Genomic DNA, 49,466 nt, shown 5'->3' with positions numbered 1-49,466 from the left:
TCATATTCCATCGCGGCCGCCTCCTGTCTTTGTCTCGCCTGTGAGCACCACTGTGCCCGGCCCGTCCATCAACACCTGTGTGGGATCTACCCCCAGTTCTCGCGCCAGGATGGCCTGAACTCGGGGGCCACAGAAACCTCCTTGGCAACGGCCCATGCCTGCATTGCACCGACGCTTTACCCCATTCACCGTAGTGGCGGGAATCACGCCGTGTATGGCGGCGACAATCTCTCCTTCTGTGACGGGCTCACAACGACAGATCACCCTGCCATAACGCGGATCTTTCTGAATCCACCGATTTTTCTCCTCGGGGTCGAGTTCACGGAACACCACATGTTCCCGGCTGTCGTCAAAAAAGTCTTTTTCCTTGATTGCCAGCCCCTTTTCCTGTACCAGTCGAACCGCTTCCAATCCAATGGCCGGAGCAGCCGTCAGTCCGGGAGATTTTATGCCGGCCAAATGGAAAAAGCCAGGCGCTTGCGGGTTTTCGCCAATGAGAAAGTCATCCGAATCCGAATTTGCCCGCACACCCGCAAAGTTGCGGATGTTTTCACCAAAGCGAACGTTCGGCACGCTCAGGCGCGCTTTGTCCCGCACAAAAGAAAGGCCCTGTGTTGAACAGCTCACATCGTCCCGATTTTCCACAGACTCTGCATTGGGGCCCACAATCAAATTGCCATGTACGGTAGGAGCTACCAGCACACCTTTTCCCTTCTCGTTGGGGCACTGAAAGATCACATGACGGACGCGGTCGCCCTCGCTTTTATCCAGCAGCCAATACTCACCGCGCACTGCATGGATGGTATATCCCGGTTGTGCAATCAACTGCTCAAGCTGATCCGCATGGACACCGGCTGCATTGATGACTGTTTTTGTTTCAAACTCGCCTTGGGGAGTTGTCAACGAATATCCTCCATCGATTTTTCGGATGGACGTGACCGGATGTTCTAAATACAACTCCACACCGTTTTTCACGGCCACCTCCGCCATGGCAAGAGCATATTCCCAGGGATTGACCACTGCCGCGGTGGGTGCATACAGCGCCCCCTGCACTTGATCGGAGAGCTCCGGTTCCAGCGCCCGTGCGCCTTCTCCCGACAAAAGCGCCAAATCGGGAACACCATTTGCAACGCCCCGGCGATACAACTCGTCCAGCGTGCGGCACTCCTTGTCAGAAAAAGCCAACACCAAACTGCCGGTGCGCCGATAAGGTACGTTCAATTTTTGGCAGATTTCAGCGGCCAGCTTACTGCCCTCCACATTGAGCCGTGCCATCTTGGTACCGGGTTCAGGATCGTACCCGGCGTGCAAAATAGCACTGTTTGCCTTGGTAGTTCCATTGGCCACATCGTTGCTCTGTTCCAGTACTGCAAACCGCCCTTCGTACCGGGCCAAACAGTAGGCGGCCGCCGCGCCTGTCACACCACAGCCAATGATGATGCAGTCGTACATTCCGTTCCCTCCGTTTCTTTCTTGATTCAAAACTGGTCCAACAGCGCAATCACCTGTTCCAGCGAAGAGACAACCGCGGCACACTGCGCACGTAATTCCTCATCCGGTTGGCTCAAATCCGGCACCATGACCGGAATACATCCCGCCGCACACGCCGCAGCAATCCCATGGGGGCTGTCCTCCAAAACCATACACTCTGAGGGCTCCAATCCCAAAAGGCTGGCTGCCTTTTGGAACACATCCGGCGCCGGTTTGGTCCGTTCTACTTCTCTTCCACAGACCGATGCTGCAAAATCGTCCTTGACGCCAGCCTTTTCCAAATATCCCATGGCCGTTGAACGGCTGGTAGATGTAGCCAACGCAGCCGGAATCCCTCGTTTTTTCAGCTCTTTCAGCAAAACATACAATCCCGGTTTGACCGGCATTCCGTGCGCTTGTATCCAAGCATTGGAATAGGCAAGCCGTGCCTGACGGCTGCGAACGGGGTCAAACTTCGGACCGAACGCTTCGCGCAGATAATTCGCTAAATCTGCATCCGCCATTCCGCGCACAAACAACAGCGTCTGTCTGTCCGTTGGAAAACCCAGCTCTCTGCCCGCATGTTCCCACGCTTCCAGGTCCAGACGTTCGGTGTCGAACATCAAACCGTCCATATCAAACAAAACTCCACGAACCATTCTTTTCCTCCATTTAGGTACTTTGTCCCAGCGCCAGCTCCGGTTGGACCACCACACTAGCGGGGTCTGCCCGGCCACCGATCAAACTCTCCAAAAGCTGTACACTCATAAGACCAACCATTTCCGGCTTGTTGTCGACCGTAGTCAATTCCGGTTCGCAGATATGGGCATATTCCGAATTGTTGTAACCGGTAACGGCTACATCCTGCGGAACCCGAACACCCGCCCGCAACAATCCTTTCAGCACACCCGCGGCCGTCAGATCTTCTCCGCACACCAAGGCCGTGACCTTTTTCATCTTTAAAAACGCTTGGGCTGCTGCCATGCCGCCTGCCAACGTCGGTTCTGTCTCCAACGTGCGTGGTGCAAGGCCGCGTCTTCCCATGGCATCCAAATATCCCTCGTATTTGCGGTGCGCACTTTCTGTATCCATATCCCGCACGTACACAATGCCCTCGTGTCCTTTTTCCGCCAGATGGTCTACGGCCATCCCCACGCCCAAATGGTCATCCACCAATACCGAATAAGAATTGGGTAATTTCAAACGGCCATTGGCCACTACGGTAGGTGTGCGCGCCAATAACTTTTTCAACCGACTTTCGGTATTAAGAGCACTGTGCGCCGAACCTACCAGAATCACTCCATCGACCTGCTTTTCTGTAACGATGTCCAGATAGTGCATTCCCGCCTCTTTGGCTGCGCCGGTGTTGCACATGAGCACATTGTAGCCTCTGCGGGTGCATTCATGTTCAATGGCATAAGCAGTACGCGCATAATGCGGAACCCGCACATCCACCGTAAGCACCGCTACTGTCTTCATACTTTTTGCTACCAATCCACGGGCAATCGCACTGGGAACATAACTGTGCCGCGCCAGTACCTCCTCCACCTTCTGACGGGTAGCTTTGCTGACGTTCTGCTTTCCGTTGAGCACACGAGACACAGTGGTAATGGAGACGCCCGCCTCTCGGGCAATGTCATAAATGTTCATGGTGGACCCCCGCATAAGAATATAAAATGTGCAGAAAGCACATTGAAAGAACTTTCAAGACCAATATAACCAAAAGCCTTTTTCCTGTCAACGCCGGCGCAAACGTTCTCCTATTTTTAACAAAAAAAACAATGTGTACCTGTCTTTTTTACCATTGGGCGCGTACAATAAAAACAGATACAACCCAGAAAGAAGGAGTTCTTATGGCAATGGATCACGACGGGATGCGCTCTTACGCCATGACACTGGCACACCGAGCTGTAAAAGATATCCGTCGAGACGGATTCCGACAGCTTCGCGGATACGTGGATATGGGATTGATTTTAGCGCGCGGACCCGGACAGAAATTATTCTTTTCAACGGCACAGCGTCTGCTGGCAAAGGCCGACAGTGCCTATTACCCTCTTGTGCAGCGCATGTTGGATGAGGTGGCAGAAAATCAATTGTGCACACTTGCAGTGAACTTGGGGGTTGAGGCGCTGGCCACTGGCGTGGTGGAACTGCGCCGCCAGGCCGCACAGGGAGCCCATCCTGTTTGGATGGTATGGGAAAAGCTTGAAAATGCCGAAGAGGTAAATGCTTTTCATCAGGCGGTTTCGAAAGCACAAATGCAGGGGACCCGATTGTTCTGTGCAGACTGCGAGGATTCCACACTGGCGCAGGCCCTTTTACACCGCACGTCCTTCGACTGTCGTGAAAGTTTATTTTTCCTGCGCATCAAGCCCGCGTCGGTCACTCCGGATCTGATCCGCGCTTTGCGCGCCGCGGAAAACGCTGTCCCGCTTTTGATGGTTCCCGGCGAGGAGGAATTAAAGGGCTGTTTCGACGCCGCGGAACATCTGCGCAGAGAAAAATTATTTTTCGGACTGTTTTACAAACTCCCAAACGGGGCAAAACTGGAGGCAGAACAAGTACATCGGCTGGCCGAGCTGAGCTGCCTTTGCGTACTGGAGACACAAGAGGAAAAAAGTGCGCAAAAAGCACTGCAAAAAGCAGTGAGCGCCCAGCGCAAAGCGCCGGACGCCCCGATTTTTTTGGTGGATTGGCGGACAGACAGCCGGTCGCTTGAAAAATACATTTCGGCCGGTGCATCCATTCATTTATCGACGCCGGACTCCCGGCTGTGAAGATAGGCATTGAGCATCTCGCCGGATAAAATCCGTGCCAGACAGTCCTCATAGCGGGAGGCATCCTCTTTCATTCCCCGGGAACACCAGCGCTCCAGCAGACCTACTACGGTGGCCGCAAAAAACTCTCCGGCAAAAACCGCGTCCTGCGGGTCCATGAAAGCACCTTCCTGATCTTTCACATCCAGCAGATGCTGCTGTACCACGCCACTGAAAGTGTCGAACAAATATTCGCGCAGCGAGTTCTGCCCGGTATAAGACAATGCGTTGCAGTAAAAGGCACGATTTTCTCTGAAATATTCGCACAAGGCCCGCAGAATTCCCTGCCAATTTTCCCGGTCCGGCGCCTGTGCCAAAAAACCGGCGCTTTCAGTGCGAAAGATCCAGTTGACCAAATCGTACTTGTCTTGAAAGTGATAATAAAAGGCGTTTCGGCTCATGCCGCTTTGAGCTGCAATGTCTCCCACGGAGATTGCCTCCAGGGATTTTTTCGTCATGAGAATCTTCATGCTTTTTGCAAAGCATTGCTTTGTCTGCTGGGACGATGGCACCGAACCACCTCGTTTCCAAAGATTTTATTCAAAGTATAGCGGTTTTTTCACTTCTTTGCAACGACGGGAGAATGTATGAAAACTTTGATTCTGGCCTGCGACACAGACAGCCTTGGCGCCGCACATGCACTTTGCGCACGAATGAGAGTGGAACAGAGCACCGGACACGTGGTCTCTCTTTCCCGCCTTTGGTCTTTAAGGGACCTTGAAAAAGAAATCGTGTCTGGCTGTTTTGAAAGCGTGGCCGCCATGCACCCGCAAGCAGCGCTTGCCCTTTCCCGTCTGCGCCGAAGCGGACGGTTGGTCGTACCGGTCCTGGGGATATGGTCCGATTATACCTGTGCCTGTGCGTGGAGCAAAACCCTTTGCGAAGGATACGCTTTGTCCCACCCTGCTTTGCTGCAAACATGTGCACAGATGGGATTGCCGGCAAAAAAGCTGCGCGTCACGGGAATTCCGGTTTATGGTGGGGCCGGCCTGAGCCGAAGCGAAGCCAGAGAAAAACTTCATCTTCCGCGCGGCGGGCATCTGGTTCTCATCCCCAGGGCGCATCGGGAAGAAATTGATGCCTTTTTGTCTATGTCTGATTTTCATCCCCAAGTGGTCGCTTTGTGTGCAGACAGAGAAGTTCGAATCCGCCTGACTCGCCATTACACAGCACAGCCTCGTGTCTTGATTCGAGAGATGGACGCTCCCATTGAACTTTGGCTGGACGCCTGCAACGCATTGTTCACTGAACCCAAGGCGGGAATTTTGGCACGGGCAGCCGCGCGCAGAGTTCCCATGGTTTTATTGGGAGACTCGGACGGAACCGCCGGCCTGTTTGGACGAAGCGGAATGGCTCTTTGCGTTCAGGACCCTCGCGCCGGCGCACGCGCTGTCCGCCTTCTGTGTCAGAGCACTGACCGGGCCTGCGCCATGACCCGGGCTCAAAGTCTTTTTGCAAACTCAAATGCGTCGAAAAATGTGTGCGATTGGCTTACCGCTCTGACGCGTGGATAAAACCCTTTGCTTTGCAAAAAAAGTCTGCTATACTGAGAACGGACGCGGTGCGTCTGCACCCTGAACAAGGGTGGATGCCCGTTTTCCAATTCGCTGCGCAAGGCGGTTACCGTTCTGGCTGAGCTGCGTGACGGCTTAGGGAAACGCGGACAAAAGCAAAACGATTCCGCTTTGGCCGGACGCTATTCCGGTCAAAGCGTTTTTTGTCTATGGGAAGGTGGTGTGGATATGGACTGGCCTCAGGAAGTACGGACGCTTTTAAAAAGCCTGGAGGACCATGGATATGAAGCCTGGGCCGTGGGCGGATGTGTGCGAGACAGTCTGCTGGGGCGCACGCCTGCGGACTGGGACCTATGCACCTGTGCCCATCCGGACCAGATTCGTCAGATTTTTTCCGGTCATCGGTTGGTTTTGAAAGGTGCCGTTCATGGTACCGTGGGAGTGATCCTTCCAAAGGGCATCTATGAGATTACCACTTACCGTACCGACGGAATTTACTGCGACAGCCGCCATCCTGAAACGGTCCGTTTTGTCACACATCTGGACGAGGATTTGGCGCGCCGGGACTTTACTGTAAATGCCATGGCCTGCCACCCTGAGCGGGGGCTGGCGGACCCCTTTGGTGGAAGGGCCGATTTAAACGCCAAACAAATCCGCTGTGTGGGAGATGCCTCCGCTCGTCTGTGCGAAGATTCTCTGCGCATTTTGCGGGGACTTCGCTTTGCTTCTCAGTTGGATTTTTCCATCGAAGCCAAAACGCTTTGCGCCATGACCGAATGTCGGGACCAAATGAAACAGGTCTCGGCTGAACGGCTTTTCAGCGAACTGACACGTCTTTTGTGCGGATGTGCGGCCGGCCGAGTTCTGTCCCAGTACGGAGAAATCCTCCTTCCGATTCTTCCGGAACTGGGTCCCTGCATGGGACTGGATCAGCACAGTGTGCACCATAACCGGGACGTGTACGGCCATATGGCGGCGGCAGTGGACGCTGCGCCAATGGATCCGGATGTACGCTGGGCGGCTTTTCTTCACGACGTTGGCAAGCCGGACTGTTTTTCTCTGGATGAGGACGGTGCAGGCCATTTTTACGGCCACAATGAGCGAGGCTCTCAACTGGTCTGCAACATTTTGACCCGGCTTCGTGCGCCCAAAAACAGAGTGGCCCGTGTGACGCAACTGGTGCGTATGCACGACGCGCCTTTGCCCGATACGGTACCGGGGGTAAGGCGCTGGCTGCGCCGTATGGGTGAGGGCGGCTTGGCACAGCTTGTGGCACTGCGGCGAGCGGATTTGGCTGCTCATGCCCGCACCGCTTGGGTAGAGGAACGCATGGCACAACTGGACCGATTTGCACGAACGGCCCTGGAACAACAACGGACATGTGCGTGCTATCAACTGGATAAATTGGCCGTTAACGGCAGAGACATTCTCGCTGCCGGTGTTCGTCCTGGTCCGGACGTGGGCCGAATTTTGAACGCCCTTTTGGACGGCGTCATGGACGACGAACTTCCCAATGAACGGGAAGCCCTGCTGAAACATGCTGTTTATTTAGCACATCTATTATAGGCAATTGACTTTGCGCGCCGCTGTGTTATACTGAGTGGCGCATCCCCTTCGTTCTCTTTTATCAAAGGAGGCGTTTTTATGGTCGTTGCTACTGAAAATCGCATTATAAGCGGAGTGATCTGGAAGCAGATCTTGATTTTCTTTTTCCCCATTCTCTTGGGGACGTTTTTTCAACAGCTCTACAACACCTTTGATGCCGTGATCGTAGGGCAATTTGTGGGAACGGCCGCGTTGGCTGCGGTGGGCGGCGCAACGGGCAACCTGGTGAACATCGTTGTAAACCTGTTTGTGGGAATTGCTTCTGGTGCCACCGTGATCATTGCGCAGAGCGTGGGCGCTTCAGAAGTGGACAAGGTTCGCAAAACCGTTCACACCGCTGTGGCTCTGTCGTTATGCGGCGGTCTGGCGTTCACCGTTTTTGGAGCACTGATCGCACGCCCGGCACTGGCCGCTATGGGTACACCGGACGACGTAATAGACTTTGCGGTGACCTATCTAACGGTGTATTTCTTCGGCGCCATCCCCTCTTTTTTCTATAATGTTGGTGCGGGAATTCTCCGGGCCGTTGGCGACACAAAACGTCCGTTATACTTTTTGATGGTTGCCTGCGTGACCAACATTGTACTGGACGTCGTTCTGGTGGCGTTTCTAAAAATGGGCGTATTCGGAGCCGCTTTGGCAACAGTGGTCAGCCAATGGGTGAGTGCTGTGCTGATTTTTATCGTTCTGACACACACTACGCGCATTTATCACATGGAACCATCCATGATTCGTTTTTCTTCCGATGCACTAAAGGCCGTGCTGAAAATCGGCATTCCCGTAGCACTGCAATCCAACATGTTCGCAATGTCCAACGTAATCGTTCAGAGCTGCATCAACTCCTTTGGCACAGACACCATGGCTGCATGGACGTCTTTTGCGAAGGTGGACGGCTTTTTCTGGATGATCAGCAGCGCGTATGGTATTTCCATCACTACTTTTGCAGGACAAAATTTCGGTGCGGGCCGATACGACCGCATCCGCAAAAGTGTACGAGTGTGTCTTGGCATGTTTTCGGTAACTGCGATATGCATGAGTGTGCTGATGGTTTCCTGTGCAGGTGTTTTCCTGCGTATGTTTACCCAGGACGCAGATGTACTGGCCATCGGCACGCAACTCATTTACCATATGATGCCATTTTATATAACGTATGTGTGTATTGAAATTTTGTCCGGTGCCATTTGCGGTTGTGGTCAGTCGCTGATTCCCATGATCATGACCGGCTGCGGCATATGTCTGATGCGCATTATTTGGATTTTTGCCGTTGTCCCGCTGCATCGGGACATTCTCACTGTAGCGGCCAGTTATCCCATCAGTTGGACTCTCACCAGCCTGTGTTTTGTGGTCTACTACATGCGCGGGAAATTCCTTCCAAAAGAGTCCAAAACATCGTGTCCAAACAATTCTTGAAAAAGTTTCTCTTTTCATCCCGGCCGATGTGTTGCCATTCCTTTCCAGTGAGCGCAACGTTTCTGTTCTGTTTTTTATAAAATGTTTTGCAAAAAAAGCCGACCTGTTACGGTCGGCTTTTTTCAGTTTTCACAATCGAACAACCCTGTGGACAAATACCGCTCGCCGGTATCCGGCAAAAGCGCCACGATCAGCTTTCCCGCATTCTCGGGCCGGCGGGCCAGTTCCATGGCCGCCCACATGGCCGCTCCGGAAGAAATTCCCACCAGGATTCCCTCGGTTTTGCCGATCAGGCGGCTGGTTGAAAAAGCATCGGCACTTTTTACGGCGATGACCTCATCGTAGACTTTTGTATCCAACACTCCGGGCACGAACCCTGCCCCGATGCCCTGAATCCGATGCGGGCCGGGTGCTTTTCCGCTGAGCACCGGCGATTCGGCGGGTTCTACCGCCACCACTTGCACAGCGGGGTTTTGCTGTTTCAGATAACCGCCCGCGCCGGTGATGGTACCACCTGTGCCAACGCCTGCCACGAAAATGTCCACTTGACCGTCGGTATCCTGCCAGATCTCCGGACCGGTGGTACTCCAATGAATCTGCGGATTTGCACTGTTTTCAAACTGCCCAGGCAGAAAACTTCCCGGAATCTGCCGCGCCAGCTCTTTGGCACGGGCGATCGCGCCTTTCATGCCTTTTGCACCCTCTGTCAGTTCCAATTCCGCTCCGTAAGCCTGCATCAAACGGCGTCGCTCCAAAGACATGGTTTCCGGCATGACCAGAATCACCCGCAACCCCCGCGCCGCGCCTGCGGCGGCAAGTCCAATGCCTGTATTGCCTGAAGTTGGCTCGATAATGACGGAATCGCGATGCAGAAGGCCTCTTTTCTCGGCGTCGTCCAACATGGCCTGAGCGATTCGATCCTTTACAGAGCCGCCTGGATTGAACATTTCCAGTTTTCCCGCGATGCGGGCGTTCAGATTTTGATGGTTTGCAAGACGCTGCATCTCCAGAATGGGAGTGCCGCCCACCAACTGGGCTCTGCTTGTATAAAGACGGGACATTTTTTCATCCTCCCTTTTGCAGAAATTAATTATACTAAATTAGTATTATTTATAGAGATTATAAAAAATCTGCTCTGGTTTGTCAACTGGAAAAGCTTTTGGGCTTTTTCACTTTTTGTTTATGGGAACCTTGCGCGGACCGACAGAACCTGTTATAGTATTGAACGGGAAAAGTAAGATCAATTTAGGAGGATCGAAACATGAAACATGTGATCAGCCCGTTGGATTTGACCGTGGAGGAAATCGACCGTCTGCTGGCATTGGCAGATGACATCATCGAACATCCCGAGAGCTACGCCCACAAATGCGCGGGAAAGAAATTGGCCACTTTATTTTTTGAGCCCAGTACACGCACCCGATTGAGTTTTGAAGCTGCCATGCTGGAACTTGGTGGGAGCGTACTGGGCTTTTCTTCCGCCAGTTCCTCCTCTGCCACCAAAGGAGAGTCTGTGGCGGACACTGTGCGCATCGTTGGCAACTATGCCGACGTGATTGCCATGCGCCATCCCAAAGAAGGGGCTGCAGGCGTGGCGGCTATGTTTGCCAAATGCCCCATCATCAATGCGGGAGACGGCGGACATCAGCATCCCACTCAGACGCTGACGGATCTTTTGACCATTCACCGGCACAAAGGCCGGCTGAACGGTTTGACCTTGTGTTTATGCGGCGACTTGAAATTTGGACGCACAGTACACAGTCTTGTGCGCGCCATGATGCGCTACAAAGACGTGCGGTTCATTCTGGTAAGTCCAGAGGAACTGCGTATGCCTACTTACATTCTGGACGAGCTGGATGCGGGCGGTTTTGCATATGAGGAGACCGACAGCCTGGAAAAAGGATTGGCACAGGCAGACGTTTTATACATGACAAGAGTGCAGCAGGAGCGTTTTGCCAACCGGGAGGATTACCTGCGGCTGCGGGACAGCTACATTCTGGATGCCGAAAAGATGAAGCTGGCTCCTTCGGAGATGATTGTGCTGCATCCCTTGCCCCGTGTGAATGAGATTGCTCCGGAAGTGGACGACGACCCCAGAGCACTGTATTTTGAACAGGCTCTGTGCGGCAAATACATTCGCATGGCATTGATTTTGACGCTTTTGGAACAGGCTACCGGCTTTGAAAAACCCTGTGCGGCACAAATTTGTACTCGGGAAAAAACAGGCGTTCCGGCACGCGTTTTGGAAGTTTTGAAAGGCGCGGCTCCGGCTGGCCAAGAACTGCCAAACCGCATTGTGAACGATGTTTGCTGCCAGAACCCCCACTGCATCACCACCACAGAACAGGGTCTGGCACAAGTGTTCACCCTGGCCGACCCGGAAAAAGGTACTTATCGCTGTCTGTACTGCGAGCACACTTACCAGGGCTGAGTAAAAATGCAAAACAGGCCCAAAAACGGGCCTGTTTTTTTGATAAAAGGAGGTTTTTGGATGAAACGAGCATTGTTTTTAGGCGGTACCGGCACCATCAGCGAAGCCGTGTGTGCACTGGCTGCCCAGAGAGGATGGGAACTGACACTGGTAAATCGGGGACGCAGTGCGGACCGGGCACCTCAAGGAGCTGAACTTTTGTGCGCGGATGTACGGGACAAAGATGCTCTGGCAAAAGTTTTGGCAAAACGCAGTTTTGATGTGGTAGCGGATTTCATTGCTTTCACACCAGCCGACGTGCAGCGGGACATCGAGCTGTTTGAGGGACGCACCGGACAGTATCTGTTCATCAGCAGTGCTTCGGCTTATCAAAAACCTATCACCGCACTTCCCATCACAGAATCCACGCCTCTTTACAATCCCTATTGGAAATATTCGCAGGACAAAATCGCCTGTGAAGACGTGCTGAACGCCCAGATGCGTAAAAGCGGATTTCCTGTGACCATTGTGCGGCCCAGCCACACCTACTGCGAGCGCAAGGTTCCGCTTGCACTCCACGGAGACAATGGAAACTGGCAAATTCTTTCCCGGATGAAGGCGGGTAAACCCACCATCATTCCTGGAGATGGAACAGCACTGTGGACGGTCACGCATTCCACAGACTTTGCCAAAGGGTTTGTGGGGCTGATGGGAAATCCCCGGGCACTGGGCCATGCGGTTCACATCACCAGCGACGAGACACTGACCTGGAATCAAATCTATGGTCTGATTGCCCGGGCGCTGGGTGTAGAGCTGAATGGCATGCACATCGCTACGGACTTTCTGGTGGCCTGTCAGGAACATTACGATTTGGAAGGGCAGCTTCACGGTGACAAATGTGCCAATGTTTTGTTCGACAACACAAAGATCAAACGTTTGGTTCCGGATTTTGTGTGTACCGTATCCATGGAGGAAGGGATCCGGAACGCTGTGGAATACATGTGCTCTCACCCCGAATGCCAGACGCCGGACCCTGCGTTTGACGACTGGTGCGACCGGGTCTGTGCTGCTTATCTGGCGGGACAGAACACTTTTTCTCCTCGTTGAATCAAAAAAGAGGCAGGTTTTGAACCTGCCTCTTTTTATTTACCACTGCTCTTTGTGCCAAAGGGAAAAATCCACCCGCTCCGCGGGCTGCTGTGGCGCACAAGCCGGATGGCCCACCGCCACCATGCCTACCACACGGATGTGATCTGGCAGATGGAAAATTTGCCGAACCGGCGGTTCCATGTCGCTGCCTTCGCACACACCCAGCCAAACCGCGCCCAGCCCCATGTCATGGGCGGCCAGCAAAATATTCTGGATAGCCGCATTGCAGCCGCTGAGATGCATTTCATCCTTTACTTTCTCGCCTTTTGTCATATCGGCACACACCAAAATTGCAGTCCCTGCCTGTGGCAACATTTTCCACCAGCGTGCCTGTGCGGCAAGCTGTTCCAGCACCTCGGCACGGGTGGACGTGACAAAGACCCAAGGCCGTCTGTCATGGGCGCTGGGTGCATACATACCTGCCTGCAAAAGAGTTTCCATCTGCTGCTCGGAGAGAGGTTCTCCGGTGAACTGACGCACACTGCGGCGCGTGCGGATCGCTTCCAAAGTTTCCACTCAATCGACCTCCTGCCATCGTTTTTCTTCTTTATGATAGTCCGTTTCATATTCGGTCGTCAACTGCGCAAAAAAACTTTTCGCAAGACTTGTTCCGAACGTTCTATGGTTTATAATAAGGGAGAAATGATTTTCAATCCAATGCAAAGAGGGGTTTGTATGGACGGCATGATTCAGGTGGAACATCTCACCAAAGACTACGGCCGCGGCCGTGGCGTGTTCGATGTGAACTTTCAAGTTGCACCCGGCGAAGTTTTTGGTTTTTTGGGGCCCAACGGTGCAGGCAAAACCACCACCATACGTCACCTGATGGGTTTTGTGCGTCCGGACAAAGGCTCTGTTCGCATTGCAGGGCTGGATTGCTTTGACAAGGCCCAACTTGTGCAAAAGAAAGTGGGTTATCTGCCGGGAGAGTTATCTCTGGCTGAAAATATGACCGGCGAGGGTTTTCTGCGCTTTGTGGCCAATATGAAACACGTGCGGGACGGCAGGAAAAAGGAACTGTGCGACCGGTTTGAAGTGGACGGCAAAAACCGCATTCGAAAAATGAGCAAAGGGCAAAAGCAAAAGATTGGGCTTGTGTGCGCTTTTCTGGCAGACCCGGATGTCTATTTGCTGGACGAACCCACCAGCGGATTGGACCCTCTGATGCAAAGTCGGTTTTTGGAGCTTCTGGAAGAGGAAAAAAAGCGGGGCAAGACCATTCTTTTATCCAGCCATTTGTTTGAAGAAATCGAGCGGGTATGTGACCGAACGGCTGTGCTGCGGGCCGGACGCATTGCGGCCATTGAGCCGCTGCAAGCATTGCGAAGCACTCAAAGCAGATTGTTCACCCTGCGCTTTGAAACAGAAAAGGCCGCACTTCTGTTCTCAGATGGTCTTTCGGGAGCTTCACGCGAAGGTTGTGTGGTGACCGCCTGTGTACAAGGCAGTGTAGATTCCTTCCTAAAGCGTGCTGCTTGCTATCCTGTGGCGGATCTGCAAGCTCGCAGCCAGACATTGGAAGAACGGTTTCTGCATTATTACGGAGGTGACGGACAATGAGTTTGACACTGTTTCGGCAGGAATTACGTGCCCACGGTCTGCTCTGGCTGATCTTCGCCGGAGTGATGGCCCTGTACGGCGGTATGATTGTGAGCATGTTTGACCCTAAGCTGGGCGAGAGCTTGGCTGCCATGGCCGAGAGCATGCCGCAGATCTTTGCCGCCTTTAATATGACCGATCCCGGCACCAACCTTGTGGAGTTTCTTTCCAACTACCTGTACGGTTTTCTGTTTGTGGTGCTGCCCATGGTGGCCCTTTTGATTTTGGCAGTCGGATTGGTGGCCGGTCGGGTGGACAAAGGGTCCATGGCGTATTTGCTGGCTTCGCCGCACACCCGGATCGGCATTGCTTACACCCAGGCTTGCGTTCTGCTGGTTTTTACGTTGGCGTTTTGCATCTGGGCTTTTGGTCTGTGCACCGTTGTCAGCGAAGGATTGTTTCCAGGACAACTGGATCTCGAACGTTTTGCACTGTTGAACACAGGACTTTTGGGGCTGCATGTTTTTTTCGGCGGCCTGGCATTTCTGTGCTCCTGTGTGTTCAATGAAACAAGAATCGCCGCAGGGGTCTCGGCGGGACTATGCGTTTTGTTTGTGCTGATCCAGATGCTCAGTCAGGTGGGCGACACTTTGGATTGGCTTCGCTTTGTGACACCTTTGACTCTGTTTGATACCGATGGACTTCTGGCCGGAGATGCAGGGGCCATCGGGCGGTTCTGCGTACTGTATGGATGGGGTGCGTCCATGTACTTTTTGGGCGCTTTTGCTTTCTCCAAGCGAGATCTTCCTCTTTAAGACGCATACCATCATTTTCCGCTCTTTTTTTCCTTACCTCCTTGCAACAAAAGCCCATCTATGGTTTAATAAAATTAATCATAAAAACGAGAAGAGCCGCCCGCGGGAAAACCGTGCGGGCGGCTCGCTGTAATCGATCAATCAAACGAAGAAGGAGCGTTTCTTTGTATGGAATTTGAACTGAAATGGCTGGCAGATCCTGCCGTGTTCCAGGTGAACCGTCTTGCGGCTCACTCGTCCCATCCTTTTGTGGACGTGCAGGGCCAGCCCTTTGAGGTCAGTCTGGACGGATCATGGAAATTTGTCTGGTCGCCCAGACCTGAGGACGCACCCCGAGGTTTTTCCGCTTTGAATTACAATGTGGAAAAATGGGACGATATTGAAGTTCCAGGAGCCATCCCCCTGCAGGGTGGAGGCCGCTGGGGCACCCCGCAATATACCAACATCATGTATCCCTGGGACGGCACAGAAAAAATCGTGCCCGGCCAGATTCCCACGCTCTCCAATCCCACGGGAACCTACGTACGGGAGTTTACCATTCCGGATACCTGGACCAACTCCGTGCGGGTGCGTTTCGATGGAGCGGACAGCGCATTGGCCGTGTGGTGCAACGGAAAATTTGTGGGCTACAGCGAGGACAGCTTTACGCCCGCGTGCTTTGATTTGACCAATTTTGTAGATCCGGATGGAACCAACCGTCTGGGCGTACAGGTATTCCGGTATTGTTCCGGCTCCTGGCTGGAGGATCAGGATTTCTGGCGGATGCCGGGCCTGTTCCGCAGCGTAACTTTGTATTCCGTGCCCCATGTGCACGTGGACGACGTGTTCGCCACGCCCTATGTGAGCGATGATTTCTCCGTGGGTACGCTGCGCGTGGCCATGAAACTGGAGGGAAATCTGGGCGGACGCATTGAGCTGGATTTCTGCGGTCTTGTGGAAGAAGCTCCCATCGAGAATCACGAGGTGGAAATCAACGTCTCCATTGCCGAGCCACATCTGTGGAGCGCTGAGGACCCCTATCTGTACCCGTACACTCTGCGCGTATACGATGCAGCCGGCCGGCTTGTAGAACAGATTCCCATGAACGCCGGATTCCGCCGGTTCGAATTGCGGGACGGCATTATGCTCCTCAACGGAAAGCGCATTGTGTTCAAAGGCGTAAACCGCCATGAATGGGACTGCGGCGCCGGGCGTACGCTGACGCTGGAAGAGATGGAAGCTGACATCATCATGATGAAGCAGAACAACATCAATGCCGTGCGCACCAGCCACTATCCCAATCGTACAGAATGGTACGATTTGTGCGATTTGTACGGCTTGTACGTGATTGACGAAATGAATCTTGAGACGCATGGCACTTGGAACAAACCTGACGGCATTCACTTTGATGAAAACACACTGCCTGGCGAGCGGCAGGAGTGGAAACCTGCCGTTATGGACCGTGCACAGTCCATGCTGGAACGGGATAAAAACCATCCTTCCATTTTGCTTTGGAGCTGTGGAAACGAGTCCGGCGGTGGATCCATCTTATACGATGTGAGCAATTATTTCCGGGAAAAAGATCCATCCCGTCTTGTGCATTACGAAGGCGTGTTCAACAACCGCCGCTACAATTCCACCAGCGACATCGAAAGTCAGATGTACACCACGGTGGAAGAGCTGAAAGATTTCCTGGCAGGCAATCCCGGTCATCCCCTGATCAGTTGCGAATACTCCCACGCTATGGGAAACTCCTGTGGAGGACTGCGCGATTACACCGAACTTGCCCGCCATGAGCGCAATTACCAAGGCGGCTTTATCTGGGATTTTATTGACCAAGGCCTGTTGGCACTGGCACCTGACGGCACATCTTACATGGCCTACGGCGGAGATTTTAGTGACCGCCCCTCGGACTATGCTTTCTGCTGCGACGGTCTTTTGTTTGCCGACCGCACCCCTTCCCCCAAACTGCAGGAAGTCAAGGCCTGCTACGCAGATTTTGAAGTACTGGTTTCCAAGTACGATGTGACAATTCGAAACTATTCTCTGTTTACAGACCTGTCAAATTACAACGTGCGCATCGACCTTTGCGCGGACGGTGTACTCAAAGAAAGCCGGGAACTGCATGCTGAGGCGCAGCCTGGCGGTTTTGCCGCTATGCCTTTGCCTTTTGTGGTTCCCTCTGATCCGGGCGAGTACACAGTGACTGCCAGTGTCATCCTTGCACAGGATACCCCTTGGGCGCAGGCCGATCACGTAGTGGCTCAGGGTCAATTTGTGACCCGCAACGAGGCACCTGTGTCCAGTTGCCTGTTGCCTGTGCGTGCCGTAGACAGCGACTACAATATGGGCGTGTTTGGCGAGCATTTTGATCTTCTGTTCAATCGCAAACCCGGTGGACTTGTATCCTACCGCCGTTGCGGAGCGGAACTTTTCTTGACACAGCCAAAACTCAGCTTTTGGCGTGCGCCCACAGCCAATGATTTGGGCTGCAACATGCCCGCGGATTATGCCAAGTGGAAAATGGCAGGCGCTTATGCCCGCATGGCCCAGTGTGGCATGTACTCCGATGCATTGACTGCACGCATCGCGGCCATCTATACTCTTGCCACCCAGGAGCGGACAGCCGTATCGGTTCTTTACAACATCACTGGCGACGGACGCGTGGAAGTGACCATGACCTGGAATGGCAAAGAAGAAGTGTGCGTTCCCGAATTCGGCATGGAGTTCATTCTGCCCGCCCGATTCTCTGCCGTACGTTTTTATGGTATGGGTCCTGCGGAGAATTACTGCGATCGCAACAGCGGTGCTCTGCTGGGAATCTACCAGACCACTGCGCAGGAGAATATGACGCCTTACGCTGTGCCGCAGGAATGCGGCAACCGCACCGGTGTGCGCTGGGCAGAGGTGACGGACGAGACCGGTTTGGGCATGCGTTTCTCCAGTGAGGAAGGCATGGATGTGAGTGTTCTTCCCTACACACCGGACGAAGTGGAAAATGCTCAACATGCTTATGAGCTTCCTCCGGTGACCAAAACGGTGGTTCGGTGCTCTCTTGGTCAGATGGGCGTGGGCGGAGACAATAGCTGGGGTGCCAAACCTCATCCTGAACATTTATGCCGTCTGACGCCGGGACAGACCTTCCGCTTTGTGTTTGAAGGCATCGGCGAATAAGAAAGGAGCCGTGCGATGAATCTGGAAGCATTTTTCATCGTATTTGTAGCCGGCTTTGTAGGTTCGCTGATTTTGGGACAAGCGCTGAATTGGCCGGATGCGGGTACCGTCACCGCCATTGCGGCATTGGGCGGTCTTTTGCTGAAAGACAAACAGCGCAATACGGATGACGAATCTTGTTAAAACAAAAAAGGCGCGGGACCTGCGGGTCCCGCGCCTTTTTCTTTTCAGTAGGCAGATTCCACGGTATGCTGCTCGCCCCAAGCGTCAGTATATTCCAGTTTATACACTGCCTCAGGCCACAAATCGGAGGAACTGGGAGAAATTCCAAATTCTTTTTCCAAATCCACCGAATAGTTCTTTTCCTCAAGATCAATTGAAAAACTGTATTCCGGCCCATAAAACTCAGTATCCGGGCCATTTTTTCCACACAAAGTCACGTCCTGTCGGTCCAGTTCCAACTGCTGCCCATCCTCGGCCACAAGCACTATGTGCAAAACTCCCTCTACCGGCCAGTTCAGCGGTTTTCCGTCCTGCATAGGAAGCATTGCCCACACTTCCATGGTATCCTTCTGCTGCCGGTAAGTGACGGTTTTCTGGCCGGTGGTCCAAGACGCCCCCATTCCCGTGGTATACAACTCCATCTGCAACGTAAAGTTTTCCCGCAAGGGGGAAGATTCCAAAAGCTGCTGGGTCTGAGTCACCTCATCCGAGGAAAAACGCACGCTCATGCTGACCACATCGGCCATGGGCAGTACCGTCTTTGCGAAAAACATTCCGTCTTTCCATTCACCATCCACCATCAGAGGCTGGTCATCCAACAAAAACAAAAATTGGGCCGTCTGTCCTTCCGTCCAGGTCTTGGGTGTGGCGCAAACGGTTACTTCCACTGTTTTGGTGGCGGGATCGTACGCTCCATAGGAAAAATCCCAGTTGGCCACAAGACTGGTCTGCTGTTCCAGACTTTCCTGAATTTCATTGCGGATGTTCCCGATGGAAGCGTTCATATCTCCTTGAATCTGAGCAATTTGATTGGACAATCCATTCACCTGGCTGCGGAGATCCGAGATGCGGCCGGCTCCGTACGCCACCACGCACACAAGACACACTGCCAGCATACAAGTTGTGGCGATTCGCCAAAATCCACGCCGTCTATCCCGGCGCTGTTTTTCCGCCAGAAGCTCCTGTACGGCGGCCAGACCGTCGGGCTGGGAGGGCTGCGGACTTTGACCGGTAATCAATTCATCGCAACTGACGTTCAACGCCTTTGCCAGCTCCTGCAAATTTTCCACACCCGGTAAACTGGTACCGGACTCCCATTTTCCAATGGCCTGTCGGCTGACGCCTACTTTCTCGGCCAGGGCCTCTTGCGAGAGTCCCGCCTGTCGGCGCAGCGCGGCGATCCTCGGTCCAAAATCCATCTCACCGCCCCCTTTCGTGCTTTCATTGTACCAAAAAGTGCTTTTTTCTGCTACCAAACCTTCTTTTCTTTTGTGCAACCAGAGGTAGCAAAGGGCATTTTTCCACAGAGAATGTGTTTTTTGTCATCTTGTTCTCACCGCATTTTCAGAATATAATAAATGCAATATTAACAGGCAGTGTTGCTTTCAAACCTTTTTAACAAAGGGGGTCGTCTCTACGAAAAGAAATCGGATGATGGTATGGATCGTGATTGTTGTGATCGCAGGAATCTTCGCTGCATGGCGCATTGGCTATTCCGTGAGAAAAAGCAACGATAACCTTCCGGCTTTAACAGCGATCGCTGAGATGAGCGAAGCAGAAGTCAACAATATTCTGCCCGGATATCAAATCAATCAGTTGAGAGAAGTCTGGGGCGAACCGGATGAAAGCAAAGAGGGTGAGGACCGTTGGAAAACAGGCGATGTCACTCTTGTGGTAAATTACAAGAACAATGGTGTGGTTGCAATCTGCGGTCTGAAAGATGAAAACGGTCTGTCCATAGAAGAGTAACAAACCCAATCGTTCGCTTTTTCGGAAAACAAAAGGGCGGCATCAAAAGATGCCGCCCTTTTTGTATTCGATTTCAATCAGCGCTCTTCGATGGTGTAAGTGAACTCGTAATTCTCCTGCAGCGCCTTCACTTTGTCCTCATTGTCCTCAATGAAGCTGGGAGTATAAACGCTTTTTCCCTCTTTTTTATAAGCATCCATAATTTCCTGCAACTTGGCCCAGCACTCGTCGGCCTTATCGTAATTTTCTTCAAAACGGATGATAAATTCGCGGTGTTTGGGAATGCGTGCTTTCATAACTTCTTCTCCTTTGTGTTTATCTCAAAGGAAATTGTACAAGCAAACCTCATCTGCGTCAAGTATCTTTTGCCCCTGCACACAACACCACCAGACTGAATCCATTTAAAAAAGCCGTCACACCCACGAGAATTCCCGCCACAAACACCAGCGGCTCAGAAGTATCCAAAACAGCGCTGATGTCCTCAATTTCAACCAGATGATTTTGATAACAAATTTGCAAATACAAAGAAAGGGCGCAGCACAGAGCACTGACGGTTGTGAGCACCGAACTCAAACGGCCCCGCGCCTTTTTGAAAAGTGCTACGGCCACCAGCGGAAGCAGCCAGGCTGCAAGGCCCAGGCCAAGACTTGCCAAATTCATCCACGCTTTTCCCATTATTTGTCCATCCTTCCCTCGTTTTCCACCAAAGACCAAAGCCATTCAAAATCTTCTTGTGCCAGAGGATAAATTCCGTTGTAGGGCTGCTCCAGCCAGCAAGCTCCCTGCCTGCGGTAAGCGTACACCCGGAAGGTGTCTTGCCCGCACTGCACATCCACCCAAAGCACATCCTCGGCTCCCGAGGGCTGGTCACCGATGCTTTCCGCCACGGCACCGTATCCATTTTGCCGCAAAAGGTCCAGCACGGCGCTGATGTCCTGCTCATCGCCCATGGCAACGGCCTGTGCAGTGCTGCAAACGGTCAGTTCATTTACCTCCCAGTTTTCTGGCAATTCCAAAAGCGTCTGCTCCTGCTGCGTATACATCGGAAGCGTTCCCGCTTCCACCCGTGCCTGATTGTAAGCATCGATGCCTTTGTCCACCGGAAACACGCACAGCGCACAGAACAGCACTGCTCCCGTATACACCATCCAGGGAACCAGACGGAACGGCCGAAACTGACGCACAACAATCAACACAAAAGAAATGGCCATCCAAAGCAAAAACACACTGACCAGCACCCGCTTGGCCGTCAACCCGTAGACCCGGATGTAAAGGCCCATTTTGCTGGCTGCCGTCGCAATCAAAAACAGCGTCAGAACCGACAGAGCTCCATTGCAGATCCGCAGCATTCGATTCTGTTCCATAGGTATCCGGCTGGTCAAATTGGCTGCCAATAGAATCCCGATGTTGATGGCGGCTACCTGACAAAGTTCAAAAAAGCCGCGGCGGGCATATTCCGCATAGGAAAAGCCCTCGGCCAGACGACCGAAAAAGGCGCCGAACAAATAGTTTGTCTGCAGCGCGATAAACAGCACATACACCAGTCCCAAAATGCCCAGCGCCGTACCCAAGGTGGCACGGGGCAACAAACGGACACTCTGCTGTGTCTCGCACACGACCCGCTTGTCATGCACACAGTTTCGGCGGCCTCGTACGCTGCCGTACACAAGGCCGTACAAATAAAATGCCACCGGCACCGACAACACCACATGGACAAAACCAATTCCGCTAAAAAGCCAGTCAGATAAACGCCTGCTCCAGGATGTCATCCATTCGCCCAAATTGCCTGCCAGTGCCGCGAAGCCCGCATCCGCCTGTATCAAAAGGGGCAGCACAAAACACAGACAAACAAGTGCCAGAAGCACCCCACCCATCACCGACAGGATCCGGAGCCGTTGAGCGGTGGAAATGCGCTGCATCTTCCGGCGGGATATTGCCTGCCGCACGCCCCACCAAAGGGCGGCCGGAAGGCGAAGAAAGTTGCCCCATGGCAGCACAAAGGCAGCGTTCAGTGCATCAAACATCAGCCAGTTGGAAGTACGCTTGTCTTTCAAGAGCCGGCCGCAGGCGCTCAGTGCCCAATAGGAAGCAGTAAAATGCAGCATGAACCACTGGGCAAGGCCCATGAGAAACCGGACTTCGCCCGAATAATAAGGACCGCCGGTGATAAGTGCCAGACACTGAACCGCCAACAGCGCCAGCCAGAACCAACTCTCCCGGGGCGGCCGGATTCCTGCAACATACACGTATCCCAGCACCACTGCTGCGTACAGTGTTCCAAACACCAAATAAGTGGAGTTTGTTGGCAGCCAGGCGGTCACCTCCCGGAACAAAGTAAGTTCCAGATACATCCACCCCAATAAAAGAAATCCCAAGGCAAACCAAACATCTTTTTTCTGAAAAATGGGCGCACGGGAATAAGGCGGGCTGCCCGCGCCCACCGGCAAGGTTTTCTCTTCCATTGTCTTACTCCTCTTCTACGTAATCCAAAATGTCTGCGGGTTTGCAATCCAGCGCTTTGCACAGCGCTTCCAGTGTGGAAAAGCGAATGGCCTTCGCTTTGTTGTTTTTCAAAATAGACAGATTTGCCGGCGTGATGCCCACTTTTTCGGCCAGCTCTCCGGCACTGATTTTCCGGCGCGCCATCATCACGTCGATGTTTACAATAATCGGCATTGCGCGCACCTCCTAAATGGTAAAGTCGTTCTCATTTTTCAGTTCTACCGCCTGGGCAAACACATTTTTCACCACACGCAGGATCAAACCCACAAAGGCGGCCGCCACAGCAAACACAATCAGGTACCAGTCAAAAGCACTGCCCACTAGATACACCAATGCCGCCGCAATCAAACACCAGGACATAATGCGCAGGCTGCGCACATTTTCCTGGATGAATACTTCTTCCTCGCTGATGTTGCGCAGCAACTGGTGCAGGCACCACAACACCACCGCAGCAGGAATGCCGGAGGCATAAGTGACCGCGATGTACACGATTCGAACATTTGCCCGCCAAAGCACCCAATTCCAAAACCAGGGCGCAGTTAAAAACAGTGCCGCAAGCGCCACGGTAAACCCCCATACGCACACACGGCTGAGCAAAAGACTTCGGTCATTATTCCACTTCATACCGGATTCCCCCTTTGTTGGCCCCATCATAGCACACATTTTTTCGTTTTTCAAGTATTTTTTATCGAAAAACAATAAAAATATTTTGAAGCACAATAAAAAAAGCGGAGGCTAACGCCTCCGCTTTGCATTTTTTATCAAACGTTCAGCATGGCTTTTACCGCGCCGGGGGTCTGCATTCCTACGCTGCGGCTGACAACCTGCCCGTTTTTGAACACCATCACTGTGGGGATGCTCATGACACCATACTGAGATGCCAGTTCCGGCTCCTCATCGATGTTGATTTTTACCACACTGGCCGTGTCCTGCGTATCCTTGGCAACTTTATCCAGCACCGGACCGAACATACGGCAGGGCATGCACCAGGGTGCCCAAAAATCCACTAGGACCGGCTGTGTCTGCCGCAGGACCTTCTCCTCAAAATTTTGTTTTCCAACATGCTCCACTGCCATTTTAAACGCTCCTCTCAAGGTATATCTTTTGTTTGTGAGTTAAGAATACACCGAAAAAGGGCGTTTGTATGTGACCAAATCACCGAAGGCTGTCACCGGCCAGATTTGCAAGACCGGGCCGGTCCACAAGGCGCACGCTGCCCCGGCTGACGGCCACCAATCCCTCACTTTGCAGATATTTCATCATGCGGGAAATCACTTCCCGGGCGCTGCCCAATTCACCGGCGATGGTTTCGTGGGTCAATGTCAGAGTATCACTGTTTTCACGATCGGCTGCCTCCAACAAAAACGCGGCAAGACGAGCGTCCAATTTTTTATTGAGCACCTGATCCAGCAGCCACATCACATCGGAAAAGTGACCGGCCATCAACTCGTTTGTAAAGTTTGAGGCCGGCGCGCTCTGCTCCATCAAACGGCGATACACATCAGGCGGAATCACCAAAAGTTGAGATTCCTGATCCGCCTCAATGATGATATCAAAATCCACCGCACGCATAGCGCAGGACGCGCTGAACAGGCACACATCCCGCTCGTAAAGGCGGTAAAGCGTGATCTCTCTGCCCTCACCGGACAACGTATATGCCCGCAAAACGCCGCTGCACACGCAGACAAGGCCCAGACAATCTGCCTGTCCCCGATGCAGCACTTCGCCTTTTTTCGCGGTATAAGGACGGGCCGACTCGGTCAGGCGAGCTTGTTGATCTGCGGTTAAAGTCTTCCAAAAGGGAAAAAACTCTTTTATCTCCAAAGAAAACACCTCGCTTGGTTCTCTTTCTCATCATAGCGGTAAACCGACAAAAATTCAATCTAAAATTACAGCGTCTGCGTATATGCAAACAAATTGTTTATAAGAGTTTGTACAAACTCCGGCAAACAAATGGAAGGCAGTGCGGACATTTGATTTTCTTCAACAGCCGAATAAGTGATAAAAAAATTCCCATAGGTACACAATGTGAACCCTATAGGAATTAACGCCGTGTATGGAAGGAATTGGGGCTTGTAGAGCGCCACAGGCCCTAATTTTTTGTTGAGCAGGGAAGCTCTTTACTCTCGCAAAATGGTAAGTTTTCTGCCTAGGGACTGCGGTTTACGGTTTGATAAAAATGATGAACGAAGGGCTATAAAAAACATCGCCTCTAGTATCCCAATAAGAAGCTGATTGGCAGTGTTAAGGTGGGCTGCCCGCAGTCAAAGAAACAGTTCGCAATCTTTCCTCTCAGAGCATACTTTCTTCAGCATCAGACTGGCAGCAGCGAGCATGACGGGATTGACTTTCCGGGCAGAGTGGGGGCAGACCGAGATACAGCGCATACAGGAGATGCACGTCTCCTCATCCACTTTTTTCGGGTATTCCTTGTCAATGGCCTGCACTGGACATTTCGCCGCGCATAGGCCGCAGTTGGTACATTCCTTCGTGGGCTTTGGAACCATACTGGTGCCTGTGACCTTTTTATAAGGACGGTTGCCGGGAATGGAAGGCTCCGTGGAGTCTCCGGCAGAGAGCTTTGCTTGAATCTGCCGGGCAAAAGCAGAAAGTTGCTTCTCATCCTGTGCATCGGGTCTGCCGGCGGCAAACTGCCGGGCAATCGAGTGTTCCGCTATGGCAGCCACGGCAGCGATGACTCGGAAACCAGCCTGTTTTGCAGCATCCTCCAGCTCCACCAGTGTATCTTCGTAGTCCCGGTTCCCGTAGACACAGACCAAGACAGCACGAGCACCTTGGCCGCTCAACATAGTCAGCCGTTCCACAGCCACAGCGGGAACACGGCCGCCGTAGGACGGAACAGAAATGACCGCTACATCCTCCTGTGTCAGTTGTACTGCGCGAAAATTCTGTTTGCTGTCGGTAAGATCTACTTTGATTGCTTCACCTTCCAGCGTGTCTGTTAAAGATGTGGCTACCTTTTGAGTGCCGCCAGTAGGACTGAACACAATGGTATAGAGTTTCATAAAAAATCCTCCTTCATTCGTTTGTTTCATCTGCATATAGGAAATGATGTACGGAGTTTTTGGAACCTGATAACTTATTTGTTTGATTTTCCCTCATAGTTGAATGATCACTTTCCCATTGATCGGCCCTTTGGACACAAGCTGGAGTGCCTGGTTGGCCTCTGAGAGCGAAAAAATACGGGAATCAATGGCTGGCCTTATCTGTTGCTGCTCCACGATCTCTGTAATCTTTTGCAACTGCGCCCCATTGGAGCGGACAAACAGAAACCGGTATTCTTTTCCCTGTTTTCCGGCGGCCTTGTCATATTTGCTACCGGCCAGAGTAAACAACAGCTTTTTCAGACCGGAAACATGATGTTTCATAGCAAAAGCTTTGTTGGGTCCGGTTCGTAGACTCACCAGCCGCCCGCCCTGTTTCAGAACCGCCAATTCATGTTCAAATTCGGAAGCTCCCAAGGTGTCAATGACATGGTCAATGTCAGATAACTGCTCCCAATAATTTTCCTGTTTATAATCCATGTACCGATCCACTCCCATGGAAAGGAACTGTTCCTTTGCCCGTGCGTTACCTGTCACGATCACCCGCAGGCCCAGCGTCTTTGCGATGGGGACTGCCATCTGGCCAAAGCTGCCCGAGCCACCGGGAATCAGCAGCGTTTCTCCCGGCTTTGCCTCCAATTCCTCTACGATGGCCTGATAGGCCGTCAGGCCGGTCAGTGGAATTGCAGCGGCAGTATTGAAATCATAACCCTCCGGCATTTTGGCAATCGCATTCTGATCCACCGCCACACATTCCGCGAAGGCGCCGATTTTATTCAAAGGAAGCCGAGTATAAACTCTATCCCCTTTCTGAAAGTCTGTGACTTTGCTGCCTACCTCTTCTACAATGCCGGAACACTCATTTCCCAATGTCAGGGGCATGGGGTAATCCTGAATCAATTTTACGCTTCCTGTCAGAATCAGCATCTCCAGAGGATTGACCGCTGCTGCTTTTACCCGAATCAGCACCTCGGAATCGGAAATTTTGGGTAATGGAATATCACGCAGAACTGTATTGATTTGTTTCGAATATTCGTTGATTTGAATTGCTTTCATATAAGACCTCTCTCTGGTGGATTTGTATTAGGGAATCTCTCTTGCTTTTTACCGAAAGAACCGCTAATATAAGAAATGTAACAAATGATGTTACATCCATGACAGTGTACCACTCGCATGATGTAAAGTCAATAGTTACAACAATGCAAATCAATATCAATCCGGTTTGAAAGGATGCAAAAGAGTAGTATGCAAATCAGTATGAAATGCTCCATTGCGGTTCATTGTCTGATATTTATTCACGAAGCCAAGGGGATTGTCAAGGTGACCAGCAATCTTCTGGCGGAAAGTACTGGGAGCAACCCTGTTGTGATTCGCAACATTCTCAGTGCGTTGAAAAAAGCGGGCATCATTACGGTTCCCAGAGGGACCGGCGGCGCGGAGTTGCGCATCGATCCATCCCAAATCACGCTGTATCAGATATATACTGCACTGGAGCCCCAAGGAGTTACATCCCTGATTGGGATTCATCCCTGCGAGGGTCGTTCCTGCCCGGTGGCACAGAATATCCGCAAAGTGCTGGAAACCCCATACCACAAGATTGAGGATGCCGCCAAGGAAGCGATGGAACAGACAACGCTGGAGTCCATGATTGAGGAATTCCGCGGACTGTTGAGTGATGAAAATGGAAGTACGCCTGTATCTTTGGAGAAATAAACAGCGCCTCCAGATGGCACATCATAAGATGTTGCCTCTGGAGGCGCTGCTGTTGAACTTCACTTTTGTTATCTTTATATTGGCCGGAACCTGTCCGTCACTTCTATATTCGTGAAAAACACGTGGGAGGACGAGTCCTCCGGACTGCAAACGCAGATGCCAAAGGATATTTTCCCGCTGCCTCGTTCAGGTGACAGATACGCATCTGATAAAACACTTTGCCAGAATGAAGGAACGGCAGTTCGGGGCATATATCAATACCAAAAATAGCGCGGAGTTGAAGCAGGAGATCAAAGTTTTGCAACAAAGCGGGCGCCATGCAGCACAGAAGCGATGAGCTTTCTTCTTGTTCAAGCGTCTTTATGAGGACAATGTTCTGAGCCGAATCACCAATGAACGGTTCCGCAGGTTGTCCGCAGACTTCAACGCTAAGCGAAAAGGCAACGGTACACCACCATTGATGAACTTCTCCGCCTGTTTATTCAACGCATTGCAATCGGCGAGAGAGCGCAAAAGTGTTTCCACTCCGCTGTTCAGGACATCCACATCGTCTGCCGTTATACCGGTATGGTGGACAGTCTGATGGAAAAAGGAGAGCGGCCCGTGCATCTGACCACTCTCCCCAAAGCACAGATAGAATGGATGGTCTAAGAGCCAAAAAGCAGAGGGGCGGGCGGCTTTCGCCGTCCACCCCTCTGCTTTGATAATAGATAGGCCACAAAATGCACCTATAAACACTATCAGAATCCATTTGGAATTTTTGATTTACAGCTCGATTTTTCCGAACAAGGGCAAATCTGCGCCATCGTTGATGGTCTCGGTGCGGGTGGGAACCACCGGCGCTGCCGAGGGATCACGGGGACGATCCGCAAACTCACGGCTCGGCGTAGAAGAACGAGCGTCACGAGAACCTTTTCCGCCACGGCCACGGCCGCCGCGACCGCCTCTTCCACCGCGTTTTTCCCGGCGGTCTCTGCCGTCCTTACGGGCAGCGGGATCTGCACACATGATGACCACACGCCGGTTTGCACCCTCTCCTGTGGACTCGCTCTTAGCTCCCTCCACCTGGCTGACCGCCGAGTGAATGATGCGGCGCTCATAAGGATTCATGGGCTCCAGTGTATGACTGCGGCCTGTGCGCACCACTTTTCCGGCAATGCGCTTTGCCAAAGCTTCCAGATTGGCTTCTCTCTTGGCACGATAATGATTTACATCCAGTCCGATCTTGGTATAATCTCCATCCAAACGATTTGCGGCCAAGCTGCACAGATAGCTCAGTGCTTCCATGACCTCGCCCCGGTGACCAATCAAAATGCCACTGTCTTCGCCTTCCACTTTCAGAATGATGGCCTCACCGCGGCGAACCGGCTCGATGGTGATTTTTTCAGCGCCCATTGCCACGCTGATCTCTTTCAAATACTCTACCGCCGTTCGAACCTTGGGGAACTCTTCGGGGTCCACAGGTTGTTCAGAGACTGTTTCCTCTTTTGGCTGCTCCTCAGGTTTCTTTTCGGGTTCAACAGCTTTTGGTTCCTGTTTTTTCTCAGGTTTCGGCTGCGGTTGAGGGGTTTCCTTCTTGTGTACAGGCTCCTGTACTTTTTCCACAGGTTTTTCAAATTCGATTTTTTTCTCCTCAGGCTCGTCCACACTCACACGAACCTTTGCGGGAATGTTTTTGAAAAAACGGCGATGAGGCAGTTCCAGCACTTCTACGCTGGCGTCCTCAGCGGACACACCCAATTCGCTCAAAGCCAGTTCAGTGGCTTCTTCCACGGTTTTTCCGGTCATGATTACTTCACGCATCTCTGATCCCTCCCAGTGCGCTTATTCATCTTTGTAACGTTCGTCTTCCATCTGTCGGGCACGCTCCAAACGGATTCGGTCCAGTTCCGCCTGCGACACATCCTTGACCACTTCCGCACCGTCTGCAGCTACAACTTTTACCTGTTTTTTCTTTTTACGTTCCGCACGTTTTGCCTCGATCTCTTCCTGAATCTGCTTTTTGATCTCTTCAGGGTTGTACATTTTCTTTAAAATGATGGACTGCACCAGCGCAAACAGGTTGGACGCAGTATAGTACAGAGAGAAACCAACGGGAACGGTAAAGGTAATGAAACCGAACATAATGCTCATGGCCCAGGGCAAGATTTTCATTGTTCCGTTCATCTGCTGGCCACTCATGCTCATGGTGATCACATTGACCAGAATCATGGACAAAACAGAGAGAACCGGAATGATGATGGCCATGCTGAAAAAGCCCACTTCGCTGGGAACCTGAGACAAATCAATGCCGAAGAACGTAAAGTTGAAGTTGACAACAGATTCCAGCTTATCACCCAGCAAATCGCTGAATGTATCGGGATTCTGTTTGACCAGGTTGATCAGCGTATTCTGCACAGTGTAATGCGCCGCATCCAGAGAAGTTCCCAGCGTCTCATTGGCCAGTGTAACCATCTCGTTGATTACATCCTTAGAGACCAAAAGTACATACTGAAGCGGACGATACACTACTTCAATAACACCGAAGATGACGAACATGTTCAGCGCCATGGGCAAGCATCCGGCAGTCATGGAAAAGCCTGCATCCTGCTGCAGCTTCATCATCTCTTCGTTCTGACGCTGCTTGTCATTGGCGTATTTTTTCTGAATCTCCTGCATCATGGGCTGGAACGCAGACATGCGCGCCGTGCTCTTTTGCTGCTTCACGCTCAACGGGAACATCAAAAGACGTGTCAGCAATGTGAAGAGAATCATGGTCCAGCCGTAGTTGGGAATGAACCGATAGATCCACTCCATGACCCAACCTAAAATGGGTGCGAGAAAACCGAAAATATTCATTTACATTTTCCTGTCTGCCTGCGCGGGGCGTTTTTTATTAGAGGGACGCGCGTGCGCGGCGCGCGTATTTAGGAGACTGATTCTGATTACCCGTTTTTCCATTTTCCCTTTGGAGGCACCGGGTCGATTCCTCCTTTGCAAAACGGGTTACAGCGCAATATGCGCCAAGCGCCCAAAAGAATGCCTTTTACAACGCCGTGTATCTCAATAGCCTGCATCGTATATTCTGAACAGGTGGGATAAAACCGACAATTGTTTCCAAGCAAGGGCGAGATGAACTTTTTATATCCTTTGATAGGCAGAATAAACAACTTTCGGATCCAATATCTCATTCCAAAATTCCCGCGCTCTGAAGCAATTTTTGCAATGTGATCGCCAGTTTTGTACTTTTCAGGCGCGGCGTGATCCCACGCGCCACAAGCACAATATCCACGGGCCCCACATCCTGACTGAGTACGCTGTACAGCGCCGCCCGCATCACTCGGCGAGCACGGTTGCGCTGCACCGCATTGCCGATCTTTTTAGTAGCAGTTAAGCCTACGCGTGTGTGACCTACGCGGTTTTTGCGCACATACAGCACAATGTGCGAATGCACGTATGATTTGCCGCGAGTATACGCACGTACAAAATCATTGTTTCTTGTGATCGGCTCATAGCGCATGTGCCAGAGACATCCTTTCCATTTGCGGATATAAGCAAAAAGGCCACATTTTGAGTGGCCTTTCTCTCAGCGGCCAAACACCGCCCGTTTCTGCTTTTTTATGCCCGGATCAAAATCCGAAAATTTCGCCTCAATTAGGCGGCCAATTTCGCGCGGCCTTTGCGGCGGCGTGCAGCCAGTACTTTACGTCCGTCGCTGCTCTTGGAACGAGCCAGGAAACCATGCTTTTTCGCGCGATGAATTTTCTTGGGCTGGAAAGTACGTTTCATCTTTCTTCCTCCTCTATGACCACAAGATATTGTGGATTTCTTTTTGTTTTTGTCAAGTGTGGCTGCTGATCAATAGAGACAGCCCTGCAAAATAGAACTATACCAGAAAAATACAGGGTTTGTCAACTGTTTTTTCCGGTTTTTTCTCCCTTTTCTTTTCGCGCATTTGAAAAGGCAGGTGTTGATTTCTCTTTACTTATATAATATAAGCATTGCGAAAAAGGCCCATTTGTGGTATACTTTATCTATCTATCGTATTGTATCATTAGGAGTTGTTTTGGAAAGTATGAATTCGTTCAACGAAGTATTCAGCGCGGTGAAGGAGTACTGCAACAAAAACGTGGCGAACGCCACCTACGAACTTTTTTTCAAAGACGTGGAAGCAGGAGATTTCGATGGAAATACCGCCACTTTGCAGGTACCTTCTGACTTTATGAAAAGTACCCTTGAAAAACGTTACATGGATCTTCTTTTGGAAGGCTTCCGCGCGATTTTAGGTTTTGAACCGAATATTCAGATCGTGCTGTCTGCCGCGCCGGCGCCCTCCACTGCTGCGCCTGTGCAGCAACCCGACGGAAACTATTCCTATACCTTTGAGACTTTTATCGTGGGTTCTACCAATAAATTTGCCCATGCAGCGGCTCAGGCCGTAGCAGCCAATCCTTCGGGGTCTTATAACCCGCTGTTCATTTGGGGAGATTCCGGACTCGGAAAAACCCATCTTTTGAATGCTATCAAAGCCGAAATTCAAAAGAACCATCCCGATTACAACATTGTTTACGTAGACGGTGAAAAATTTACCAACGAAATCATCACTGCCATTCACGACAACACCACTGCTCAATTTCACAACAAATACCGGGCAGCGGACGTTCTCTTAGTGGACGATATTCAGTTTATTGGCGGCAAAGAATCTACGCAAGAGGAATTTTTCCATACGTTTAATACACTTTACAACGCGGGAAAACAAATCGTCCTTGCTTCTGACCGGGCTCCAAGAGAAATTAAGAGCTTAGAAGATCGGTTACGCACCCGTTTTGAAATGGGATTGATTGCAGATATTCAGCCGCCCGATTTTGAAACGCGCGTGGCCATTATCCGCCGCAAAGCAGATTTGCTGGGTCTAAATATGCCCAACGATGTGGCCGAATACATTGCAAATCGTCTCAAAAACAACATTCGTCAATTAGAGGGCGCTGTGAAAAAGCTGGACGCCTATCGGAAGTTGGAAGGCATTCAGCCGGTAATTGGCGCAGCGCAAAATGCCATTAAAGATATTCTCAATGAGATTCAACCTGTGCCCGTGACCGTAGAAAAAATTCTTTGTGAGGCTGCGCGAACTTACAACACTACGCCTGAAGCGCTGCGGGGACCTACCCGGCGCTCCAACGTATCCAATGCCCGCAAGGTCAGCATGTATCTAGTACGTGAAATTACTGGCATGAGCATGGAGGACATTGGCCGTGAATTTGGCGGCCGTGACCATTCTACGGTGGTTTACTCGATCAGCGACATCCAAAAGAAAATGGACACGGACCCGCGCACCAGAGAAACCATTGAAGATATTATGAAGAATGTGCGGTCTTAAAACTGCCTTTGAAAGTTGTTCCACTTTTCAACACTTTTTTCAACATTCAACATGAGTTTTCAACATATCTTTCTTTTCAAAAATTTCCTATGTTGAAATTCACAACTTTTCCACACTTCTTACACGAAAAGTGAAAAACCGAAAAGCGCTTTTAAAAAGCCCGTTTACAAACATCCTTCAACAATTCAACCGACCCTACTACTACGATTACTTTTTATTTTCTATTTTACTCAAAATTTTGAAAAACACCTTCTTTCTACTTTTTGAAAAAATGGTTTCTTTTTCAAAACAAAAGCCAAGACTTAAAAGAAAAGAGGAACTTTATGAAACTGACCTGTGACCGCGCTCTGCTGGCCAATGCCATTGCGGGCGTTTCCAAAGCTGTGACACAGCGCAGCAGCATTCCCGTTTTGGAAGGAATCCTGATGAAAGCGGAAGGATTCAGCCTGACATTGACTGGATACGATTTGGAGATGGGAATCACCACCACCATCGAGGCCAATGTACTGGAACCGGGCGATGCAGTTCTGCCTGCAAAACTCCTGGGCGATATGGTACGTCGTCTTCCCAGTGAGGAAGTAGAAATCAATGCACAGGATTCCGGTGCCACCACCATCAAGGGCGGTATCACAGAATTTGACATTATGGGCCTGAACCCGGGGGATTTCCCGGATCTGCCCAATCCCGGTGCGGATAAAACTTTGGACATGAACACTGCGGATTTGCAAGAAATGGTAGACACCACACTGTTTGCTGTTTCTACGGACGATAAAAAGCCCGCTCATACCGGCGCTTTGTTCTCCATCACTCCGGAACAATTGACAGTGGTCGCATTGGACGGATACCGGCTTGCCATTATTCACAAACCGGTCATGGCCACCAAGGAGATCGACATCATTATCCCGGCTAAGACCCTGAGCGAAGTAGTAAAGCTCTTTGGCGAGGAAGACGAAGTGGTTCACATCTCCGCAAATCGTCGGTTTGTGGTGTTTGCAACCCAAACTTATACCGTAATCAGCCGTTTGATCGAAGGCGAATTTTTGGACTACACCCGGGTCATTCCCGAGGGATATAAAACTCGCGTGACCGTGGATGTGCGTGATTTTTCTACTACCATCGAACGCGCCAGCCTTATCATCACCGAACGGCTGAAAAATCCTCTGCGCGTTTTGTTTGACGATCACATCACCGTTCGCTGCCAGACGACTCTTGGAAAAGTGGTAGACGAACTGCCTGCTGAAATCGAGGGAGAGCCTGTAGAGATCGGATTCAACAACCGGTACCTTTTGGATGCGCTTCGTTATTCCCGTTGCGACAAACTGGTATTTGAGTTGAGCGGACCTTTGTCTCCGGTAAAAGTACTGCCAAAAGACGGAGGAGACTTTTTGTTCCTGGTACTGCCGGTCCGTTTTAAAAACGACTGAGTCGGAGGCAGTGTATGAAAACTATTTCAATTCAAACAGAATTTATTAAACTGGATGCTCTTTTGAAATTTTCCGGACTTTGCGAGACTGGCGGAGAGGCAAAAAATGCGGTGCAGGATGGCCTTGTAAAATACAATGGCGAAGTATGCACCATGCGCGGAAAAAAAGTGCGGCCGGGCGACAGAATCGAATTTGACGGAGATGTCATCGAGGTAACAGGCGCGTGATTTTAAAACATTTGTCCGTGCAGGATTACCGAAACATTCAAACGGCTGAATTTGCACCTGGCAGAGAACTGACGGTGATTTGCGGTCAGAATGGCCAGGGAAAGACCAATCTTCTGGAAGCCGTTTGGATGTTGACCGGAGGAAAAAGTTTTCGTGGTTCCAAAGACGCGGAGTTGATACGTGAGGGCTCGTCTTTTGCAATTGTAGAAGGTGAAAGCGAAGCTGAGACCAGAGAAAATCATATTCGGATTTTCATTGGCGATGGAAGCTCTGGAAAAAAAGGGCGCAGTGCCAAAGTCAACGGCGTGGATCATGGTCGAGCTTCTTCCATTGCGGGCACGTTTACTGCAGTGGTGTTTGCACCGGGTCACCTCAGTCTTGTAAAAGGTGGGCCGGACGGCCGGCGAAAATTTTTGGATGCTGCTTTGTGTCAGCTCTATCCGGATTATATTACTCTTTTGCGCCGTTATACCCGGCTTGTCAGCCAAAAAAACGCGCTTTTAAAACAATACTACCAAACATCCGGTGCCACAGAACTTTTGGATGTATTTGATGAAAAGCTTGCCGACGCAGGCACACAACTTAGCTGGCGACGGCAAGCTTATCTTGCGCAGATAGAACCGGATATTTTATCGATTTATCGAGATATTTCTAGCGGTCGTGAAACATTAGAAATTCGGTATGAGGCTTCATTCACAAAAGAGAATCCTCTTTTGGAAGCGATTCGACAAGCAAGGCAAAGGGATCTTGCGGCCGGGTTTTGTACGGTGGGGCCTCACCGGGAAGATTTCTGTTTGTTTTTGGACGGGCGTGACGCCAAAAGTTTTGCAAGCCAGGGACAGCAGCGGTCTGTGGTGCTGAGTTTGAAGTTGGCGGAAGCGGCGGGTGCTCAGAAAATCACCGGAGAACATCCGGTGATGCTGTTGGATGACGTACTCAGTGAGTTGGACGATGTGCGGCAGGCCTATCTTTTGAGCCGGATGGAACATCGGCAGACCATTGTAACCGCCTGCGACGCCGCGTTGTTTGCAAAGACCGATGGAAAAGTGTACCGGATGGACAGCGGCGTTTTGAGCGAAGAATGATCGTGAAAAGGAGAGGCTATGTATCTGCATCTTGGACAGGACTGCATCATCCGAACAAAAGATATTTTAGGAATTTTTGATTTGGATTCTTCCACGCTTTCCAAACATACGCGGGATTATCTGGCCCGTGCAGAAAAGGAAAAACGAGTGGTAAATGTGACCACGGAGCTTCCAAAAAGTTTTATTGTGACCACAGGTGAGAATGCAAAAGTATATATCAGTCAAATTTCAGCAGCCACGTTGAAAAAGCGCAGCGGTTACATCGACGATATAGCGATTACGAAATAGGAGAATGGGAATGTCTGAACAAAACACAAATCAGCATGAGTACGACGGCAGCCAAATCCAAGTTTTGGAGGGGCTGGAAGCGGTGCGCAAGCGCCCGGGTATGTACATTGGTTCTACAGGACCACGAGGATTGCACCATTTGGTGTATGAGATCGTGGACAATGCCATTGACGAGGCTTTGGCTGGATTCTGCAATCACATTGAAGTGACCATCAAAGAAGACAATGTCATTGAAGTCACCGATAATGGACGTGGTGTACCTGTGGATATTCAGCCGAAGCTGGGGATTCCGGCGGTAACGGTTGTGTTCACAATTTTACACGCGGGCGGAAAATTCGGCGGCGATAACTCCGGTTATAAAGTATCCGGAGGCCTTCATGGCGTGGGTGCCAGTGTTGTAAATGCCCTGAGCGAGTGGCTAACCGTCACTGTGCGCAAGGACGGATATATGTACCGCCAGAGCTTCCATCGTGGTGTGGCCGATGCCGATTTGCAGAATTTGGGAGCTACGGATCTTCCCAACGGAACCACAGTTACGTTCAAACCGGATCCCGAGATGTTTGAAGTACTGGAATACGATTATGAGACTCTCAATGTACGGCTGCGCGAAGAAGCGTTCTTGAATGCTGGCGTTCGCATTACCTTGACGGATGAGCGCAAGGGCAAAGAACAACAGGAAAGCATGTGCTACGAGGGCGGCATTCGCAGCTTTGTAGAGCACATTCATGCCGAACAGGGTTTGGAAGTGCTGCACCCGGACGTGATTTATCTGAAAGGCAAGCTGAATGACTCTGTGGCAGAAGTAGCCATGCAGTACAATGATAGCTTTAAAGAGTGCATCATTTCTTTTGCGAACAACGTGAATACGCCCGACGGCGGTACTCACGAAGAAGGATTTAAAACAGCTCTGACTCGTGTGTTCAACGATTTTGGACGGGAAAAAGGCTACATCAAGGAAAAGGACGACAATCTGTCCGGTTCCGATGTGCGCGAAGGTTTGACGGCTGTGATCAGCGTGAAGCTGACCGAGGCACAATTTGAAGGACAGACTAAGGCAAAGCTTGGAAATACCGAGATTCGCGGTCTTGTTTCGGGCATGGTGTACGACAAGCTCAAGGAGTTCTTTGAAGAGAACCCCGCTGTTGCAAAGGCGATTTATGAAAAGGCTATGCAGGCGGCCCGCGCCCGAGAGGCGGCCAAGCGTGCCCGGGAACTGGTGCGCCGGAAATCGGCCTTAGAAACTAGCCGTATGCCGGGAAAATTGGCGGACTGTCGAGAAAAAGATCCCTCTAAGACTGAAATCTTTATCGTCGAGGGTGATTCCGCCGGCGGTTCGGCCAAGCAGGGTCGTGACTCCAACATTCAAGCCATTCTGCCTTTGTGGGGCAAAATGCTGAACGTGGAAAAAGCTCGCATCGATAAAGTGTACGGCAATGATAAGCTGACCCCGGTGGTCACGGCTCTGGGCTGTGGATTGGGCGAGGATTTTGATATTTCCAAGCTGCGTTATCACAAAGTGTTTATCATGGCCGATGCGGACGTAGACGGCAGTCACATCGCTACGTTGCTTTTGACTTTCTTCTTCCGGTTTATGCGGCCTTTGATCGAGGGCGGGTATGTATACATTGCTCAGCCGCCTTTGTTCCGCATTCAAAAAGGACAGAAAATCAAATATGCGTACAACGACGCTGAGCTAAGCCAGATGATGGCAGAAATGGGTCAGGGCGCTAAGGCAAGCCGCTACAAAGGCTTGGGCGAAATGAACCCGGAACAGCTTTGGGAGACCACTATGAACCCGGAAAATCGCGTGATTGTGCAGATCACCATTGAGGATGCCATCAAGGCGGATCAGACATTCAGCATCCTGATGGGCGATAAGGTGGAGCCTCGTAAGAATTTCATTGAGAAAAACGCCCAGTACGCAAATTTGGACGTGTGATTTGACAGATGGAAAGTGGAGAATAGATTATGATTGAAAATTCGATCACGGAAGGCACACGCCTGATTGTACGTGACATTAAGGAGGAGATGGAGTCAGCCTTTATCGACTACTCCATGTCTGTTATCACGCAGCGCGCGCTGCCCGATGTGCGCGACGGCCTCAAGCCCGTGCACCGGCGTATTTTGTATACCATGCATGAGCGCGGAAACGATCCCAGCCATCCTACCCGCAAATCTGCGGACACGGTAGGTGCGGTGCTGGGTTCCTATCACCCCCATGGCGACGCATCGGTATACGATGCCATGGTGCGTTTGGCGCAGGATTTCAGCTTGCGTTATCCTCTGGTAGACGGCCAGGGCAACTTCGGTTCTGTGGACGGCGACCCTCCTGCGGCTTATCGTTATACCGAGGCGCGCATGAGCAAAATCGCTGTGGAACTTTTGCGGGACATTGATAAAGATACGGTTGATTTTCAGCCGAACTTTGACGAATCCAAAAAAGAGCCTACGGTGCTTCCCTGCCGCATTCCGAACCTGCTTGTAAACGGGTCTCAAGGCATTGCGGTGGGTATGGCCACCAACATTCCGCCCCACAATCTGCGAGAAGTGATCGACGGTATTGCTGCGCTGATTCACGACCCGGATATTGAACTGGCCGGTTTGATGGAGCACATCAAGGGACCGGACTTCCCCACGGGCGGTATCATTATGGGCCGGTCTGGTATTCGGGCGGCTTATGCGACAGGCCGCGGCAAAATTACGCTGCGGGGCCGGGCACAGATTGAAGAAAAAGCCAATGGCCGCTTCCAAATCATTGTGACCGAAATTCCTTACATGGTGAATAAAGCTCGTTTGATCGAGAACATTGCCGATCTGGTAAAGGACAAACGAATCGAAGGAATCTCCGATTTGAACGATGAGTCCGATCGCAAGAAAGGTATGCGCATTGTCATCGAACTCAAACGTGAAGCAAATCCTCAAGTGGTATTGAATCAGTTGTACCGCTATACGCAGTTGCAGGATACCGTTGGCGTGATCATGCTGGCGTTGGACGGCGGTGTCCCTAAGGTCATGACCTTGAAAGAGATGCTTCAGAAATATCTGGACTTCCAGAGCCAAGTGGTGCGCCGTCGTACGGCTTTTGATTTGAAAAAAGCTGAGGAACGTGCACATATCTTGGAAGGTCTGCGCCGGGCCGTCGATATTGTGGATGATATCATTGCCACCATTCGTGGTTGCAAAGGCGGAAAGGCCGAAGCAAAAATCGCCATCATGGAGAAATTTGGCTTCGATGATCTTCAGGCCACTGCCATTGTCAACTTCCAATTGGGTCAGTTGGCAGGACTTGAAATTTTGAAGATTGAGACCGAGTTGAACGAACTGCATGAAAAAATCAGTGAGTGGCGTTCCATTCTTGCAGATGAGCAAAAAGTTCTGGAGATCGTGGAAGACGAATTGAATGCTCTGCGGGAAAAATACGGCGATGATCGCCGTACTGAAATTGCCCATGTGTCTGGCGAAGTAGACATTGAGGATCTGATCCCTGAGGAACAGTGTGTGTTCACTTTGACACATGCGGGATATATCAAACGCCAGCCGGCGGATACCTACCAGGCTCAGCGCCGGGGCGGCCGCGGCATCACGGCACTCAGCCGCAAGGAAGAGGACTTCGTAGAGGAGTTGTTCCTGGCATCTACGCACGATCATTTGCTGTTCGTCACAGATTTGGGACGAGTGTTCCGTCTGAAAGGATATCAAATCTATGAGGGAAGCCGCACTTCCCGTGGCGTGAACATTGTAAACCTGCTGCAATTACAGAATGGCGAGCAGGTCACCAATATGATGCGTGTGCCGGAGGAGACGGAAGGCGCATATTTGGTGATGGTCACAAAACAAGGCATCATCAAACGCACAGAACTTTCTGCATACAACAATATCCGTAAATCCGGCTTGATTGCTATCACGCTCAATGAGGGCGATGCGCTGGCATGGACGGGAATTACCGATGGACAGAAAGATTTGATTCTGGCTACTCGTGGTGGTGTTGCCATCCGCTTTAAAGAAACCGATGCACGTTCTGTAGGCCGCACGGCCATCGGTGTGCGCGCCATTCGACTGGCTCCGGACGATTATGTGGTGGGTGCCGGCATTGTGCGCGAGGATGCCACCGTTATTACTGTTACCGAAGAAGGCAAAGGACGCCGCACATCGGTAAATGGCTATCGCACGCAATATCGTGGCGGAAAAGGCATTCGCAACTACGGAGAAAATGGTCATGTGGCCGGTATCCGCGTGGTGGATGACGACGATGATATCATTCTCATCAGCATGGCCGGTATCATTATTCGCATGCATGTGGCGGATATCCATCCCCAGAGCCGATACGGTTCCGGCGTGCGTGTGATGCGCCTTGCTGAAGGAGATCGGGTGGTGACTGTGGCTCGCACGGAGCGCAGCGATGAGGAAGAAGTTTCCAAACCTGAAGACAGCGGTGAAGACGTGACAGAGGAAGAAGCCGCTGCACTCAGCGAACAAGAAGAATCTGAGGAAGAATAAGGAGGCTTTTTGCGATGGATATGCGCAACTGGAATGTAGATAAATCTCAAATGGAGAAACAGCAGCAGGAACTGAAAAATAAAATGACCTTCACCTATGTTGGTCACGGCCCTAAGGCCACGGGATTTTTGTCTAAGGAGTTCAAACGCAAACCCGGCCTGTATGCCCGCTGCACCACATGTGGCTATTATATGCCTCTGGATGCTAAAGGCGAGGAAGTGTGCATTTGCGGAAATTTGCACCGCACAGAGCACGATTTTAAAACCGAGCTGCCTGCCAATGAGATCGAAATCTTCAAAGGCCAGCAAAAAGGCTAACGGTACAGAGAATTTTTATTCGAGGGCAGTGCCGCGCACTGCCCTGCTTTTTGTAAAAAAACAAATTGTATAATATATTAGAAAATTGCTTTTTGTATAAAAAGGGGAACCATCGATGATGCAGGAAAAGACCATAGCGGCCATTGCCACGCCGCCGGGCGTAGGAGGAATTGCCATTGTACGCCTGTCCGGAGAAAAAGCCTATGAAGTGGCGAGTCGTGTATTTCGTCCGGCCAATTCCAGCAAAAAATTGGAACAGGCAAAAGGATATACGGCGATGTTCGGTCATTTTATACAGAATGACCGCGTGTGCGATGAAGTGGTGGCATTGTGTTTCCGTGCTCCTCACAGTTACACTGGCGAGGATGTGGTGGAACTTTCCTGCCATGGGGGCAGCGCAGTCAGCGGACAGCTTTTGCGTGCTTGCTTCGATGCAGGCGCACAGCCTGCCGGTCCTGGAGAATTTACAAAACGCGCACTTTTGGCTGGTCGTATTTCTTTGACACAGGCCGAAGCAGTGATGGATTTGATCGGTGCTACCTCCAAACAAGGGGCGGCCGCGGCTGCAGCCGCGATGGAAGGTGCGCTGTATCGTAAAATTGAAAGAGTGCGGGAACACTTGATTGCCCTGGCTGGCCATATGGCGGCTTACACCGATTATCCGGAAGAAGATGTGCCCGAACTTTCTATGGAGACGCTGGAGTCCTCTCTGAAACAGGATGTGGATGAGCTGGAGGCATTGATTTGCGGTTATGATACGGGCGCTGTATTTCGGCGTGGCGTGGAAACGGCCATTGTGGGAAGTCCCAATGTAGGCAAGTCTACACTGCTGAATTTGCTTTCTGGTTTTGAGCGGGCCATCGTCACCCCGGTGGCGGGCACCACGCGGGATGTGGTGGAACAGGAGATTGAGCTAGCCGGCGTACGGCTGCATTTGGCAGATACTGCGGGCATTCGTCAGACTGAAGATGTGGTAGAAGCTGAGGGAATCCGCCGCAGTTTTGCCCGTTTGGAAAAGGCTGGATTTGTTCTGGCTGTGTTTGATGCGTCGAAGCCTGCGGACGAGGAAGATGAGATGCTGGCTAAAAAGTGTGCGGGCCGTCCGGCGTTGGCCATTCTCAATAAAACGGATCTGCCGCGCCGGTTTGATGAGCAAATCATTGCTCCTTATTTTGGAAAAATCGTTTCCATCAGTGCCAACGACCCGGCTTTTTTGTCTACGGTGGAGCAAGCTGCGGCTGAGGTTTTAGGCATAGCAGATCTGGACCCGGATGCGATGCTGCTGGCCAATGAACGGCAACTGGCTTGTGTCAAAGCAGCGAAAGCAGCGTTGTGCGAGGCACTGGATGCTGTTTGTGCCGGTTTTACACTGGATGCAGCAGGCGTATGTGTGGACGACGCACTCAATGCGCTGTATGAATTGACTGGAGAAAATGCATCCGACGATGTCATCGACCGGGTTTTTTCAGAGTTTTGTGTTGGAAAATAATAACGTTAATACGTTATTTTATGGAGTATAAAACATGCGAGCACACAAAGGAATTTTTTGGAACTTAAAAAAAGCAATTGCAAGACGCGAGGCAAACCAGCCGTTGCTTGTGCGCAGATATGCGTTCAAAGGTCCGGGAAAACTTCGGCTGATTCAACTCACCGACCTTCATTTGGACGATCGGACGGACTGGGATGGATTGCAGGCATTGGTGGACCGGGTCAATGATCTGCGGCCGGATATCGTAGTGTTTACTGGCGATCTTGTATGCAAACCGGATCCTTTTGTGCAGTGGGAGAAAGCCGCAAAAATTTTGCGCGGCATTCAAGCGCCGAGCGGGAAATTTGCTGTTCGGGGCAACCACGATCTTTTGGGCGCGGACCAAAAAGCCCTGCGGCTTCTTTACGAAAGCGGCTTTGTATTTTTAAAAAATCGGGTAGTCAGAACTCATGCACCCGACGGGACGCCGGTGACCATCGGCGGTTTAGATGATATTTATTTTCAGGATTTATCGAGGCCTGCCTGCCTTTTGCCCATGCGCTATACAGCGGGTATCCGGGTGGTTTTGATCCATGAGCCGGTGCTGGCAAAAAAAGTTCCACGTGGAACAGCCGATTTGATTCTTGCGGGACACAGTCACGCAGGACAGGTGTATGCGCCCGGGTTGTGGCGCATTTGGATGACAAAGAAAGTAGGACATTATCTGCGTGGATTTTATCGCGTACACGGAATGCCCTTATACGTCTGTGCGGGATTGGGCGAGAGCGGGCCAGGATTTCGTCTGTTCTGCCGCCGGGAACTGACGGTTTTTGATTTCAGCCATACGAGGAGAGAAGAACTTTGAATCATTTGGGAGATTTTGATGTGATTGTCATTGGTGCAGGCCACGCGGGCATTGAGGCGGCCTGCGCTGCCGCACGTCTGGGCGTGTCCACTGCATTGTTTACCTTGACTTTGGACGGCGTGGGAAATTTGCCCTGCAATCCATCCATCGGCGGTACAGCCAAGGGACATCTTGTGCGCGAAGTGGATGCTTTGGGCGGCGTAATGGGGATTGCGGCCGATGCTACTTTTTTGCAAAGCCGGATGTTGAACATGGGAAAAGGTCCGGCGGTGCATTCGCTGCGGGTGCAGACGGACCGCAAGCGTTACCATATGTACATGAAAAAGGCTTTGGAACAAACGCCTCATCTTCAGCTCAAGCAGGCGGAAATCACTTCCCTCACCTTTGAAAAAGACGAAAAAGGAACCCATGTCACCGGTGTATGTACCAATCTCAATGGTTTTTATGGAGCAAAGGCAGTGGTCCTTTGTACAGGTACTTATCTGGGAGGACGTATTTTTGTGGGCGATGCCAGTTATGCAAGCGGTCCGGATGGTCAGCATGCGGCTTGTGAACTGACAAAATGCCTCAAAGAGGCGGGACTTCCCATCCGCCGGTTCAAAACAGGCACGCCCGCCCGGGTGCATCGGCGCAGCATTGATTTTTCCGTTCTGGAAAAACAGAGCGGTGATGAGCACATTCAGCCTTTTTCTTTTCTCACAAAGGGCGAAATGAAAAATCAGGTGGATTGCTACATTGCTTATACCAATGAACAGACTCATCGCATTATTTTGGACAATTTGGACCGCTCTCCCCTGTACGGCGGCAAAATTGAGGGCATCGGACCTCGGTACTGCCCTTCCATTGAAGATAAGGTGGTGCGCTTTTCCGAAAAGCCCCGGCATCAGATATTTGTAGAGCCTTGTGGTCTGGATACGGAAGAAATGTATTTGCAGGGCATGTCCTCCAGTCTTCCGGAGGATGTGCAAAATGCTATGTACCGCACCATTCGAGGATTTGAGCATCTGGAAATCATGCGTCCGGCCTATGCCATTGAATACGACTGCATTGACCCCACTGCCCTGTTCCCTACGCTGGAGTGCAAGGCTGTTTCGGGTTTGTATGGCGCGGGACAGTTCAACGGAACTTCGGGTTACGAAGAGGCGGCGGCACAGGGGCTTTTGGCAGGTGCCAACGCCGCACGTCATGTACAGGGCAAAACAGGAGTGGTCCTTCCCCGTCAGAGCAGTTATTTGGGCACACTGGTGGATGATTTGGTCACCAAGGGCGTCATGGACCCTTATCGTATGATGACGAGTCGGTCCGAGTATCGGCTTTATCTGCGGCAGGACAATGCCGATGAACGCCTGACGCCGCTTGGTCGAGAATTGGGACTGGTGGACGACGTGCGCTGGGAAGATTATTGCCGGCGCCGGGACATCAAACAGGCGGAACAAGAACGTCTTCGTCAGACGACGATTCGCCCCGTACAGGCAAATGCAATTTTGCAAGAAAAGAACGAGCCGATTCTCTCCAGTGGCTGCAATGCGGCGGAACTTTTGCGCCGACCGGCTCTCCATTATGAAGACATTGCAAAAATGATTGGAGAAAACAATGATGTGACGCCTTTTATTGCTTATTGTATCGAAACAGAGATCAAGTACGAGGGTTATATCAAACGGCAACAAAGTCAAATTGCCCATGTGCAGCGTCAGGAGAAAATGGAGATCCCGGCGGATTTTGACTACGCACCGCTGAAAGGTTTGAGCCTTGAAGCAAGAGAAAAACTGGCCAAGATCCAGCCGCGCAATGTGGGACAGGCTTCCCGCATTCCCGGTGTCAGTCCGGCGGACATTGCTTGCCTGACCATTGCACTGGCTGCCCATAGAAAAACAACGGAGGAACACTCATGATTGATCAGAACCGCCTATTGCAAAAGGCTGCTCAATTGTCGCTGGATCATGTGCCAGTTCAGGCTTTGGACCAATATGCCCAGCTTTTGGTGGAGTACAACCAAAAAGTGAATCTGACTGCCATCACCGATCCCGAAGGTATTGAGGACAAACATTTTATTGACAGTCTGTTGTTTGCGGCGCAGCCCGAAGTGTGCGGCAAAGTGGTAGATGTGGGAACCGGCGCTGGTTTTCCCGGTGTAGTGGCAAAGCTGTACAAACCGGAATTGGAACTGACGCTGATGGAACCCACGGGCAAACGGGTGGAGTTTTTGCGTTATGTGTGCGCAGAACTGGGCATTCAGGCGGAATTTGCCAAAGAACGGGCCGAAGAAGCTGCTCGCAAAATCTGGCGGGAACAGTTTGATGTAGCCACTGCCCGCGCAGTTGCAAATCTGTCTATGTTGGCTGAGTACTGCCTTCCTCTGGTCAAAGTGGGCGGATGGTTTATTGCGCTGAAAGGCGCAGGTGCTATGGATGAAGTGCAGGGCGCACAAGGTGCCGTGAAAAAATTGGGCGGCGAATTTGTCAAATCCAAAGACTTTGTTCTTCCGGACGGCAGCCTGCGCAGTTTGCTGTTTTATAAAAAAATATCGCAAACTCCCTCCGTTTATCCCAGAAACGGTGGAAAAATTGCAAAAGCTCCCTTAAAATGACAAACCATCGTCGAACAATGTAAATGGAAAATACTGGAAAAATAAAACGTTCCATGCTAGACTTTTTCTTGGAAATGCTGGCATGGAACGTTTTGTTCTGTGTCCGGAGAGGACGGATGAATTTTGATCAGAGAGCGTATGACGCAGCCGGTGAAGGTAGTTTATCTGCCCATCGACAGCATTACGCCTTCCCCTTTTCAGGCGCGCAAGAATTTTCCGCAAGAGGATATTAAAAAATTGGCTTTAAGTATTTTGCAAAATGGACTTTTACAGCCCATCAGTGTGCGGCCTATGTCAGATGGCACCTATCAGCTCATTGCAGGGGAACGGCGTTGGCGTGCCTGCAAAATGGCTGCGATGAGTACTATTCCCGCGTTGATTTATCACTTTGAGGATGAGAAGACCGCGGCATTGAGTCTTTTAGAGAATCTTCAGCGAGAACAGCTCAATCCCTTTGAACAGGCTCGTGCATTGCGAGATCTCTTATGCCTTTGGAACTGCACACAGGAGGCAGGTGCCCGGCGTTTGGGGATTGCTCAGCCCACACTGGCAAATAAACTTAGATTGTTGACACTGAATGCAGAGCAAGAAGAAATCTGTACGAAAGCCAACTTGACCGAGCGGCACGCTCGGGCTGTGCTTCGACTTCCGGATAGCGAAATGCGCACCAAAGCGCTGAAAGTAATTGTGCAAAACAATTACAATGTACAGCAGACAGAACAGTTTATTACCAGAGTACTGGAAAACAAGCCTCGTCCAAGACGGCGTATGATGGTCAAGGACGTGCGTATTTTTGTCAATACCATTGAACGGGCATTGAAAATGATGACCGGAAACGGAATTCCCGCAACGGCCACAAAAAACGAGCAGAAAGATTATATCGAATATGTAGTGCGCATTCCTACTTCCCGGGCTGTGCAGAATGTTCCACGTGAAACAAAAAAGTAATGAGAGACCGCGATGATTGCGCGGTCTTTTTTTGTTCCACGTGGAACAGAGATTTTTCCTCTTTTAAAAGCAATTTCACTGTGATATACTGTATACGTATGCTGCCGTAGGTAAAAAATTGCAAAAATAACAGGAGGAACCGGTATTTTGGGAAAAGTAGTGGCGGTCGCAAATCAAAAAGGCGGTGTGGGAAAAACAACTACCGCAGTAAATCTGGCTTCCGGCGTGGCTGCCCAGGGAAAAAAGGTCCTTCTGGTGGACCTGGATCCACAGGGAAATACTACCAGCGCGTACGGCGTGGCCAAAAGAAGCGTGGAAATCAGTGTATATCAACTTTTGACTGGCGAAAAAACAGCGCAGGAGGCTTTGGTTCATACGCCTTACCGGGTGGATTTGATTCCATCCAATATTCAGCTTTCCGGAGCAGGCATCGAACTCATTGGCCTTTCTCGACGGGAGGCAAGACTTCGCGAAGCGCTGACGCCAGTAATTGGTCAGTATGATTTTATTTTTATCGATTGTCCCCCTTCTCTGGATTTGCTCACACTCAACGGCCTGTGTGCCTGCGATACGGTTCTGGTTCCCATTCAGTGCGAATTTTTTGCACTGGAAGGTCTGTCCGAATTGATGAGTACGATTCGTACCGTCAAAAAAATGTACAACCCTTACATTGACATTGAAGGGGTCCTGCTCACGATGTACGACGGACGGCTGAACTTGACGCTGCAAGTGGTGCAGGAAGTGAAAAAGTTTTTTGGCAACAAGGTATACAAAACCACCATTCCCCGCAATGTGCGCCTGTCGGAGGCGCCCAGTTTCGGCGCTCCCATCAATTATTACGATGGCGGTTCCAAGGGTGCAGAGGCTTATGCATTCTTAGCGGCGGAATTTATCAAGAACAACCGGAAAGAAGGGTGATCCATGGCAGCAAAAAAAGCGGACTTGGGCGCGGATTGGATTTGTTGTTCCAAGACACAGGCGCCTCTACCGCAGATGACGGCATCACCATGTTGCGTCTGACGGAAGTGGAACCGGACAAGGCTCAGCCCCGTAAGTATTTTGACGACGCAGCTTTGGGAGAGCTGGCAGACAGCATTGCGGAACACGGCGTATTGCAGCCTATTGTGGTGCGGCAGATCCCCGGCGGCGGATACAAAATCGTGGCCGGTGAGCGGCGCTGGCGTGCGGCCCGGGTGGCAGGGTTGGAGCAGATTCCGGGACTCATCAAGGACATCAGCGACCAGCAAGCGATGGAGCTGGCTTTGATTGAAAATCTTCAGCGCGAGGATTTGGACCCGGTGGAAGAGGCTTCCGGTTATCGTCAACTGATGGACCGGTGCGGCTATACCCAAGAGACAGCCGCGCAGAAGCTGGGAAAAAGCCGCAGCGCTGTGGCCAACAGTTTGCGCCTTTTAAATCTTCCCGAAAAGGCGTTGGAAGATTTGAAAAAAGGACGGCTGACTCCCGGTCATGCCAAGGCCATTTTGGGACTTCCGGATGAAGAAAGTCGTCAGCAGGCGGCCGATTGGATTGTAGAGCGAGGCCTCAGTGTGCGTGAAGCAGAGCAGCTTTGCCGCAACATGATGAAAAAGCCTCGCAAACGCAAACCTACTTTGCTCCCTCCCCTTCCCAGTGAGGTGGAACTCAGCCTGAAAGAGGTGCTGGGAACAGAGGTCAAGGTGCGGTATAAGGATGGAAAAGGTGAATTGCAGGTGCACTTCTACTCCGATGATCAACTCAAGGAGTTTGCAAACCTGTTAGGGAAATATACGAAGGAGAAATAAGAGTCATGTTGGATATCAAATTTGTCCGGGAAAATCCGGACGCTGTCAAAGAAAACATCAAAAAGAAATTCCAGGATCAGAAATTGCCTTTGGTGGATGAGGTCATCGCTCTGGATGCGGAAAACCGCGCCGTGATCACTGAGGCAAGTGAGCTGCGTGCTCAGCGCAACAAACTGTCTAAGAGCATTGGTGCTCTGATGGGACAGGGCAAAAAAGAAGAGGCAGAAGAAGTCAAAAAGCAAGTCACTGCACAGGCGCAGCGTCTGAAAGAGCTGGAGGCCAAAGAAGAAGAGCTGGAAGCCAAAGTGCGGGAGATCATGCTGGTCATTCCGAACATGATCGACGCCAGTGTTCCCATTGGTCCGGACGACAGTTACAATGTGGAAGTGCAGCGCTTCGGCGAAGCAAAAACCCCGGATTTTGAAATTCCTTATCACACCGATATTATGGAGCGGTTTGACGGCATCGATTTGGACAGCGCCCGCCGTGTAGCAGGAAACGGATTTTATTATTTGATGGGCGATATTGCCCGTCTCCACGAAGCGGTTCTGGCCTATGCCCGCGATTTTATGATCGATAAGGGATTCACCTATGTGATTCCTCCTTTCATGATGCACGGCAGCGTGGTACAGGGCGTGATGAGCTTCCCCGAAATGGACGCTATGATGTATAAAATTGAGGGAGAGGATCTCTATCTGATCGGCACTTCCGAGCACACGATGATCGGACGCTTTGTGGACCAGATCATCCCCGAGGCACAGCTTCCTCTGACGCTGACCAGCTACTCCCCCTGCTTCCGCAAGGAAAAAGGCGCCCATGGTTTGGAAGAGCGCGGCGTTTACCGCATCCATCAGTTTGAAAAACAGGAAATGATCGTATTGTGCAAGCCCGAAGAGAGTATGGACTGGTACGAGAAACTGTGGCATAACAGTGTGGAACTGTTCCGCAGCCTGGACATTCCTGTACGTCAGCTTGAGTGCTGCTCCGGAGATTTGGCGGATTTGAAGGTCAAGAGCTGTGACATCGAAGCTTGGAGCCCCCGCCAGCAAAAGTATTTTGAGGTATGCTCCTGCTCCAACTTGGGCGATGCGCAAAGCCGTCGTTTGAAGATTCGCATCAAAGGCGAGGACGGAAAGAACTATCTGCCTCACACGCTAAACAACACTTGTGTGGCACCTCCCCGCATGTTGATCGCCTTCTTGGAAAACAACCTTCTGCCCGATGGCCGCGTGAAAATCCCCGAAGTTCTGCGTCCTTATATGGGCGGCAAAAGCGAACTTGTGCCCAAGCATTGATGTTTTTATTTCCAAAAATTGGAAAACGGCTGTATTCCTTGGAATACAGCCGTTTTTTGCCAAAAAAGGAAAAGAAAAGTGTTGACAAAAGTACGCTGAATCTGTATAATAGCAAATGCACCAATTTGGATGGTGTTTGAAATGGCGGTATAGCTCAGTTGGCTAGAGCATTCGGTTCATACCCGAAGTGTCACCG

Annotated in this window: 50 protein-coding genes and 1 pseudogene; 29 read left to right on the top strand and 22 right to left on the bottom strand. The window is 51.2% G+C overall.

Annotated elements, in window-relative coordinates:
• The 3 genes from AB5H98_RS03965 to AB5H98_RS03955 are packed head-to-tail and all read right to left on the bottom strand — an operon-like array spanning position 1 to position 3,120.
• Positions 1-1,452, bottom strand: a complete 1,452-nt coding sequence (locus AB5H98_RS03965) for an NAD(P)/FAD-dependent oxidoreductase (protein WP_367924620.1) — start codon at positions 1,450-1,452, stop codon at positions 1-3.
• 26 nt (positions 1,453-1,478) lie between these two features.
• Positions 1,479-2,129 carry an HAD family hydrolase gene (locus AB5H98_RS03960; protein WP_367924619.1) on the bottom strand — a complete coding sequence of 217 codons (651 nt, stop codon included), beginning with the start codon at positions 2,127-2,129 and terminating at the stop codon, positions 1,479-1,481.
• Positions 2,130-2,142: 13 nt separating this feature from the next.
• Complete coding sequence (locus tag AB5H98_RS03955; RefSeq protein WP_367924618.1) at positions 2,143-3,120, bottom strand: LacI family DNA-binding transcriptional regulator; 978 nt, start codon at positions 3,118-3,120, stop codon at positions 2,143-2,145.
• Positions 3,121-3,323: 203 nt separating this feature from the next.
• Here AB5H98_RS03955 and AB5H98_RS03950 point away from each other — a divergent pair, with 203 nt between their 5' ends.
• Positions 3,324-4,247, top strand: coding sequence for a hypothetical protein (locus AB5H98_RS03950; RefSeq protein WP_367924617.1), 924 nt, complete (start codon positions 3,324-3,326; stop codon positions 4,245-4,247).
• Here the strand turns inward: AB5H98_RS03950 and AB5H98_RS03945 are convergent.
• The gene (locus tag AB5H98_RS03945; protein ID WP_367924616.1) at positions 4,217-4,744 is read right to left on the bottom strand and encodes a TetR/AcrR family transcriptional regulator C-terminal domain-containing protein; all 528 of its coding nucleotides are present in this window, start codon (positions 4,742-4,744) and stop codon (positions 4,217-4,219) included. The genes AB5H98_RS03950 and AB5H98_RS03945 overlap by 31 nt on opposite strands.
• A gap of 129 nt (positions 4,745-4,873) precedes the next feature.
• Between AB5H98_RS03945 and AB5H98_RS03940 the strand changes: the two genes are divergently transcribed.
• The 3 genes from AB5H98_RS03940 to AB5H98_RS03930 all read left to right on the top strand — a co-directional run bounded on the left by AB5H98_RS03940 (position 4,874) and on the right by AB5H98_RS03930 (position 8,815).
• The gene (locus tag AB5H98_RS03940; protein WP_367924615.1) at positions 4,874-5,800 is read left to right on the top strand and encodes a hypothetical protein; all 927 of its coding nucleotides are present in this window, start codon (positions 4,874-4,876) and stop codon (positions 5,798-5,800) included.
• A 228-nt stretch (positions 5,801-6,028) separates the two neighbouring features.
• Entirely contained in the window at positions 6,029-7,366 is a 1,338-nt protein-coding gene (locus AB5H98_RS03935; protein WP_367924614.1) for a CCA tRNA nucleotidyltransferase, read from the top strand.
• Positions 7,367-7,444: 78 nt separating this feature from the next.
• Positions 7,445-8,815, top strand: coding sequence for an MATE family efflux transporter (locus AB5H98_RS03930; RefSeq protein ID WP_367924613.1), 1,371 nt, complete (start codon positions 7,445-7,447; stop codon positions 8,813-8,815).
• A 122-nt stretch (positions 8,816-8,937) separates the two neighbouring features.
• Here AB5H98_RS03930 and cysK read toward each other — a convergent pair whose 3' ends face one another.
• Entirely contained in the window at positions 8,938-9,876 is a 939-nt protein-coding gene (cysK, locus tag AB5H98_RS03925; RefSeq protein ID WP_367924612.1) for a cysteine synthase A, read from the bottom strand.
• Positions 9,877-10,076: 200 nt separating this feature from the next.
• Between cysK and pyrB the strand changes: the two are divergent.
• The 3 genes and pseudogenes from pyrB to AB5H98_RS03910 form a co-directional block, all read left to right on the top strand.
• Positions 10,077-10,979: pseudogene (gene pyrB / locus AB5H98_RS03920) on the top strand (aspartate carbamoyltransferase); the annotation flags it as partial.
• Complete coding sequence (locus AB5H98_RS03915) at positions 10,953-11,243, top strand: hypothetical protein (RefSeq protein ID WP_367924621.1); 291 nt, start codon at positions 10,953-10,955, stop codon at positions 11,241-11,243. The pseudogene pyrB and the gene AB5H98_RS03915, both read left to right, overlap by 27 nt.
• Before the next feature lie 60 nt (positions 11,244-11,303).
• Positions 11,304-12,329: an SDR family oxidoreductase gene (locus tag AB5H98_RS03910; protein ID WP_367924611.1), complete on the top strand. Its 1,026-nt coding sequence runs from the start codon at positions 11,304-11,306 to the stop codon at positions 12,327-12,329.
• Positions 12,330-12,368: 39 nt separating this feature from the next.
• Here AB5H98_RS03910 and AB5H98_RS03905 read toward each other — a convergent pair whose 3' ends face one another.
• Positions 12,369-12,887, bottom strand: coding sequence for a nitroreductase family protein (locus AB5H98_RS03905; RefSeq protein ID WP_367924610.1), 519 nt, complete (start codon positions 12,885-12,887; stop codon positions 12,369-12,371).
• A gap of 159 nt (positions 12,888-13,046) precedes the next feature.
• On the opposite strand from AB5H98_RS03905, the gene AB5H98_RS03900 reads away from it, so the two are divergent.
• The 4 genes from AB5H98_RS03900 to AB5H98_RS03885 all read left to right on the top strand — a co-directional run bounded on the left by AB5H98_RS03900 (position 13,047) and on the right by AB5H98_RS03885 (position 18,061).
• Entirely contained in the window at positions 13,047-13,931 is an 885-nt protein-coding gene (locus AB5H98_RS03900; RefSeq protein ID WP_367924609.1) for an ABC transporter ATP-binding protein, read from the top strand.
• Entirely contained in the window at positions 13,928-14,725 is a 798-nt protein-coding gene (locus AB5H98_RS03895) for an ABC transporter permease subunit (RefSeq protein ID WP_367924608.1), read from the top strand. The genes AB5H98_RS03900 and AB5H98_RS03895 overlap by 4 nt, the downstream gene beginning before the upstream one ends.
• A gap of 168 nt (positions 14,726-14,893) precedes the next feature.
• Complete coding sequence (locus AB5H98_RS03890) at positions 14,894-17,878, top strand: glycoside hydrolase family 2 TIM barrel-domain containing protein (RefSeq protein WP_367924607.1); 2,985 nt, start codon at positions 14,894-14,896, stop codon at positions 17,876-17,878.
• A gap of 15 nt (positions 17,879-17,893) precedes the next feature.
• Positions 17,894-18,061, top strand: coding sequence for a hypothetical protein (locus tag AB5H98_RS03885; RefSeq protein ID WP_367924606.1), 168 nt, complete (start codon positions 17,894-17,896; stop codon positions 18,059-18,061).
• A gap of 44 nt (positions 18,062-18,105) precedes the next feature.
• Here the strand turns inward: AB5H98_RS03885 and AB5H98_RS03880 are convergent, their stop codons facing one another.
• The gene (locus AB5H98_RS03880) at positions 18,106-19,299 is read right to left on the bottom strand and encodes a helix-turn-helix domain-containing protein (protein ID WP_367924605.1); all 1,194 of its coding nucleotides are present in this window, start codon (positions 19,297-19,299) and stop codon (positions 18,106-18,108) included.
• A gap of 232 nt (positions 19,300-19,531) precedes the next feature.
• On the opposite strand from AB5H98_RS03880, the gene AB5H98_RS03875 reads away from it, so the two are divergent.
• The gene (locus AB5H98_RS03875; protein WP_367924604.1) at positions 19,532-19,849 is read left to right on the top strand and encodes a hypothetical protein; all 318 of its coding nucleotides are present in this window, start codon (positions 19,532-19,534) and stop codon (positions 19,847-19,849) included.
• A 77-nt stretch (positions 19,850-19,926) separates the two neighbouring features.
• Here the strand turns inward: AB5H98_RS03875 and AB5H98_RS03870 are convergent, their stop codons facing one another.
• The 9 genes from AB5H98_RS03870 to AB5H98_RS03830 form a co-directional block, all read right to left on the bottom strand.
• Positions 19,927-20,145: a methylenetetrahydrofolate dehydrogenase gene (locus tag AB5H98_RS03870; protein ID WP_367924603.1), complete on the bottom strand. Its 219-nt coding sequence runs from the start codon at positions 20,143-20,145 to the stop codon at positions 19,927-19,929.
• Positions 20,146-20,203: 58 nt separating this feature from the next.
• Positions 20,204-20,524: a hypothetical protein gene (locus AB5H98_RS03865; protein ID WP_367924602.1), complete on the bottom strand. Its 321-nt coding sequence runs from the start codon at positions 20,522-20,524 to the stop codon at positions 20,204-20,206.
• A complete protein-coding gene (locus AB5H98_RS03860) occupies positions 20,524-22,311 on the bottom strand; it encodes a DUF5301 domain-containing protein (protein WP_367924601.1) in 1,788 nt (595 codons plus the stop codon). Before AB5H98_RS03860 ends, AB5H98_RS03865 begins: the two co-directional genes overlap by 1 nt.
• A gap of 4 nt (positions 22,312-22,315) precedes the next feature.
• Complete coding sequence (locus AB5H98_RS03855) at positions 22,316-22,525, bottom strand: helix-turn-helix domain-containing protein (protein WP_367924600.1); 210 nt, start codon at positions 22,523-22,525, stop codon at positions 22,316-22,318.
• A gap of 12 nt (positions 22,526-22,537) precedes the next feature.
• A complete protein-coding gene (locus tag AB5H98_RS03850; RefSeq protein WP_367924599.1) occupies positions 22,538-22,975 on the bottom strand; it encodes a DUF2975 domain-containing protein in 438 nt (145 codons plus the stop codon).
• Between the two features lie 137 nt (positions 22,976-23,112).
• Positions 23,113-23,427, bottom strand: a complete 315-nt coding sequence (trxA, locus tag AB5H98_RS03845; protein ID WP_367924598.1) for a thioredoxin — start codon at positions 23,425-23,427, stop codon at positions 23,113-23,115.
• Between the two features lie 79 nt (positions 23,428-23,506).
• The gene (locus AB5H98_RS03840; protein ID WP_367924597.1) at positions 23,507-24,175 is read right to left on the bottom strand and encodes a Crp/Fnr family transcriptional regulator; all 669 of its coding nucleotides are present in this window, start codon (positions 24,173-24,175) and stop codon (positions 23,507-23,509) included.
• Between the two features lie 440 nt (positions 24,176-24,615).
• Entirely contained in the window at positions 24,616-25,377 is a 762-nt protein-coding gene (locus AB5H98_RS03835) for an EFR1 family ferrodoxin (RefSeq protein ID WP_367924596.1), read from the bottom strand.
• A 93-nt stretch (positions 25,378-25,470) separates the two neighbouring features.
• Positions 25,471-26,472: an NADP-dependent oxidoreductase gene (locus tag AB5H98_RS03830; RefSeq protein WP_367924595.1), complete on the bottom strand. Its 1,002-nt coding sequence runs from the start codon at positions 26,470-26,472 to the stop codon at positions 25,471-25,473.
• A gap of 189 nt (positions 26,473-26,661) precedes the next feature.
• Here AB5H98_RS03830 and AB5H98_RS03825 point away from each other — a divergent pair, with 189 nt between their 5' ends.
• Complete coding sequence (locus AB5H98_RS03825) at positions 26,662-27,129, top strand: Rrf2 family transcriptional regulator (protein WP_367924594.1); 468 nt, start codon at positions 26,662-26,664, stop codon at positions 27,127-27,129.
• A gap of 360 nt (positions 27,130-27,489) precedes the next feature.
• Here the strand turns inward: AB5H98_RS03825 and AB5H98_RS03820 are convergent, their stop codons facing one another.
• The 6 genes from AB5H98_RS03820 to rpmH all read right to left on the bottom strand — a co-directional run bounded on the left by AB5H98_RS03820 (position 27,490) and on the right by rpmH (position 30,897).
• The gene (locus AB5H98_RS03820; RefSeq protein ID WP_367924593.1) at positions 27,490-27,738 is read right to left on the bottom strand and encodes a hypothetical protein; all 249 of its coding nucleotides are present in this window, start codon (positions 27,736-27,738) and stop codon (positions 27,490-27,492) included.
• Between the two features lie 156 nt (positions 27,739-27,894).
• Complete coding sequence (jag, locus tag AB5H98_RS03815) at positions 27,895-28,932, bottom strand: RNA-binding cell elongation regulator Jag/EloR (RefSeq protein ID WP_367924592.1); 1,038 nt, start codon at positions 28,930-28,932, stop codon at positions 27,895-27,897.
• Between the two features lie 21 nt (positions 28,933-28,953).
• Positions 28,954-29,967 carry a YidC/Oxa1 family membrane protein insertase gene (locus tag AB5H98_RS03810; protein WP_367924591.1) on the bottom strand — a complete coding sequence of 338 codons (1,014 nt, stop codon included), beginning with the start codon at positions 29,965-29,967 and terminating at the stop codon, positions 28,954-28,956.
• An 86-nt stretch (positions 29,968-30,053) separates the two neighbouring features.
• Complete coding sequence (gene yidD, locus AB5H98_RS03805) at positions 30,054-30,299, bottom strand: membrane protein insertion efficiency factor YidD (RefSeq protein ID WP_367924590.1); 246 nt, start codon at positions 30,297-30,299, stop codon at positions 30,054-30,056.
• Positions 30,296-30,628: a ribonuclease P protein component gene (gene rnpA / locus AB5H98_RS03800; protein WP_367924589.1), complete on the bottom strand. Its 333-nt coding sequence runs from the start codon at positions 30,626-30,628 to the stop codon at positions 30,296-30,298. Before rnpA ends, yidD begins: the two co-directional genes overlap by 4 nt.
• 134 nt (positions 30,629-30,762) lie before the next feature.
• Complete coding sequence (rpmH, locus tag AB5H98_RS03795) at positions 30,763-30,897, bottom strand: 50S ribosomal protein L34 (protein WP_349216011.1); 135 nt, start codon at positions 30,895-30,897, stop codon at positions 30,763-30,765.
• 286 nt (positions 30,898-31,183) lie between these two features.
• On the opposite strand from rpmH, the gene dnaA reads away from it, so the two are divergent.
• The 16 genes from dnaA (at position 31,184) to serS (ending at position 49,270) form a co-directional block, all read left to right on the top strand.
• Positions 31,184-32,485: a chromosomal replication initiator protein DnaA gene (dnaA, locus tag AB5H98_RS03790; RefSeq protein WP_367924588.1), complete on the top strand. Its 1,302-nt coding sequence runs from the start codon at positions 31,184-31,186 to the stop codon at positions 32,483-32,485.
• A 323-nt stretch (positions 32,486-32,808) separates the two neighbouring features.
• Entirely contained in the window at positions 32,809-33,909 is a 1,101-nt protein-coding gene (gene dnaN / locus AB5H98_RS03785; protein WP_367924587.1) for a DNA polymerase III subunit beta, read from the top strand.
• 14 nt (positions 33,910-33,923) lie between these two features.
• The gene (locus AB5H98_RS03780) at positions 33,924-34,136 is read left to right on the top strand and encodes an RNA-binding S4 domain-containing protein (protein WP_367924586.1); all 213 of its coding nucleotides are present in this window, start codon (positions 33,924-33,926) and stop codon (positions 34,134-34,136) included.
• Positions 34,133-35,221, top strand: a complete 1,089-nt coding sequence (gene recF / locus AB5H98_RS03775) for a DNA replication/repair protein RecF (RefSeq protein WP_367924585.1) — start codon at positions 34,133-34,135, stop codon at positions 35,219-35,221. Before AB5H98_RS03780 ends, recF begins: the two co-directional genes overlap by 4 nt.
• Before the next feature lie 18 nt (positions 35,222-35,239).
• Positions 35,240-35,509, top strand: a complete 270-nt coding sequence (gene remB, locus AB5H98_RS03770; RefSeq protein WP_367924584.1) for an extracellular matrix regulator RemB — start codon at positions 35,240-35,242, stop codon at positions 35,507-35,509.
• A 10-nt stretch (positions 35,510-35,519) separates the two neighbouring features.
• Positions 35,520-37,448 carry a DNA topoisomerase (ATP-hydrolyzing) subunit B gene (gene gyrB, locus AB5H98_RS03765; protein ID WP_367924583.1) on the top strand — a complete coding sequence of 643 codons (1,929 nt, stop codon included), beginning with the start codon at positions 35,520-35,522 and terminating at the stop codon, positions 37,446-37,448.
• Positions 37,449-37,477: 29 nt separating this feature from the next.
• On the top strand, positions 37,478-40,006 hold the full coding sequence (gene gyrA, locus AB5H98_RS03760; RefSeq protein WP_367924582.1) for a DNA gyrase subunit A: 2,529 nt from the start codon (positions 37,478-37,480) through the stop codon (positions 40,004-40,006).
• A 14-nt stretch (positions 40,007-40,020) separates the two neighbouring features.
• Positions 40,021-40,323 (top strand): hypothetical protein, encoded by a 303-nt coding sequence (locus tag AB5H98_RS03755; protein WP_367924581.1) that lies wholly within the window; start codon positions 40,021-40,023, stop codon positions 40,321-40,323.
• A gap of 115 nt (positions 40,324-40,438) precedes the next feature.
• Positions 40,439-41,812, top strand: a complete 1,374-nt coding sequence (gene mnmE / locus AB5H98_RS03750) for a tRNA uridine-5-carboxymethylaminomethyl(34) synthesis GTPase MnmE (protein ID WP_367924580.1) — start codon at positions 40,439-40,441, stop codon at positions 41,810-41,812.
• A 34-nt stretch (positions 41,813-41,846) separates the two neighbouring features.
• On the top strand, positions 41,847-42,656 hold the full coding sequence (locus tag AB5H98_RS03745; RefSeq protein ID WP_367924579.1) for a metallophosphoesterase: 810 nt from the start codon (positions 41,847-41,849) through the stop codon (positions 42,654-42,656).
• Positions 42,653-44,548, top strand: a complete 1,896-nt coding sequence (gene mnmG, locus AB5H98_RS03740) for a tRNA uridine-5-carboxymethylaminomethyl(34) synthesis enzyme MnmG (RefSeq protein ID WP_367924578.1) — start codon at positions 42,653-42,655, stop codon at positions 44,546-44,548. Before AB5H98_RS03745 ends, mnmG begins: the two co-directional genes overlap by 4 nt.
• Entirely contained in the window at positions 44,545-45,243 is a 699-nt protein-coding gene (gene rsmG, locus AB5H98_RS03735) for a 16S rRNA (guanine(527)-N(7))-methyltransferase RsmG (RefSeq protein WP_367924577.1), read from the top strand. Before mnmG ends, rsmG begins: the two co-directional genes overlap by 4 nt.
• Before the next feature lie 123 nt (positions 45,244-45,366).
• A complete protein-coding gene (locus AB5H98_RS03730) occupies positions 45,367-46,191 on the top strand; it encodes a ParB/RepB/Spo0J family partition protein (RefSeq protein WP_367924576.1) in 825 nt (274 codons plus the stop codon).
• Between the two features lie 147 nt (positions 46,192-46,338).
• Positions 46,339-47,109, top strand: coding sequence for a ParA family protein (locus tag AB5H98_RS03725; RefSeq protein ID WP_367924575.1), 771 nt, complete (start codon positions 46,339-46,341; stop codon positions 47,107-47,109).
• Positions 47,106-47,975: a ParB/RepB/Spo0J family partition protein gene (locus AB5H98_RS03720; RefSeq protein ID WP_367924574.1), complete on the top strand. Its 870-nt coding sequence runs from the start codon at positions 47,106-47,108 to the stop codon at positions 47,973-47,975. Before AB5H98_RS03725 ends, AB5H98_RS03720 begins: the two co-directional genes overlap by 4 nt.
• Before the next feature lie 5 nt (positions 47,976-47,980).
• Positions 47,981-49,270: a serine--tRNA ligase gene (serS, locus tag AB5H98_RS03715; RefSeq protein ID WP_367924573.1), complete on the top strand. Its 1,290-nt coding sequence runs from the start codon at positions 47,981-47,983 to the stop codon at positions 49,268-49,270.
• Positions 49,271-49,466 lie beyond the last annotated feature (196 nt).

Origin of the sequence: uncultured Ruthenibacterium sp., from assembly GCF_963558415.1 — a bacterium.
Taxonomy (GTDB): domain Bacteria; phylum Bacillota; class Clostridia; order Oscillospirales; family Ruminococcaceae; genus Ruthenibacterium.
This window is presented reverse-complemented; position numbering and strand designations above follow the sequence as displayed.

What these genes read in the sequence shown, in the direction of transcription:
- rsmG (WP_367924577.1), top strand. Translation starts at nt 44,545, where the DNA reads ATGATTGATCAGAACCGCCTATTGCAAAAGGCTGCTCAATTGTCGCTG.
- serS (WP_367924573.1), top strand. Translation starts at nt 47,981, where the DNA reads ATGTTGGATATCAAATTTGTCCGGGAAAATCCGGACGCTGTCAAAGAA.
- gyrB (WP_367924583.1), top strand. Translation starts at nt 35,520, where the DNA reads ATGTCTGAACAAAACACAAATCAGCATGAGTACGACGGCAGCCAAATC.
- cysK (WP_367924612.1), bottom strand. Translation starts at nt 9,876, where the DNA reads ATGTCCCGTCTTTATACAAGCAGAGCCCAGTTGGTGGGCGGCACTCCC.
- AB5H98_RS03940 (WP_367924615.1), top strand. Translation starts at nt 4,874, where the DNA reads ATGAAAACTTTGATTCTGGCCTGCGACACAGACAGCCTTGGCGCCGCA.
- jag (WP_367924592.1), bottom strand. Translation starts at nt 28,932, where the DNA reads ATGCGTGAAGTAATCATGACCGGAAAAACCGTGGAAGAAGCCACTGAA.
- AB5H98_RS03865 (WP_367924602.1), bottom strand. Translation starts at nt 20,524, where the DNA reads ATGGGAAAAGCGTGGATGAATTTGGCAAGTCTTGGCCTGGGCCTTGCA.
- AB5H98_RS03860 (WP_367924601.1), bottom strand. Translation starts at nt 22,311, where the DNA reads ATGGAAGAGAAAACCTTGCCGGTGGGCGCGGGCAGCCCGCCTTATTCC.
- AB5H98_RS03900 (WP_367924609.1), top strand. Translation starts at nt 13,047, where the DNA reads ATGGACGGCATGATTCAGGTGGAACATCTCACCAAAGACTACGGCCGC.
- remB (WP_367924584.1), top strand. Translation starts at nt 35,240, where the DNA reads ATGTATCTGCATCTTGGACAGGACTGCATCATCCGAACAAAAGATATT.
- AB5H98_RS03895 (WP_367924608.1), top strand. Translation starts at nt 13,928, where the DNA reads ATGAGTTTGACACTGTTTCGGCAGGAATTACGTGCCCACGGTCTGCTC.
- AB5H98_RS03745 (WP_367924579.1), top strand. Translation starts at nt 41,847, where the DNA reads ATGCGAGCACACAAAGGAATTTTTTGGAACTTAAAAAAAGCAATTGCA.
- AB5H98_RS03755 (WP_367924581.1), top strand. Translation starts at nt 40,021, where the DNA reads ATGGATATGCGCAACTGGAATGTAGATAAATCTCAAATGGAGAAACAG.
- AB5H98_RS03830 (WP_367924595.1), bottom strand. Translation starts at nt 26,472, where the DNA reads ATGAAAGCAATTCAAATCAACGAATATTCGAAACAAATCAATACAGTT.
- AB5H98_RS03820 (WP_367924593.1), bottom strand. Translation starts at nt 27,738, where the DNA reads ATGCACGGGCCGCTCTCCTTTTTCCATCAGACTGTCCACCATACCGGT.
- AB5H98_RS03890 (WP_367924607.1), top strand. Translation starts at nt 14,894, where the DNA reads ATGGAATTTGAACTGAAATGGCTGGCAGATCCTGCCGTGTTCCAGGTG.
- AB5H98_RS03935 (WP_367924614.1), top strand. Translation starts at nt 6,029, where the DNA reads ATGGACTGGCCTCAGGAAGTACGGACGCTTTTAAAAAGCCTGGAGGAC.
- AB5H98_RS03855 (WP_367924600.1), bottom strand. Translation starts at nt 22,525, where the DNA reads ATGCCGATTATTGTAAACATCGACGTGATGATGGCGCGCCGGAAAATC.
- AB5H98_RS03880 (WP_367924605.1), bottom strand. Translation starts at nt 19,299, where the DNA reads ATGGATTTTGGACCGAGGATCGCCGCGCTGCGCCGACAGGCGGGACTC.
- AB5H98_RS03870 (WP_367924603.1), bottom strand. Translation starts at nt 20,145, where the DNA reads ATGAAAGCACGCATTCCCAAACACCGCGAATTTATCATCCGTTTTGAA.
- dnaN (WP_367924587.1), top strand. Translation starts at nt 32,809, where the DNA reads ATGAAACTGACCTGTGACCGCGCTCTGCTGGCCAATGCCATTGCGGGC.
- dnaA (WP_367924588.1), top strand. Translation starts at nt 31,184, where the DNA reads ATGAATTCGTTCAACGAAGTATTCAGCGCGGTGAAGGAGTACTGCAAC.
- rpmH (WP_349216011.1), bottom strand. Translation starts at nt 30,897, where the DNA reads ATGAAACGTACTTTCCAGCCCAAGAAAATTCATCGCGCGAAAAAGCAT.
- AB5H98_RS03885 (WP_367924606.1), top strand. Translation starts at nt 17,894, where the DNA reads ATGAATCTGGAAGCATTTTTCATCGTATTTGTAGCCGGCTTTGTAGGT.
- AB5H98_RS03960 (WP_367924619.1), bottom strand. Translation starts at nt 2,129, where the DNA reads ATGGTTCGTGGAGTTTTGTTTGATATGGACGGTTTGATGTTCGACACC.
- trxA (WP_367924598.1), bottom strand. Translation starts at nt 23,427, where the DNA reads ATGGCAGTGGAGCATGTTGGAAAACAAAATTTTGAGGAGAAGGTCCTG.
- gyrA (WP_367924582.1), top strand. Translation starts at nt 37,478, where the DNA reads ATGATTGAAAATTCGATCACGGAAGGCACACGCCTGATTGTACGTGAC.
- AB5H98_RS03810 (WP_367924591.1), bottom strand. Translation starts at nt 29,967, where the DNA reads ATGAATATTTTCGGTTTTCTCGCACCCATTTTAGGTTGGGTCATGGAG.
- AB5H98_RS03825 (WP_367924594.1), top strand. Translation starts at nt 26,662, where the DNA reads ATGCAAATCAGTATGAAATGCTCCATTGCGGTTCATTGTCTGATATTT.
- AB5H98_RS03915 (WP_367924621.1), top strand. Translation starts at nt 10,953, where the DNA reads ATGGCATTGATTTTGACGCTTTTGGAACAGGCTACCGGCTTTGAAAAA.
- AB5H98_RS03955 (WP_367924618.1), bottom strand. Translation starts at nt 3,120, where the DNA reads ATGAACATTTATGACATTGCCCGAGAGGCGGGCGTCTCCATTACCACT.
- AB5H98_RS03835 (WP_367924596.1), bottom strand. Translation starts at nt 25,377, where the DNA reads ATGAAACTCTATACCATTGTGTTCAGTCCTACTGGCGGCACTCAAAAG.
- mnmE (WP_367924580.1), top strand. Translation starts at nt 40,439, where the DNA reads ATGATGCAGGAAAAGACCATAGCGGCCATTGCCACGCCGCCGGGCGTA.
- AB5H98_RS03945 (WP_367924616.1), bottom strand. Translation starts at nt 4,744, where the DNA reads ATGACGAAAAAATCCCTGGAGGCAATCTCCGTGGGAGACATTGCAGCT.
- yidD (WP_367924590.1), bottom strand. Translation starts at nt 30,299, where the DNA reads ATGAGATATTGGATCCGAAAGTTGTTTATTCTGCCTATCAAAGGATAT.
- rnpA (WP_367924589.1), bottom strand. Translation starts at nt 30,628, where the DNA reads ATGCGCTATGAGCCGATCACAAGAAACAATGATTTTGTACGTGCGTAT.
- AB5H98_RS03875 (WP_367924604.1), top strand. Translation starts at nt 19,532, where the DNA reads ATGATGGTATGGATCGTGATTGTTGTGATCGCAGGAATCTTCGCTGCA.
- AB5H98_RS03780 (WP_367924586.1), top strand. Translation starts at nt 33,924, where the DNA reads ATGAAAACTATTTCAATTCAAACAGAATTTATTAAACTGGATGCTCTT.
- AB5H98_RS03850 (WP_367924599.1), bottom strand. Translation starts at nt 22,975, where the DNA reads ATGAAGTGGAATAATGACCGAAGTCTTTTGCTCAGCCGTGTGTGCGTA.
- AB5H98_RS03910 (WP_367924611.1), top strand. Translation starts at nt 11,304, where the DNA reads ATGAAACGAGCATTGTTTTTAGGCGGTACCGGCACCATCAGCGAAGCC.
- AB5H98_RS03930 (WP_367924613.1), top strand. Translation starts at nt 7,445, where the DNA reads ATGGTCGTTGCTACTGAAAATCGCATTATAAGCGGAGTGATCTGGAAG.
- AB5H98_RS03965 (WP_367924620.1), bottom strand. Translation starts at nt 1,452, where the DNA reads ATGTACGACTGCATCATCATTGGCTGTGGTGTGACAGGCGCGGCGGCC.
- AB5H98_RS03950 (WP_367924617.1), top strand. Translation starts at nt 3,324, where the DNA reads ATGGCAATGGATCACGACGGGATGCGCTCTTACGCCATGACACTGGCA.